The 57,671-nt window shown below is 73.4% G+C and carries 4 protein-coding genes and 1 pseudogene (2 of these 5 cut by a window edge); all 5 read left to right on the forward strand.

Features of this window, described 5'->3' with window-relative positions; translation table 11 throughout:
- A protein-coding gene (locus tag SZN_RS02245) for a type I polyketide synthase (RefSeq protein ID WP_425274400.1) crosses the window boundary here: on the forward strand, nt 1-8,078 show its 3' portion. Its footprint begins 6,160 nt before the window's first position; the window shows 8,078 of its 14,238 coding nt (coding positions 6,161-14,238); its start codon lies beyond the left edge, outside the window; it ends in the stop codon at nt 8,076-8,078.
- Nucleotides 8,079-8,155: 77 nt separating this feature from the next.
- The gene (locus tag SZN_RS02250) at nt 8,156-32,914 is read left to right on the forward strand and encodes a type I polyketide synthase (protein ID WP_043727600.1); all 24,759 of its coding nucleotides are present in this window, start codon (nt 8,156-8,158) and stop codon (nt 32,912-32,914) included.
- A 45-nt stretch (nt 32,915-32,959) separates the two neighbouring features.
- On the forward strand, nt 32,960-42,574 hold the full coding sequence (locus SZN_RS02255) for a type I polyketide synthase (protein ID WP_043727603.1): 9,615 nt from the start codon (nt 32,960-32,962) through the stop codon (nt 42,572-42,574).
- Between the two features lie 57 nt (nt 42,575-42,631).
- Complete coding sequence (locus tag SZN_RS02260) at nt 42,632-52,966, forward strand: type I polyketide synthase (RefSeq protein ID WP_007491082.1); 10,335 nt, start codon at nt 42,632-42,634, stop codon at nt 52,964-52,966.
- Between the two features lie 60 nt (nt 52,967-53,026).
- Nucleotides 53,027-57,671: pseudogene (locus tag SZN_RS02265) on the forward strand (type I polyketide synthase) (its annotated part continues 773 nt past the right edge of the window); the annotation flags it as partial.

A 57,671-nucleotide genomic window follows, 5' to 3' on the forward strand; every position in this document is an offset into this window, starting at 1 on the left:
CGGAGCGCACCGAACTGGGCGCGCTGGACGTGGGTTACTCGCTGGCGGCGACACGTTCGGCCCTCGAACACCGTGCGGTGGTCACGGGCACGGATCGCGCCGGACTGCTGCGGAGGCTCGACGCTGTCGCTGCCGGTGAGACCGCCCCCGGAGTGGTGCGGTCCGCCGCGCGTCCGTCGGGTTCGACCGCGTTCCTGTTCTCGGGTCAGGGTGCGCAGCGCCTGGGTATGGGGCGGGAGTTGTACGACGCCTTCCCGGTGTTCGCCCAGGCGCTGGACGGGGTGTGCGCGCATCTGGACGTGTTGCTGGACCGTCCGCTGAAGGACGTGATGTTCGCGGCGGAGGGCAGTGCGGACGCGGACCTGCTGGACCGGACGGCGTTCACGCAACCGGCGTTGTTCGCGGTCGAGGTGGCGTTGTTCCGGTTGCTGGAGCACTGGGGTGTCACCCCGGACGTGGTGATCGGCCACTCGATCGGTGAGATCGCGGCGGCGCATGTGGCGGGGGTGTTCTCGCTGGAGGACGCGTGCACGCTGGTTGCGGCGCGTGGCCGGCTGATGCAGGCGCTGCCCGGGGGCGGCGCGATGGTGGCGGTGCAGGCGTCGGAGGAGGAGGTCGCCGGTTCGCTGGCCGGTCGTGAGGCCGAGGTGGGTGTCGCCGCGGTCAACGGCCCGGCCTCTGTGGTCGTCTCGGGCGACGAGGCGGCCGTGCTGGAGATCGCCGCCCAGTGGGAGCGGGAGGGGCGTAAGACGCGTCGTCTGCGGGTCAGTCACGCGTTCCACTCGCCGCGTATGGACGCGATGCTGGACGATTTCCGCGCGGTGGTCGAGGGGTTGTCGTTCGCTCCGCCCTCGGTTGCGCTGGTGTCGAATGTGACGGGCGGGGCTGCGGGCGCGGGCGAGGTGTGTGTGCCGGAGTACTGGGTGCGGCATGTGCGCGAGGCGGTGCGTTTCGCGGACGGGGTGCGGGCGCTCGGGGCTCAGGGGGTGACCGCCTTCGTGGAGGTGGGTCCTGACGGGGTGCTCTCGGCGATGGCGCGGGAGTGTCTGACGGGGGAGGAGGCATCGGCCTCGGTCGTCGTGCCGGTGCTGCGCAAGGACCGTCCCGAGACGGGGGCGTTGACGACGGCTCTGGCCGAACTCCACGTCCACGGCGTCACCGTCGACTGGGAACAGCTCTTCGCCGGACGCGGCGCGCGGAAGGTCGAACTGCCCACCTACGCCTTCCAGCGGCAGCGCTACTGGCTGGAGGACAGCGGAGGTGCGTCGGGAGACTCCGCCGCCGACAGCGTGGACGCCCGGTTCTGGGAAGCCGTCGAGCGCGAGGACCTGGAGGCCCTGGCCGAGGCGCTGGACGTCGACGGGGACGGCTCGCTGAGCGAACTGCTGCCCGCGCTGTCGTCGTACCGGCGTCAGCAGCGTGACCGGGCCACCGTCGAAGGATGGCGGTACCGCGTCTCCTGGAAGCCGGTCCCGGACATGACCGGCGGGGCCCCCTCGGGGACCTGGCTTCTGGTGGTGCCGGCCGGACTGGCGGACAGCGACGTCACCACGTCGATCGGTCAGGGAATCGGGAAGCACGGCGCCCGGGTCGTGCTGGTGGCGGTCGCGGCCGACACCGACCCCGACGGGCTGACCCGGGCCCTGCTCGGCGCACTCGACGGCGAGACCGGGATCAGCGTGCTGTCGCTGCTCGCCCTCGACGAGGAGCCCCTCGTCGAGGAGCCGCAGGTCGCGGCCGGACTCGCGCTGACCCTGCGGTTGGTGCAGGCCCTGGCGGGGCTGGACATCGACGTTCGGCTGTGGTGCGCCTCGCGGGGCGCGGTCTCGGTGGGACGTTCGGACCGGCTCACCAGCCCGGTGCAGGCGCAGGTGTGGGGCCTCGGCCGGGTCGCGGCCCTGGAGCACCCCCGGATCTGGGGTGGCCTGGTCGATCTGCCCGAGGTCCTCGACGGGCGCGCCGTGGGGCGGCTGGCCGGTGTGCTGTCCGCCGAGGGCGCCGAGGACCAGGCCGCGGTGCGGGGTTCCGGTGTGTTCGTCCGGCGGTTGGCGCGGGTCGCGTCGTCGGGCGGCGGAGCCTGGCGGCCGGCCGGCTCGGTTCTGGTGACCGGTGGCACGGGCGCGTTGGGCGCGCATGTGGCCCGTTGGGCGGTGCGCGAGGGCGCGCGACACGTCGTCCTCACGAGCCGCCGCGGCCTGGCGGCCGACGGTGCGCCCCAGCTGAAGGCGGAACTAGAGGCCATGGGTGCGCTGGTCTCGGTGGCCGCTTGCGATGTGGCCGACCGCGACGCGCTCACCGAGGTGCTGGCGGGAATCCCCGAGGAGTTCCCCCTGCGCGGGGTCGTGCATGCGGCCGGTGTGCTGGACGACGGTGTGCTGGACGGTCTGTCCGTCGACCGGGTCGCCGGGGTACTCGGCGCGAAGGCGTCGGGCGCCAGGCAGCTGCACGAACTGACGGCACATCTGGACCTCGACGCGTTCGTGCTGTTCTCGTCGTTCGCCGGTGTGGTGGGCGGCGCCGGACAGGGCGCCTACGCGGCGGCGAACGCCTACCTGGACGCGCTCGCGGTGCTGCGCCGCGGCGCCGGTCTCGCCGGTACGGCGGTCGCCTGGGGCCCCTGGGCCGAGGCCGGGATGGCCGCCGAAAGCCGCGCCGGGGAACGGGTGCGCGGCGGCGTGGTCGCCGCGATGGACCCGGCGCCGGCCGTGGCGGCGCTCGGTTGGGCCGCCGGCCATGACGAGGCTTCGCTCGTCGTCGCCGACGTCGACTGGAAGCGCCTGGCCTCGGCACATGCCACCTCCGGCGGCGGCGCTCTCCTCAGCGACATCCCCGAGGCGCACCAGCACCTGACCGCGGACGACGCCGGTACCGAGGCGGAAGCCGCCACCTTCGCCCAGAAGCTCGCCGGGCTGTCGGCGGCCGAGCGCAACCAAGCAGTCCTGGAACTGGTACAGGGCCACGCCGCCGCCGTGCTCGGCCACGCTTCGGCCCGGTCGATCGAGCCCGGCCGGGCCTTCCGCGACCTCGGGTTCGACTCCCTCACCGCGGTCGAGCTGCGCAACCGGCTGGACCTCGCGACCGGACTGCGCCTGCCGGCCACACTGGTCTTCGACTATCCGAGCGCCGCCGAACTGGCCGACCACCTCGACGCCGAGGCGTTCGGCTCCGCCCAGCCGGCCCTGTCCGCCCCCGAACCGAGGACCGCCCCCGTGGACGGCGACCCGATCGCGATCGTCGCGATGAGCTGCCACTTCCCCGGGGATGTGCACACACCGGAAGACCTGTGGAAGCTGGTCGCCCAGGGCGGCGACGCCATCGCCGAGTTCCCCGGCGACCGCGGCTGGGACCTCGACGGTCTGTACGATCCCGACCCCGGGCGGCTCGGCACGTCCTACGCACGCGAGGGCGGCTTCCTCTACGGCGCCCCGGAATTCGACGCGAAGTTCTTCGGGATCTCACCGCGTGAGGCGCTCGCCATGGACCCGCAGCAGCGGCTGCTGCTGGAGACCTCGTGGGAGGCGTTCGAACGCGCCGGTATCGCCCCCGAGTCGCTGCGGGGCACCCGGGCGGGCGTGTTCGTCGGCACGAACGGCCAGGACTACGCCGGACTGTGGCTGGACGCGCAGGGCGACCTGGAAGGCCACCTGGGCACGGGGAGCGCGGCCAGCGTGGTGTCGGGGCGCATCTCCTACACCTTCGGTCTGGAGGGTCCCGCGGTGACGGTGGACACCGCGTGCTCGTCGTCGCTGGTGGCGCTGCACATGGCCATGCAGGCGCTGCGGCAGGGCGAGTGCGACCTGGCGCTGGCCGGCGGTGTGTCGGTGATGTCGACGCCCGGCGCGTTCGTGGAGTTCAGCCGTCAGCGCGGACTGGCCCCCGACGGCCGGTGCAAGCCCTTCGCGGACGCGGCGGACGGCACCGGCTGGTCCGAGGGCGCCGGCATGCTCCTCGTGGAACGCCTGTCGGACGCGCGCAGGAACGGCCATCCGGTGCTGGCCGTCGTGCGCGGCTCGGCGATCAACCAGGACGGCGCGTCCAACGGCCTGACCGCCCCCAACGGCCCGTCGCAGCAGCGGGTGATCCGGCAGGCGCTGGCGAGTGCCGGGCTGTCGGCGGCCGAGGTGGACGTCGTGGAGGCGCACGGTACGGGTACGACGCTGGGTGACCCGATCGAGGCGCAGGCCCTGCTGGCCACCTACGGCCAGGGGCGGCCGGAGGGGCAGCCGCTGTGGCTGGGTGCCGTCAAGTCGAACATCGGCCATACCCAGGCCGCCGCCGGTGTCGCCGGTGTCATCAAGATGGTCATGGCGATGCGCGAGGGCGTGTTGCCGAAGATCCTTCACCTGGACGAGCCGTCGCGGCAGGTGGACTGGTCGGCGGGTGACGTGCGTCCGCTGACCGAGGCCACCGCGTGGCCGGAGACGGGGCGGCCGCGCCGGGCGGGTGTCTCCTCGTTCGGGCTGAGCGGCACCAACGCCCACACCATCATCGAGCAGGCCCCCGACCTGGAAGAGGCCGTGACCGCGGAGCCGGCCCTGCCCGAGACGCCGGTGACGGCGGCCGTGGTGCCGTGGCTGGTGTCCGGCAAGAGCCGGGAGGCGCTGCGGGCGCAGGCCGAGCGGCTCGCCGCGCATGTGGCCGCCAGAGCCGACCTCGGCGCGCTGGACGTGGGCTACTCGCTGGCGACCCGCTCCGTGTTCGAACACCGGGCCGTGCTGGTCGGCGAGGACCGGGAGACCCTCCTGCGGGGTCTCGACGCCGTGGCCGGGCACGGGATCGCTTCCGGCGTCGTCCAGGGGCAGGCCGTACCGGGTGGCAGGACGGCGTTCCTGTTCTCGGGTCAGGGCGCGCAGCGTCCGGGCATGGGGCGGGAGTTGTACGACGCCTACCCGGTGTTCGCCCAGGCGCTCGACGGGGTGTGCGCGCATCTGGACCTGCTGCTCGACCGCCCGCTGCGCGAGGTGATGTTCGCGGCGGAGGGCAGTGCGGACGCCGAGCTGCTGGACCGGACGGCGTTCACCCAGCCCGCGCTGTTCGCGGTCGAGGTGGCGCTGTTCCGGCTGCTGGAGCACTTCGGTGTCACCCCGGACGTGGTGATCGGCCACTCCGTCGGTGAGATCGCGGCAGCGCACGTGGCGGGGGTGTTCTCGCTGGAGGACGCGTGCACGCTGATCGCCGCCCGCGGCCGGCTGATGCAGGCGCTGCCCGAGGGCGGCGCGATGGTCGCCGTACAGGCGTCCGAGGAGGAGGTCGCCGCCTCACTCGCCGGCCGTGAGCACGAGGTGAACATCGCCGCCGTCAACGGGCCGTCGGCGGTGGTGATCGCGGGCCACGCGGCCGCGGTCCAGGAGGTGGCGGACACATGGAAGGCGAGCGGGACGAAGACTAGGTGTTTGCGGGTCTCACATGCGTTTCACTCTTTCCTCATGGACAGTGTGTTGGACGCGTTCGGCCACGTGGTCCGTGAGGTCTCTTTCGAACCGCCGGCCATGGCGCTGGTGTCCAATGTCACCGGTGCGCTGGTGTCGGAGGATGAGACGAGTTCTCCGGATTACTGGGTTCGGCATGTGCGTGAGGCGGTGCGGTTCGCGGATGGGATACGTTCGCTCAAGGCGTTGGGCGTGACCAGGTTCCTGGAAGTGGGTCCCGACGGTGTGCTCACCGCGATGGCTCAGGACTGCCTCGCGGAAAGCGCCGAAGACACCTCAGCGGCAATGCTGGTTCCCGTGCTGCGCAAGGAACGCCCCGAAGCAGGGGCGTTGATGACGGCCCTGGCCGAATTGCACGCGCACGGTGCCGCGGTGAACTGGGAATCGGTATTCGCCGGGCGGGGCGCCGGCAAGGCGGAGCTTCCGACATACGCGTTTCAGCGCGAGCGGTTCTGGCCGGAGGCGTCCGCGGCCGGAGGTGTCCGCGATGCGGGTTCGGCCGCCGCGGACTCGGTGGACGCGCGGTTCTGGGAAGCGGTCGAGCGCGAGGACCTCGAAGCGCTCGCCGAGACACTCGACGTCGACGGCGACACGCCGCTGAGTGCGGTCCTGCCCGCGCTGTCCGCCTATCACCGGAGCAACCGCGAGCAGTCCACGATCGACGGTTGGCGCTATCGGGTGGTGTGGAAGCCGGCTGCGGAGGCGGCCGGTGGATCGCTGTCGGGGACGTGGCTGGTGGTGGTTCCGGCGTCCCGTGCCGAGGACACGCTGGTGGCGGAGGTCTCCTCCGGGCTCGGCCGGCACGGCGCGGATGTGATGTCGCTGGTGGTGGACGAGCGGCACCTCGACGCCGGGGCGCTGGGCGAGCGGCTGCGTGAGGTGGTCGCCGACGCGCCCGCCCTGGGCGGAGTGCTGTCCCTGCTCGCCCTGGACGAGGAGCCCTGCCCGGAGTTCCCCGCGCTGTCCGGCGGCTTCGCTTCCACGCTGACGCTGGCGCAGGCGTGGGTGGAAGCGGGTGCCGCCGCCCCCCTCTGGTGCGCCTCGCGGGGCGCCGTGTCGGTGGGGCGTTCGGATCGGCTCACCGGTGTGCTGCAGTCGCAGGTGTGGGGCCTGGGCCGGGTCGTGGCGCTGGAGCACTCGGCGGTGTGGGGCGGTCTGGTGGATCTGCCCGAGGTGCTGGACGAGCGTGCGGTGGGCCGGCTGGTCGGTGTGCTGGCCGCCGGGGGCGATGAGGACCAGGCCGCCGTACGAGGCTCGGGCGTGTTCGTTCGGCGCCTGGTGCGGGCTGAAGCCGGGGTCGGTGAGGGGGCGGACCGGCCGTGGCGAGCCGGCGGTTCGGTGCTGGTGACCGGTGGTACCGGGGCACTGGGTGCTCGGATCGCGCGGTGGGCGGTGGCCCGGGGAGCCGAGCACGTGGTGCTGACGAGCCGTCGCGGCATCAAGGCTCCGGGAGCGCCCGAACTGCGCGGGGAACTCGAAGCCCTGGGTGCCCGGGTGACCGTCGCGGCCTGCGACGTGGCCGACCGGGCGCAACTGGCCGCGGTACTGGACGCCGTCCCGGACGAACTCCCGCTGACGGCCGTCTTCCACGCGGCGGGTGTGGAGCAGGCCGCCGAGTTGGCGACGATGAGCCTGGCGGATGCCGCCGGCGTGGTGTCGGGGAAGGTGGCGGGTGCCGTCCATCTGGATGCGTTGCTGGGTGATCGTGAGCTGGACGCGTTCGTGGTCTTCTCGTCGATCGCGGGTGTGTGGGGCAGTGGTGGCCAGGCCGCGTACGGTGCGGCGAACGCGTATCTGGATGCGCTGGTGCAGGAGCGTCGGGCGCGGGGTCTTGCCGGTACGGCGGTGGCCTGGGGTCCTTGGGCCGGGGGTGGTATGGCGGCCGGTGGCGGGGGCGGTGAGCTGGCGCGTCGGGGGCTGGTCTCGATGGCGCCGGGTCTGGCGGTCGCCGCGTTGCAGGGGGCGGTCGCGGGTGACGACGGTGTGGTGGCGGTCGCCGATGTGGACTGGGGGCGGTTCGCTCCCGCGTTCACGATCGGGCGGCCCAGCCCGCTCATCGGCGACCTGCCCGAGGTCATCTCGGCCCTTGAACAGGACCGCGCCGCCGAGGAGAGTCACGCGGAGAGCGGATCACGGCTGAGGGAACGGCTCCTCGCGCTGGCGCCGGGTGAGCGGCAGCGCGCCGTGCTCGACCTGGTACGCGGTCACGCGGCCGCGGTTCTCGGATTCTCAGGTACGGAGGGCGTGGAATCCGACCGCGCCTTCAAGGAATTGGGATTCGACTCGCTCACGGCGGTAGAATTCCGCAACCGGTTGAACGCGGACACGGGTCTGCGACTGCCCACGACACTGGTCTTCGACTATCCCAACGCAAGGGCGCTCGCGGAACACGTACGCGTGGGCGTCCTCCCCGACGAGGGGACTTCCGCCACTCCGCTGCTCGCGGATCTGGAAAAACTCGAGGCATCACTCTCCACGGCTGAGCCGGACAATGCCGAGCGAACGGCCATCGCATCCCGACTCCAGATGCTCCTCGCCAAACTGAACGGCGGCGAGGACGGATCGACGGACGCCGAGAGCATTACGCAGCGGCTTGACGACGCGTCGGACGACGACCTCTTCGATTTCATCGAAAACGAGCTCAGCTAAATGTGATCGCCGAGGTGCAGGTCTCTGGCCTCCTTCCATTCCTCAGTCTTCTTTGACTCGTAACAGGCAAGGTTTTCATGGTGAACGAAGATAGGCTTCGGGACTACCTCAAGCGGGTAACAGCAGATCTGCACCAAGCACGCCAACGCCTGCGCGAGCTGGAGGCAGGAGAGCAGGAACCCATCGCGATCGTGGCGATGAGCTGCCGCTTCCCGGGCGGTGTGGGAAGCCCGGAGGACTTGTGGCGGCTCGTCGCCGGCGGGGGTGACGCCATCTCCGAATTCCCGTCCGACCGCGGCTGGGACGTGGAGGGGATGTACGACCCGGACCCCGAGCGCTCGGGCACGTTCTACGCCCGTGAGGGCGGCTTCCTGCACGAGGCGGGCGAGTTCGACGCGGACTTCTTCGGGATCTCGCCGCGCGAGGCCCTTGCCATGGATCCGCAGCAGCGGCTGCTGCTGGAGACCTCGTGGGAGGTCTTCGAGCGGGCGGGCATCGCTCCGGGGTCGGTGAAGGGCCGTCGCGGCGGCGTGTTCGTGGGCGCGGCCACCTCGGGCTACGGGGCGGATGTCGATGGCTTTCCGCAGGAGATCGAAGGCCATCTGCTGACCGGCACGGCGACCTCGGTCGTATCGGGCCGCATCTCGTACACCCTGGGCCTGGAGGGCCCCGCGGTGACGGTCGACACGGCCTGTTCGTCGTCGCTGGTGGCGCTGCACCTCGCGGTCCAGGCGCTGCGCCAGGGCGAGTGCGATCTGGCGCTGGCCGGCGGCGCGACGGTGATGTCGACGCCGGGCGCCTTCGTGGAGTTCAGCCGCCAGCGCGGTCTGGCGCCCGACGGCCGCTGCAAGCCGTACGCGGACGCGGCCGACGGCACGGGCTGGTCCGAGGGCGTGGGCATGCTGCTCGTGGAGCGGCTGTCGGACGCGCGCAGGAACGGCCACCCCGTGCTGGCGGTCGTACGGGGTTCGGCGGTCAACCAGGACGGTGCGTCCAACGGCCTGACCGCCCCGAACGGCCCCTCGCAGCAGCGGGTCATCCGCGACGCGCTGACGAGCGCCCGACTGGCCCCGTCCGAGGTGGACGTGGTGGAAGGACACGGGACCGGCACGTCCCTGGGCGACCCGATCGAGGCGCAGGCCCTGCTGGCCACGTACGGCCAGGAGCGGCCGGAGGGCCGCCCGTTGTGGCTGGGCGCGCTGAAGTCGAACATCGGTCACACGCAGGCCGCCGCCGGTGTCGCCGGGATCATCAAGATGGTCATGGCGATGCGGCACGGTGTGCTGCCGCAGACGCTGCACGTCGACGAGCCGTCGCGGGAGGTGGACTGGTCGGCGGGTGAGGTGCGGCTGCTGACCGAGGCCACCGCCTGGCCGGAGACCGGTCAGCCGCGCCGGGCCGGCGTCTCCGCCTTCGGCGTGAGCGGCACCAACGCGCACACCATCATCGAGCAGGCCCCGCCGGTCGAGGACGAGACCGGGGAGAGCCCGGCGTCCGACGGTGACGCCGGCGTGGCCACCTGGCTCCTGTCGGGTCGTGGCGCGGACGCGCTGCGGGCGCAGGCCGCGCGGCTGAGGGCGTTCCTGCTGGAGCGGGCCGAGCCGACCCCGCTGGACATCGGCCACTCGCTGGTGGCGACGCGGTCCGTGTTCGAGCACCGTGCCGTGGTGTCCGGTGCGGACCGTGCGGAACTCCTCGCCGGACTTGAGGCCGTCGCCGCGGGCGAGGCCGCCCCCCACGTGCTCCAGGGCGTGGCCGGGTCGGCGGTCAAGACGGCGTTCCTCTTCTCCGGCCAGGGTGCGCAGCGCCTGGGCATGGGGCGGGAGCTGTACGACGCCTTCCCGGTGTTCGCCCAGGCGCTGGACGAGGTGTGCGCGCACCTGGACGTGGTGCTGGACCGTCCGCTGCGTGAGGTGCTGTTCGCGGCGGAGGGCAGTGCGGAATCCGAGCTGCTGGACCGGACGGCGTTCACCCAGCCCGCCCTGTTCGCGGTCGAGGTGGCGCTGTTCCGCCTGCTGGAGCACTTCGGCGTCACCCCGGACGTGCTGATCGGCCACTCGATCGGTGAGATCACCGCCGCCCACGTCGCCGGGGTGTTCTCGCTGGAGGACGCGTGCACCCTGGTGGCCGCGCGCGGCCGGCTGATGCAGGCGCTGCCCGAGGGCGGCGCGATGGTCGCCGTCCAGGCGTCGGAGGAGGAGGTCGCGGCATCGCTCGCCGGCCGCGAGGCCGAGGTGAGCGTCGCCGCCGTCAACGGCCCGGCGGCCGTGGTCGTCGCGGGCGACGAGGCCGCCGTCCTGGAGATCGCCGGACAGTGGGAGCGAGAGGGCCGCAAGACGCGTCGCCTGCGGGTCAGCCACGCCTTCCACTCACCCCGCATGGACGCCATGCTGGACGACTTCCGCCGTGTCGTGCGGGGGCTGTCCTTCCAGACCCCCACCCTGGGGCTGGTCTCCAACGTCACCGGTGAGCCGGCCGGGGCCGACGAGGTGTGCTCGCCGGAGTACTGGGTGCGGCATGTGCGCGAGGCCGTGCGCTTCGCCGACGGTGTCCGCTCCCTCGCGGCGCAGGGCGTCACCGCGTACATCGAGGTGGGCCCCGACGGTGTGCTCTCCGCGATGGCGCGGGACTGCCTCGCCGCACAGGCGGCCCCGGCCCCGGCCGTGGTGCCGGTCCTGCGCAAGGGACGCCCCGACGCGCAGGCGCTCACGGCCGCGCTGGCCGAGGCCCACGTCCACGGTGTGACGGTGGACTGGGAGCAGGTCTTCGCCGGACGGGGCGCCCGCACCGTCGAGCTGCCGACGTACCCCTTCCAGCGCCGGCTCTACTGGCTGGAGGGCACGAACGGTGCGCCGACCCGTTCCGCCGCGGACAGTGTGGACGCCCGGTTCTGGGACGCGGTGGAGCGCGAGGACCTGGAGGCGCTGGCGAAGGCGCTGGACGTCGACGGCGGCGGCTCGCTCGGCGAGCTGCTGCCCGCGCTGTCCTCGTACCGGCGTCAGCAGCGTGACCGGGCCGCGGTCGGCGGCTGGCGGTACCGGATCTCCTGGAAGCCGGTCTCGGAGACCCCCGCGGCCACGCTGTCGGGGACCTGGCTCGTGGTCGTCCCCGCCTCCGGGGTCGACGACGTGTTCGCGGAGTCGGCGTCCGCCGCGCTCCGGCGGCACGGTGCCGATGCCGTTCGCCTGGTGGCGGACGAGGCCGACCTCGCCCCCGGTGCGCTGGCGGCACGGCTGCGCGAGATCGCCGCCGATCCGTCCGGGATCGGCGGCGTGCTGTCCCTGGTGGGCCTGGACGAGCGGCCCTGCACCGAGCACCCGGCGGTCTCCCGCGGCCTCGCGCTGACGCTGACGCTGGTGCGCGCCCTGGCCGAGACGGACCTCCGGGCCCGGCTGTGGTGCGTCACCCGGGGGGCGGTGTCGGTGGGCCGCTCCGACCGGCTCACCAGCGCCGTGCAGGCGGAGATCTGGGGCCTCGGCCGGGTCGCCGCGCTGGAGCACCCGCGCCTCTGGGGTGGCCTCGTCGACCTGCCCGAGACCCTGGACGAGCGCGCCGCCGCGCGACTGGTCCGGGCGCTGTCCGCCGGGGACGGCGAGGACCAGGTGGCGGTGCGCGGATCCGGAGCGTACGTCCGGCGCCTCGCCCGCCTCACGGTGGGCGACGAGTCGGCCGAGCGTACGTGGCGGCCCCGGGGCTCGGTGCTGATCACCGGCGGCACCGGTGCCCTGGGCGCGCACGTGGCGCGCTGGGTCGTGCGCGAGGGCGCCGAACACGTGGTGCTGACAAGCCGCCGGGGCCCGCTCGCCGAGGGCACTTCCGAACTCACGGCGGAACTTGAGGAACTCGGCGCCGAGGTGACCGTGGCGGCCTGCGACGCCGCCGACCGCGACGCCCTCGCCGCGGTGCTGGCCGCCGTCCCCGAGCGGTATCCGCTCAGCGCCGTCGTGCACGCGGCGGGCATCGTGGACGACGGTGTGCTGGACGGCCTGACCGTCGACCAGCTCGCCGGGACCCTGGCCGCGAAGGCCGAGGGCGCGCGCCATCTGCACGAGCTGACCGCGGAGTTGCCGCTCGACGCGTTCGTACTGTTCTCCTCGTTCGCCGGCGTCGTGGGCGGCGCGGGCCAGGCCGCCTACGCGGCGGCCAACACCTACCTGGACGCGCTGGCGCAGCAGCGCCGCGCCCAGGGCCTGGCCGCCACCGCGGTCGCCTGGGGCCCGTGGGCCGGGAGCGGCATGGCCGCGAGCGGCCGCGCCGGGGAGCGGACGCGCGGCGGGCCACTGCCCCCCATGGCCCCCTCGCTGGCCGTGGACGCGCTGCGCTGGGCCGTGGGCCACGACGAGGCCGCCGTGATCGTGGCCGACGTCGACTGGACCGGCATGGCCCCGACGCTGAGCGCGGGCCCCGGCGCCCTCGTCAGCGACATCCCCGAGGCGCGCGCGCTCCTGACCGCCGCGGCCGGGACCACCGGCCGGGCGACACCGGGCCACGACCTGCGGGACCAGCTGGCCGGACGGTCGGACGAGGAGCAGCGCCTCCTCCTGCTCGACCTCGTCCGCACCCACGCGGCCTCGGCGCTCGGCCACTTCTCGGCGGAGTCCGTCGAGCCGGGCCGCGCCTTCCGGGACCTCGGATTCGACTCCCTCACCGCCATCGAGCTGCGCAACCGGCTCGACCTGGCCACCGGTCTGCGCCTGCCCGCGACCCTCATCTTCGACCACCCGACCGCCGATGCCCTGGCGGGCCGTCTGTGGCGGGAACTGGGCGGGGCCACCCCCGAAGCGGCCACCTCGGCGGCGGCGCACCCGGCGCGGCCGGAGGACGACGACCCCATCGCGATCGTGGCGATGAGCTGCCGCTTCCCCGGTCGCGTCGAGACCCCGCAGGACCTGTGGCGACTGCTGGCCGAGGGCGGCGACGCCGTCGCCGGGTTCCCCGCCGACCGCGGCTGGGACGTCGAGGGCATGTACCACCCGGACCCCGAGCACCCGGGCACCTGCTACGCCCGCGAGGGCGGTTTCCTCTACGGGGCGCCCCAGTTCGACCCCGCGTTCTTCGGGATCTCGCCGCGCGAGGCGGTGGCCATGGACCCGCAGCAGCGGCTGCTGCTGGAGACGTCGTGGGAGGCGTTCGAGTACGCGGGCGTCAGACCGGCCGCACTGCGCGGCACCCGGACCGGCGTGTTCGTGGGCACCAACGGCCAGGACTACTCCATGGTCACGCTCGACGCCCCGGAGGACTTCGGCGGCCATGTGGGCACGGGCAGCGCGGCCAGTGTGGTGTCCGGCCGCATCTCGTACACGTTCGGCCTTGAAGGGCCGGCCATGACGGTGGACACGGCGTGTTCGTCGTCGCTGGTCGCGCTGCACCTCGCGGTGCAGGCGCTGCGCCAGGGCGAGTGCGATCTGGCGCTGGCCGGCGGTGTGTCGGTGATGTCGACGCCGGGTGCCTTCGTGGAGTTCAGCCGTCAGCGCGGTCTGGCGCCCGACGGCCGCTGCAAGCCCTTCGCGGAGGGCGCGGACGGCACCGGCTGGTCCGAGGGCGTGGGCATGCTGCTCGTGGAGCGGCTGTCGGACGCGCGCAGGAACGGCCACCCCGTGCTGGCGGTCGTCCGCGGCTCCGCCGTCAACCAGGACGGTGCCTCCAACGGCCTGACGGCGCCCAACGGCCCGTCCCAGCAGCGGGTGATCCGGCAGGCGCTGGCCAGCGCCGGGCTGTCGGCCGCCGAGGTGGACGCGGTCGAGGCACACGGCACCGGTACCACCCTGGGCGACCCGATCGAGGCGCAGGCGCTGCTCGCCACCTACGGCCAGGACCGGCCGGAGGGCCGTCCGCTGTGGCTGGGTGCCATCAAGTCCAACATCGGTCACACGCAGGCCGCTGCGGGCGTCGCCGGTGTCATCAAGATGGTGATGGCGATGCGCGCGGGCGTACTGCCGCAGACGCTGCACGTCGACGAGCCGTCGCGGCAGGTGGACTGGTCGGCGGGTGAGGTGCGGCTGCTGACCGAGTCCACCGCCTGGCCGGAGACCGGTCAGCCGCGCCGGGCCGGTGTCTCCTCGTTCGGACTCAGCGGCACCAACGTGCACACCATCATCGAGCAGGCCCCCGACCTCGAAGAGACCGTGGCCCCGGAGCCGGCCCTGCCCGAGACGCCGGTGTCGGCGGCCGTGGTGCCGTGGCTGGTGTCCGGCAAGACCCGGGAGGCGCTGCGGGCGCAGGCCGAGCGGCTGTACGGGCAGGTGGCGGAGCGGGAAGACGTCGGCGTGCTGGATGTCGGACACACGCTGGCGGCCAGGACGGTGTTCGAGCACCGGGCCGTGCTGGTGGGCGAGGACCGGGAGACCCTGCTGCGCGGTCTGCGGGCCGTCGCGGAGGGCGGAATCGCCTCGGGGGTCGTCCAGGGACAGGCCGCCACGGCCGGAAGGACCGCGTTCCTGTTCACCGGTCAGGGCGCGCAGCGCCTGGGCATGGGGCGGGAGTTGTACGACGCCTTCCCGGTGTTCGCCCAGGCGCTGGACGGGGTGTGCGCGCACCTGGACGTGCTGCTCGACCGTCCGCTGCGCGAGGTGATGTTCGCGGCGGAGGGCAGTGCGGACGCCGAGCTGCTGGACCGGACGGCGTTCACGCAACCCGCCCTGTTCGCGGTCGAGGTGGCGCTGTTCCGCCTCCTGGAGCACTGGGGTGTCACCCCGGACGTGCTGATCGGCCACTCGATCGGTGAGATCGCCGCCGCGCATGTGGCGGGGGTGTTCTCGCTGGAGGACGCGTGCACGCTGGTCGCGGCCCGCGGCCGGCTGATGCAGGCGCTGCCCGGGGGCGGCGCGATGGTCGCCGTCCAGGCGTCCGAGGAGGAGATCTCCGGATCGCTCGCCGGCCGCGAGGCCGAGGTGAGCGTCGCCGCGGTCAACGGCCCGGCCTCCGTGGTTGTCGCGGGCGACGAGCCTGCCGTCCTGGAGATCGCCGCCCAGTGGGCGGAGCGGGGCCGCAAGACCCGCCGCCTGCGCGTCAGTCACGCCTTCCACTCCCCGCACATGGACGCGATGCTGGACGACTTCCGCGCCGTCGCCTCCGGCCTCTCCTACCAGCCGCCCTCCATCGCCCTGGTCTCCTGTGCGACGGGCGAGGCGGCGGACGCGGACGAGGTGTGCGCGCCCGAGTACTGGGTGCGGCACGTGCGCCAGACCGTGCGCTTCGCGGACGGTATGCGGGCACTCACCGCCCGGGGCGTCACCAGGTTCCTGGAGGTCGGCCCCGACGGTGTGCTCTCCGCGATGGCGCGGGACTGCCTGACGGAGGACCGGGCCGCGGCCCCGGCCGTGGTGCCGGCGCTGCGCAAGGACCGCCCCGAGGCCCAGGCGCTGACGACGGCGCTGGCCCAACTCCACGTCCACGGGGCCCCGGTGGAGTGGGAGTCCCTCTTCGCCGGGCGCGGCGCGCGGATGGTGGAGCTGCCGGCGTACGCCTTCCAGCGTGAGCGGTACTGGCCCGAGGTGTCCCTCTCCCCGAGCGGCTGGGCCACGCCGGGCGCCGCGGACTCGGTGGACGCGCGGTTCTGGGAAGCGGTCGAGCGCGAGGACCTCGAAGCGCTCGCCGAGACGCTCGACGTCGACGGCGAGACGCCGCTGAGCGCGGTGCTGCCCGCGCTGTCCACGTACCACCGCACCACACGCGACCGGTCCACGGTCGACAACTGGCGCTACCGCGTGGCGTGGAAGCCGGTCGCGGACGTGACCGGTGGCCCGCTGTCGGGCACGTGGCTGGTGGTGGTTCCGGCCGCCCGTGCCGAGGACGCGCAGGTGGTGGAGATCGTCTCCGGGCTCGGTCGGCACGGCGCGGACGCGGTGTCGCTGGTGGCGGGCGAACGGGACCTCGACGCCGGGGCGCTGGGGGAGCGGCTGCGCGGTGCGATCGCCGACGCGCCCGCCCTGGGCGGAGTGCTGTCCCTGCTCGCCCTGGACGAGGAACCCTGCCCGGAACACCCCGCGCTGCCAGGCGGCTTCGCCCTGACACTGACGCTCGTGCGGGCCATGGCGGACGCGGGCATCGAGACCTCGCTGTGGTGCGGTACGCGCGGTGCCGTGTCGGTGGGCCGCTCCGAAAGGCTCGACCACCCCACGCAGGCGATGGTGTGGGCGCTGGGCCGGGTGGCCGCGCTGGAGCTGCCGCAGCTGTGGGGCGGTCTGGTCGACCTGCCCGAGGTGCTGGACGAGCGCGCGCTCGCCCGGCTGGCCGGTGTGCTGGCCACCGGGACCGGCGAAGACCAGGTGGCGGTGCGCGGTTCCGGGGTGTTCGCACGCCGCCTGACCCGTTCGGCCGCGCCGACGGCAGGCGGAACGACCTGGCGGGCGCGCGGCACGGTGCTGGTGACCGGCGGCACGGGTGCGCTCGGCGGTCAGGTGGCCCGCCTGCTGGCCCGCAACGGCGCCGAACACCTGGTGCTGACGAGCCGTCGCGGCATCAAGGCTCCGGGAGCGCCCGAACTGCGCGGGGAACTCGAAGCCCTGGGTGCCCGGGTGACCGTCGCGGCCTGCGACGTGGCCGACCGGGCGCAACTGGCCGCGGTGCTGGACGCCGTCCCGGACGAGCATCCGCTGACGGCGGTGGTCCACGCGGCGGGCGCCAACGGAGCCGGGCCGCTGGCCGAAACCGGCCTGGCGGATGCCGCCGGCGTGGTGTCGGGGAAGGTGGCGGGTGCCGTCCATCTGGATGCGTTGCTGGGTGATCGTGAGCTGGACGCGTTCGTGGTCTTCTCGTCGATCGCGGGTGTGTGGGGCAGTGGTGGCCAGGCCGCGTACGGTGCGGCGAACGCGTATCTGGATGCGCTGGTGGAGGAGCGTCGGGCGCGGGGTCTTGCCGGTACGGCGGTGGCCTGGGGTCCTTGGGCCGGGGGTGGTATGGCGGCCGGTGGCGGGGGCGGTGAGCTGGCGCGTCGGGGGCTGGTCTCGATGGCGCCGGGTCTGGCGGTCGCCGCGTTGCAGGGGGCGGTCGCGGGTGACGACGGTGTGGTGGCGGTCGCCGATGTGGACTGGGGGCGGTTCGCTCCCGCGTTCACGATCGGGCGGCCCAGCCCGCTCATCGGCGACCTGCCCGAGGTCCAGCGGGCGCTGGCCGGCGCCGCACACACCGAAGGCGCCGGCGCCGGCTCCGCACTGCGGGAGCGGTTGGCGGGGCTGACCGAGGCCGAGACCGACCGGGCCCTGCTCGATCTGGTGCGCGCCCACGCCGCGGCCGTTCTCGGCTTCGCGGGTGCGGAGGCCGTCGAGCCCGCGCGCGCCTTCAAGGAGCTGGGCTTCGACTCGCTGACCGCGGTGGAGTTCCGCAACCGCCTGAACGGCGAGACCGGGCTGGCGCTTTCGGCGACGCTGGTCTTCGACTACCCGAGCGCCACGGTGCTGGCGGACCACCTGCGTGCCGAGGTGCTGGGCACGCGGGGAGCGGTGGCCGCGCCCTCGGCGGTGGCGGCTCCGGTCGACGACGACCCGGTCGCGATCGTCGGGATGAGCTGCCGCTTCCCCGGCGGTGTGCGCAGCCCGGAGGAGCTGTGGAACCTCGTCGCGGCCGGTACGGACGCCGTCGTGGACTTCCCCTCCGACCGCGGATGGGACGTCGACGGGATGTACGACCCCGACCCGGACCGCTCCGGCACGTTCTACGCCCGTGAGGGCGGGTTCCTCGACGGGGCGAGCGAGTTCGACGCGGCGTTCTTCGGGATCTCGCCGCGTGAGGCGCTCGCCATGGACCCGCAGCAGCGGCTCCTGCTGGAAACCTCGTGGGAGGCGTTCGAACGGGCCGGTATCGACCCGGCGTCCGTGCGCGGCAACCAGATCGGCGTCTACGTCGGCGCCGCGACCTCCGGCTACGGAGCCGGGCTGCACGAGATCCCCGAGGGCCTGGAAGGGCAGCTGCTGACCGGCAGCGCCACCTCCGTGGCGTCGGGCCGCATCTCCTACACGCTGGGCCTTGAGGGGCCCGCCATGACGGTGGACACCGCGTGCTCGTCGTCGCTGGTCGCCCTGCACCAGGCCGCGCAGGCGCTGCGCCAGGGCGAGTGCTCCATGGCGCTCGCCGGCGGCGTCACCGTGATGACCAGCCCGGCCGCCTTCGTGGAGTTCAGCCGTCAGCGCGGGCTCGCCCCCGACGGCCGCTGCAAGCCGTTCGCCGACGCGGCGGACGGCACCGGCTGGTCCGAGGGCGTGGGCATGCTGCTCGTGGAGCGGCTGTCCGACGCGCGGCGCAACGGCCACCAGGTGCTGGCCATCGTGCGGGGCTCCGCCGTGAACCAGGACGGCGCGTCCAACGGTCTGACGGCGCCCAACGGCCCCTCGCAGCAGCGGGTGATCCGCCAGGCCCTCGCCAACGCCAGGCTGTCGCCCGCCGACGTCCAGGTGATCGAGGCACACGGCACCGGAACGACGCTGGGTGACCCGATCGAGGCGCAGGCGCTGCTGGCCACCTACGGTCAGGAGCGCCCGGAGAACCTGCCGCTGTGGCTCGGATCGATCAAGTCGAACATCGGTCACACGCAGGCCGCCGCCGGTGTCGCCGGCGTCATCAAGATGGTGATGGCGATGCGGCACGGCGTCCTGCCGCAGACGCTGCATGTGGACGAGCCGTCGCGGGAGGTGGACTGGTCGGCGGGTGAGGTGCGGCTGCTGACCGAGGCCACCGCGTGGCCCGAGACCGGTCAGCCGCGCCGGGCCGGTGTCTCCGCCTTCGGCGTGAGCGGCACCAACGCGCACACCATCATCGAGCAGGCCCCAGTCCCGGTCGAGGCGCAGTCCGCTCCGGCGGCTCCCGCCGACGATCAGGGCACGGCCCCCTGGGTGCTCTCCGCCCGGAGCCCGCAAGCCCTCCGCGACCAGGCCGAGCGGCTGCGCGCCCACCTGCTGGAAGGGGCCGGGCCCGGCGTTCTGGACATCGCCGAATCGCTGGTCGCGACGCGATCGGTGTTCGAGCACCGCGCGGTCCTGCTGGGCACCGAACGCGAGACGCTGCTGCGCGGCCTGGAGACCGTCGCCGCGGGCCACGACGCCCCCGGCATCGTCCAGGGGCAGGCGGCCGCGAGCGGGAAGACCGCGTTCCTGTTCACCGGCCAGGGTGCGCAGCGTCCGGGCATGGGGCGGGAGTTGTACGAGGCGTTCCCGGTGTTCGCCCAGGCGCTGGACGGGGTGTGCGCGCATCTGGATGTGCTGCTGGACCGTCCGCTGAAGGACGTGATGTTCGTGGCGGAGGGCAGTGCGGACGCCGAGCTGCTGGACCGGACGGCGTTCACGCAACCGGCGCTGTTCGCGGTCGAGGTGGCGTTGTTCCGGCTGCTGGAGCACTGGGGTGTCACCCCGGACGTGCTGATCGGCCATTCGGTGGGTGAGATCACCGCCGCGCACGTCGCCGGGGTGTTCTCGCTGGAGGACGCGTGCACGCTGGTTGCGGCGCGTGGCCGGCTGATGCAGGCGCTGCCCGGGGGCGGCGCGATGGTGGCGGTGCAGGCGTCCGAGGAGGAGATCTCCGGATCGCTCGCCGGCCGTGAGGCCGAGGTGAGCGTCGCCGCCGTCAACGGCCCGACCGCCGTGGTCATCGCCGGCGACGAGGCGGCCGTGCTGGAGATCGCCGGGCAGTGGGCGGAGCGGGGCCGCAAGACCCGCCGCCTGCGCGTCAGCCACGCCTTCCACTCCCCGCACATGGACGCCATGCTCGACGACTTCCGCGCCGTCGCGAGGACGCTCACCTACCACGGCCCGTCCATCGCGTTCCTCTCGAATCTCACGGGTGAGCAGGCGGGTGCCGAAGAGGTGTGCTCGCCGGAGTACTGGGTGCGGCACGTACGGGAGACCGTCCGCTTCCTCAACGGGGTGCGGACCCTCGAAGCGCAGGGCGTCACCGCGTACATCGAGGTCGGCCCCGACGGCGTACTGTCCGCCATGGCCCGGGACTGCCTGACCGAACCGGCCGACGACCTCGCGGCCGACGATGCACCGGCCCCTCTGCTGGTTCCGGTGCTGCGCAAGGACCGCCCCGAGACCCAGGCACTCGTCGCGGCCCTCGCCGAGACGTACGTCCACGGCGAAACCGTCGACTGGCGGGCGTTCCTCGCCGGACGCGGCGCCCGCCGCGTGGACCTTCCGACGTACGCGTTCCAGCACCAGCGCTACTGGCTGGAGCCCGGTGTCGCGGCGGGAGACGCCGCCGCGTTCGGCCTCGACCCGGCCGACCACCCGCTGCTGGGCGGAACCGTCCCCCTCGCGGGCGCCGACGGACTCGTGTTCACCGGAACGCTCTCGCTGCACACCCAGCCCTGGCTGGCCGACCACGTCCTGCGCGGCGAGGCGGTCCTGGCCACCACGGCCCTCGTCGAACTGGCCGTTCGCGCCGGCGACGAGGTCGGCCTCGGCCACGTGGAAGAACTCGTCGTCCAGGCCCCGCTGGTCCTCCCCCGGGGAAGCGGCGTCCAGATCCAGCTCGCCCTCGGTGAGGAGGACGAGTCCGGCACCCGTTCGCTGGAGGTGTACTCACGAGCCGCCGAGCCGGCGGGCACGGACGAGTGGATCTGCCACGCCAGCGGTGTGCTCGCCCCGGAGCCGGACGACGTCGCGACCGCGGAAGGAGCGATGCGCTTCGCCTCCGCCGCATGGCCCCCGCCCGGCGCCGAGCGCGTCGACGTGGACGGCCTGTACGAGCTGCTCGCCGACGACGGCCTCGTCTACGGACCCTCGTTCCGTTGCCTCCGAGCCGTCTGGCAGCGCGACGACGAGGTGTTCGCCGAGGTCGGCCCGGCCGAGGAGTCCGTCGCGGACGCCGAGCGGTTCGGGCTGCACCCCGCACTTCTGGACGCGGCGCTCCAGCCGCTCGGCCTCGGTGTGCTGGACGGCGTGGGGCGCGGCCGGATGCTGTTCAGCCTGGCCGGGGTGTCGCTGTACGCCTCCGGTGCCTCCGCGTTGCGTGTCCGGCTCGCCCGTACGGGGACGGACACCCTGTCCCTGGCCGTGGTCGACGGAGCCGGGGAAGCCGTGCTCTCCGCAGCCAAACTGACGTTGCGGCAGGTCGTCACGGAGCGGCCGGAGATCCCGGCCCCGGAGACGGCAGAGGCCGACGCTTCGGCCGGAGCGGCCACCGACACCCCCGTCGAGGAGGCATCTGCCAAGCCCGCCCGCCGCCGCAGGACCACACGACGCAGCGCCGGGCGGGGCGCCGGATCGGACTCCGGACCGCTCGCCGCGCTGCGGGAGCGGCTGACCGGGCTCTCCCAGCCGGAACAGGATCGGCTCCTGCTCGATGTGCTCCGCACCCATGTCGCGGCGGTGCTCGGACACGCCTCCGCCGACGCGGTCCAGGGCTCGCAGGCGTTCAAGGACCTCGGTTTCAGCTCGCTGACCGCCGTGGAGTTCCGCAACCGGGTGAGCAAGGCCACGGGCCTGCGCCTGCCGGCGACGGCGGTGTTCGACTACCCGACCCCCGCCGAACTGGCGAAGTTCGCCCGCGCCGAGGTGCTCGGCGCGCGGACCGGAGCCGTGCAGCCGGTGCCGGTCGCGGTGGCGGGCGACGACGAGCCGATCGTGATCGTGGGCATGAGCTGCCGCTACCCCGGAGGGGTGGCCACCCCCGAGGACCTGTGGGACCTCGTGGCCCAGGGCCGGGACGGCATCTCGCCCTTCCCGACGGACCGTGGCTGGGATGTGGAGAACCTCTACGACCCGGACCCCGACGAGCCCGGCAAGTGCTACACGCAGGAGGGCGGCTTCCTGCACAGCGCCAGCCTGTTCGACCCCGCGTTCTTCGGGATCTCGCCGCGTGAGGCGATATCCATGGACCCGCAGCACCGCCTGCTGCTGGAAACCTCGTGGGAGGCGCTGGAGCGGGCCGGTATCGACCCGGTCTCCGCGAAGGGCAGCCGGACCGGCGTCTTCGCCGGTGTGACCTACCAGGACTACGGCGGTGTCCTCGTCGGCTCTCAGGAGAGCGTCGAGGGTCTCGTCGGCACCGGTGTCTCGCCGAGTGTGCTCTCGGGCCGTATCTCCTACACGCTGGGCCTCGAAGGGCCCGCCATGACGGTGGACACCGCGTGCTCGTCGTCGCTGGTCGCCCTGCACCTCGCGTGGCAGGCACTGCGCCAGGGCGAGTGCTCGCTGGCCCTGGCCGGTGGTGTGACGGTGATGTCCACCCCGATGTCGATGATCGAGTTCAGCCGCCAGCGCGCGCTCGCCTCCGACGGCCGCAGCAAGCCGTTCTCGGCCGCCGCGGACGGCGCGAGCTGGGCCGAGGGCGTCGGCATGCTCGTCCTTGAGCGGCTGTCGGACGCGCGCCGCAACGGCCACCCCGTCCTGGCCGTGGTGCGCGGCAGCGCGGTGAACCAGGACGGTGCGTCGAACGGTCTGACGGCGCCCAACGGCCCCTCGCAGCAGCGGGTCATCCGGCAGGCGCTGGCGAACGCCCGCCTGTCGGCCGCCGAGGTCGACGCGGTGGAGGCGCACGGTACGGGCACCACGCTGGGTGACCCGATCGAGGCGCAGGCGCTGCTGGCCACCTACGGCCAGGAGCGCCCCGAGGGCCGGCCGCTGTGGCTGGGCGCCATCAAGTCGAACATCGGTCATTCGCAGGCGGCGGCGGGTGTGGGTGGCGTCATCAAGATGGTGATGGCGATGCGGCACGGTGTGCTGCCGAAGACCCTGCACCTCGACGAGCCCTCGCCGCACGTCGACTGGACGGCGGGCGACGTCGAACTGCTGGCCGAGGCCAGGCCGTGGCCGGAGACCGGGCATCCGCGGCGCGCGGGTGTGTCGGCGTTCGGCATGAGCGGCACCAACGTGCACACCATCCTGGAGCAGGCTCCCGAGGCCGAGACGGCCGAGGCCGCCGAGTCCGAGGCGGCCGACGGCCCGGTGGCGTGGATCGTGTCGGGCAAGAGCAACGACGCGGTGCCGGACCAGGCCCGCAGGCTGCGGGAGTTCGTGGCCGCACACCCGGAGTTGCGTGCCGCGGATGTGGCGCTCTCCCTGGCGACGACCAGGTCCGCGTTCCAGTACCGGGCCGCGGTGACCGGGACCGGCCGGGAGGAACTCCTGGAGCGTCTGGAGGCGCTGTCCGAGGGCGCCAAGGCACCGGGTGCGGTCCGGGCGAGCGCCGTCGAAGCACCGGGCCGTTCGGTGTTCGTGTTCCCCGGTCAGGGGGCGCAGTGGCTCGGTATGGGTGTGGGGCTGCTGGAGTCTTCGCCGGTGTTCGCGGAGTCGGTGGGTGAGTGTGAGTCGGCTCTGTCGGTGTATGTGGACTGGTCGTTGACGGATGTGCTGCGGGGTGTGGAGGGTGCTCCGGGTTTTGACCGGGTGGATGTGGTGCAGCCGGTGCTGTTCGCGGTGATGGTGTCGCTGGCGCGGTTGTGGCGTTCGGTGGGTGTCGAGCCGGATGCGGTGATGGGCCACAGCCAGGGTGAGATCGCGGCGGCGTGTGTGGCGGGTGCGCTGTCGCTGGAGGACGCGGCGAGGGTGGTGGCCTTGCGGTCGCAGGCGATCGCGGCCGGTTTGGCGGGTCGTGGCGGCATGGTGTCGGTGGGCCTGCCGGTGGATGCGGCCAGGGAGCGTATCGCCGCGTGGGGCGGGGCGATCTCCGTGGCGGCGGTGAATGGTCCGGGTTCGGTTGTGGTGTCGGGTGATGCGGGTGCGCTGGATGAGCTGGTGGTGCTGCTGGAGGGTGAGGGGGTGCGGGTTCGCCGGGTTCCGGTGGACTATGCCTCGCATTCGGCGCATGTGGAGGAGATCCGCGGCGAGTTGCTGAAGGTGCTGGCGGGCATCGCGCCGCGCCCGTCGCAGGTGCCGTTCTATTCGACCGTGTCGGGTGAGCTGGTGGACACGGCGGGTCTGGACGCCGAGTACTGGTACACGAATCTGCGGCAGACGGTCGAGCTGGAGGCGACGACCCGTGCCCTGCTCGGCAGTGGTCATGGCGTGTTCGTCGAGGTGAGTCCGCATCCGGTGCTCACGCTTCCGGTGCAGCAGACCGTGGAGGCCGCCGACGCGCAGGCGGTGGTCGTGGGCACGCTGCGGCGGGACGAGGGCGGACCCGAGCGGTTCATGACGTCGATCGCCGAGCTTCATGTCCATGGGGCCGACGTCGACTGGCGGAAGGTGTTCGCCGGACACGGCGCCCGCCGGACCGACCTGCCGACCTACGCCTTCCAGCGGCAGCGGTACTGGCCGCAGCCGGCCGAGGACGGCGGGCTCGGCAACGGCCCCGTCTCCGAGGCCGACGCGGCGGACGCCCGGTTCTGGGAAGCCGTCGAGCGCGAGGACCTCGAAGGACTGGCACGTACCCTGGAACTCGACGGCCAGGCGCCGCTGAGCGCGGTGCTGCCCGCCCTGTCGTCGTACCGGCGAGGCAGGCGTGACCGTTCGACGGTCGACAACTGGCGCTACCGGATCAACTGGAAGCCCCTCATCGACCCGTCGCCGTCCGGCTCCGAGCAGGAGCAGGGCGCCCCGATCACCGGTACGTGGGTGGTCGTCGTCCCGCCGGTCGACAGCGCCCGTGACCTGGCGGAGCGCATCGCGCGGGACGTGGAGCGCCATGGTGCCCGCATGGTGCGGGTGGACCTGGACGCGACGGAGCCGGAGCGGTCGTCACTGGCGGAGCTCCTGCGGGCCGCGGCCCCCGGCACACCCACCACGGACGGCTCCCAGCAGGACGGAACGCCCGCGATCGACGGAGTGCTCTCCCTGCTCGCGCTGGACGAGGAGGCGCTGGCCGGGCACCCGAACCTTCCGCGCGGCTTCGCCGCGACCGTGGCCCTGGTCCAGGCGCTGAGCGACATCGACATCGATGTGCCGCTGTGGCTCGCCACCACCGGAGCCGTGTCCGTGGGCCGCTCCGACCGGGTCGGCAGCGCCGAGCAGTCCCTGGTGTGGGGTCTGGGCCGGGTGGTCGGCCTGGAGTACGCACAGCGCTGGGGCGGTCTGGTCGACCTGCCCGAGTCGCCGGACGCGATCGACGAGCGAGTGCTCAACCGCCTGGTCGGCCTGATCGGGCGCTCCGGTGACGAGGACCAGGTCGCGGTGCGCGCCTCCGGGGTCTTCGCCCGACGGCTCGTCCGGGCGCCCTTGGGCGATGCCCGGCCGGCCCGCGTCTGGGAGCCTCGCGGCACCGTCCTGATCACCGGTGGAACCGGCGCGCTCGGCGGCCGCCTCGCCCGCTGGCTCGCCCGAGGCGGTGCCGAGCACCTGGTGCTGACCAGCCGCCGCGGCCCGGACGCGCCCGGCGCGGCCGAGTTGAGGGACGAGCTGACGGACCTGGGCGCGCGGGTCACCGTCGCCGCCTGTGACGCCGCCGACCGGGACGCACTGCGGGAGCTGCTCGACGGACTGCCCGCGGAGTACCCGCTGACCGCGGTGGTGCACGCGGCCGGTGTGCTGGACGACGGCCTCATCGACACCCTCACCGTCCCCCGGACGCACGGGGTCTTCCGGCCCAAGGTGGACGCCGTGGTGAACCTCCACGAGCTGACCCGGGACCTGGACCTGTCCGCGTTCATCCTCTTCTCCTCCTACGCCGGAACCGTCGGCGGTGCCGGTCAGGGCAGCTACGCCGCCGCGAACGCCTTCCTCGACGCCCTGGCGCAGCAGCGCCGCGCCCAGGGGCTGGCCGCGACCTCGGTGGCCTGGGGCGCCTGGGGCGGCGGGGGTCTGGTGGACGACACCACCGCGGCCCAGCTCAAGCGGCGCGGTATGCCGCCGCTGGTGCCCGAACTCGCCGTGGACGCCCTCCAGCAGGCGCTCGACCACGACGAGGTGGACATCACCGTCGCCGATGTGGACTGGGAGCGCTACGCCCCCGGCTTCGCCGCGGCCCGGCCGCGTCCGCTGCTGAACGAACTGCCGGAGGTGCGGCAGGCCCTGTCGGCGGCGGAGGCCGAGCTGGGCGCGGCGCTCACCGGGCTGGCCCGGCGCCTCGAAGGGCTGTCGGCCGTCGAACGCGAGGCGGAGGTGCTGGACGTCGTCAGGTCCCACGCCGCCGAGGTGATCGGATACCCGAGCGCCGACGCGGTGGAGCCCGACCGGGCCTTCAGGGACATCGGGTTCGACTCGCTGACCGCCGTGGAACTGCGCAACGGCCTCAGCGCGGCCGCCGGGGTGAACCTGCCGGTCACCATGGCCTTCGACTACCCGACGCCCACCGTGCTCGCGCGGTTCATCCTCGGCGAGGTGCTGGGCACCGCGCCCGCGCCGGCCGATGACCTGCCGGTGGTGACGGGCACGGCGGTGGACGACGACCCGATCGCGATCGTGTCGATGAGCTGCCGCTTCCCCGGCGGGGTGCGCACTCCGGAGGACCTGTGGCGGCTGGTCTCCGAGGGCAGCGACGTGATCAGCGCCTACCCGACCAACCGTGGCTGGGACCTGGGCGACCTCTACAACCCGGACCCGGAGAACACGGGCACCAGCTACGCGAGCGGCGGCGGCTTCGTCTACGACGCCGACGAGTTCGACCCGGCGTTCTTCGGGATCGCCCCGCGTGAGGCGCTGACCATCGACCCGCAGCAGCGGCTGCTGCTGGAGACCTCCTGGGAGGCGATCGAGCGGGCGGGCATCGACCCCGCGTCGCTCAAGGGGAGCCGGACGGGCGTCTTCGCGGGAAGCAACGGCCAGGACTACATCGGCCTGCTGCTGACCGCCCCCGGCGGACCCGACGGCTACCTCGGCACCGGCAACGCGGGCAGCGTCGTCTCGGGCCGTGTCTCCTACACCTTCGGCCTCGAAGGACCGGCCGTCACGGTGGACACGGCGTGCTCCTCGTCGCTGGTGGCGCTCCACATGGCCGTGCAGTCGCTGCGCCAGGGCGAATGCTCCCTTGCGCTGGCCGGCGGTGTCACGATCATGTCGACCCCGGGCTCGTTCGTGGACTTCAGCCGCCAGAAGGGGCTGTCGTCCGACGGACGGTGCAAGGCGTTCGCGGCCTCGGCCGACGGCACGGGCTGGGGCGAGGGCGTCGGTGTGCTGCTGCTCGAGCGGCTGTCGGACGCGCGCCGCAACGGCCACCCGGTGATGGCGATCGTGCGGGGGTCCGCCGTCAACCAGGACGGTGCCTCCAACGGTCTGACGGCGCCCAACGGGCCGTCGCAGCAGCGGGTGATCCGCCAGGCCCTGGCCAGCGCCGACCTCGCCGCCCACCAGGTGCAGGCGGTCGAGGCGCACGGCACCGGCACCAGGCTCGGTGACCCGATCGAGGCGCAGGCACTGCTGGCCACCTACGGCCAGGGCCGCCCCGAGGGCCGGCCGCTGTGGCTGGGCTCCGTCAAGTCCAACATCGGGCACACGCAGGCGGCCGCCGGCGTGGCAGGTGTCATCAAGATGGTGATGGCCATGCGGGAGGGCGTGCTGCCGCGGACGCTGCACGTGGACGAGCCCACCCCGCACGTGGACTGGACGGCGGGAGAGGTCCGGCTGCTCACCGCGCCGACCGCGTGGCCGGAGGGCGACGAGCCGCGCCGGGCCGGCATCTCCTCGTTCGGCATCAGCGGCACCAACGCCCACACCATCATCGAGCAGGCCCCGGAGCCGGAGGCGGTGGAGCGGGTCCGTACGGACGACCCGACCGGATCGCGAACGCTTCCCTGGACGGTCACAGCCAAGGGCGCCGAGGCGCTGCGCGCCCAGGCCAGGAGCCTGCACGCCCACGTGTCGGCCCACCCCGAGCTCGACCTGAACGACGTGGGCCACTCGCTGGCGGCCACCCGGTCGGTCTTCGACCACCGCGCCGTGCTCCTGGGCGCTGACCGGGACAGGCTGCTGAACGCTCTGGACGCCATCGCCTCCGGTACCGCGGCCCCTGGAGTCATCCGGGGATCCGTGGGCACGGCCGGCAAGTCGGCGTTCCTGTTCTCGGGTCAGGGCGCGCAGCGTCCGGGAATGGGCCGGGAGTTGTACGACGCCTACCCGGTGTTCGCCCAGGCGCTCGACGAGGTGTGCGCGCATCTGGACGTCCTGCTCGACCGCCCGCTGCGCGAGGTGATGTTCGCGGCGGAGGGCAGCGCGGACGCCGAGCTGCTCGACCGGACGGCGTTCACGCAACCCGCGCTGTTCGCCGTCGAGGTGGCGCTGTTCCGGCTGCTGGAGCACTTCGGCGTCACCCCGGACGTACTCATCGGTCACTCGGTGGGAGAGGTGGCCGCGGCCCATGTGGCCGGGGTGCTCTCGCTGGAGGACGCGTGCACGCTGATCGAGGCGCGCGGCCGGCTGATGCAGGCGCTGCCCGAGGGCGGCGCGATGGTCGCCGTCCAGGCGTCCGAGGAGGAGATCGCGCCGTCGCTGGCCGGCCGTGAGGCCGAGGTGAGCGTCGCCGCCGTCAACGGCCCGGCCTCCGTGGTCATCGCCGGCGACGAGGCCGCCGTGCTGGAGATCGCCGGGGACTGGGCCGAGCAGGGCCGCAAGACGCGCCGCCTGCGGGTCAGCCACGCCTTCCACTCGCCCCGCATGGACGCCATGCTGGACGACTTCCGCGACGTCGTCTCCCGCCTGTCCTTCGAGGCACCGTCGATCTCGCTGGTCTCCAACCTCACGGGAGCGTCGGCGGGCGCGGACGAGGTGTGCTCGCCCGAGTACTGGGTGCGGCACGTGCGGGAGGCCGTGCGCTTCGCCGACGGGGTACGGGCCCTGGAGAAGCTCGGGGTGACCTCGTTCCTGGAGGTGGGCCCCGACGGTGTGCTCACCGCGATGGCGCAGGACTGCGTGACGGCCGACAACGCCGGAGCCGCTCTCACCCTCGTTCCCGCGCTGCGCAAGAACCGTCCCGAGGTCCCGTCGCTGACCACGGCCCTGGCCGAACTCCACGTCCACGGCACCACGGTGAACTGGTCGACGGCGTTCGCCGGGCTGGACGTCCGGCGGGTGGAGCTGCCCACCTACGCCTTCCAGCGGCAGCGCTACTGGCCGAAGGCCGGCGGCCCCATGACCGGGGACGTCTCCTCCGTCGGGCTCAGCTCCCCCGACCACCCCCTGCTGGGTGCCGGAGTCGAACTCGCGGGCCGGGACGGATTCCTGTTCACCAGCAGGCTGTCGGTGCAGAGCCAGCCGTGGCTGGCCGACCACGCGATCGCGGGCGCGGCCCTGTTCCCCGGGACCGGCTTCCTCGAACTCGCCATCCGCGCCGCCGACCAGGTCGGCTGCGGGCGGGTCGAGGAGGTCACCCTGGCCACCCCGATGGTCCTGCCCGAGAACGAAGCGGTCCAGGTGCAGCTCTGGGTGGGTGACGCGGACGACACGGGCCACCGCTCGCTCAGCCTGTACTCCCGCCCCGCCGACGCGCCCTCGGACCAGTCGTGGACGCAGCACGCGGCCGGCGCGCTGGCCCCGACCGGCCCCGAGCCGTCGTTCGACCTGGCCGCATGGCCCCCGGCGGACGCGGAAGCCCTGGACATCAGCGACTTCTACGAGCGCTTCGCCGCCTCCGGGTTCGCCTACGGCCCGGTGTTCCAGGGCCTGAGTGCCGCCTGGCGCTCCGGCGACGACGTCTACGTCGAGGTCGGGCTCGCAGCGGAGCACGCGTCGGACGCGGCCGACTTCGGCCTCCACCCGGCGCTGCTGGACGCCGCCGTGCAAGCGGTGACCTTCGTCGCCCTGGAGGACGTCGGCCTCTCCCGGCTCCCGTTCTCCTGGAGCGGGGTGTCGCTCCACGCCGGCGGCGCGTCCACGCTGCGGGTGCGGCTCACCCGGCTGGGACCGGATTCCATCTCCCTCGCGGTGGCCGACGGAACCGGCCGCCCGGTGGCCTCGGTCGAATCCCTCGTGCTGCGCCCGGTGTCGGTGGACCACATCGACACGGCCAGGACATCGGCGTTCCGCGACTCGCTGTTCACGCTGGACTGGACCCCCGTACCGGCCGTCGACCCGGCAGGGGCGGCGACGGCGCGGTGGGCCGTGGTGGGCACCGACCACTACGGACTCGCCGCCGGCGCGATCGCCGGAGCCGAGGTGAGCGCCTACGCCGATCTCGACGCGCTGGGCGCCGCGATCGACGCTGGCGCCGCCGCCCCGGAGGCGGTGCTGGTCTCCTACGCACCGGGCCTCGACGACGAGGCGGCCCGGAGCAAGCCCAAGAACAAGGCGAAGGGCAAGGGCAGAGCCAGGGGCAGGAGCAAGGCCAAGCCGGTCCCGGAGCCCGCGGACGCCGTCCACGCGGTGACGCACCACACGCTCGGCCTGATCCAGGGCTGGCTCGGCGACCGCCGGTTCGACTCCTCCCGCCTGGTCTTCGTGACCTCGGGCGCCATGGCGCCCGAGGACCGCGAGGAGAGCCCGGACCTGATCCACGCACCCCTGTGGGGCATGGTCCGGTCCGCGCAGTCGGAGAACCCGAACTGCTTCGTCCTGGTGGACCTGGACCCGCGGGAGCCCGCCGAGGCGTCCAAGGCGGCACTGCCCGCGCTCCTCGCCGGCGACGAGCCGCAGGCCGTGGTCCGCGAGGGCACGGTGCTCGGCCAGCGCATGGCCCGGGTCTCCTCGGGCACCGCACTGCTGCCGCCCGCCGGAACACGGGAATGGCGCCTGGACATGCACGCCAAGGGAACCCTGGAGAACCTGGCGCTGCTGCCCTGCCCCGACGTCACCGAAGCGCTCGGCGAGAACGAGATCAGGGTCGAGATGCGCGCGGCGGGGATGAACTTCCGCGATGTGCTCAACGCCCTGGGGATGTACCCCGGTGAGGCCGGGCCGCTCGGTGGCGAGGGCGCCGGCACCGTGACCGAGGTCGGCCCCGGAGTGACGGACCTGACCCCCGGCGACCGGGTGATGGGCATCTTCGGCGGGTCGTTCGGCCCGGTCGCCATCACCGACCGGCGCGTCGTCGCCCGGGTGCCGCAGGGCTGGACGTTCGAGCAGGCGGCGTCGACTCCCATCGTGTTCCTGACGGCCTACTACGCCATGGTGGACCTGGGTGGTCTCCAGGCCGGCCAGTCGGTGCTGGTGCACTCGGCGGCCGGTGGTGTGGGCATGGCCACGCTGCAACTGGCACGGCATCTCGGGGCCGAGGTGTTCGGCACCGCGAGTGAGGGCAAGTGGGACACCCTGCGGTCGCTGGGCCTGGACGACGAGCACATCGCGTCGTCGCGGACGCTGGACTTCGAGAAGAGCTTCCTCGACGTGACCGGTGGACGCGGTATGGACGTGGTGCTCGACTCGCTGGCGCGGGAGTTCGTGGACGCGGGCCTGCGCCTGCTGCCGCGCGGCGGCCGGTTCCTGGAGATGGGCAAGACCGACATCAGGGCGGCGGAGGAGGTGGCCGCCGCATACGGCGGCGTCTCCTACCAGGCGTTCGATCTCATCGAAGCCGGACCCGACCGCATCCAGGAGATGTGGGGCGAGCTGATCACCCTGTTCGAGGACGGGGTGCTGCGGCCGCTGCCGGTACGCACCTGGGACGTCCGCAGGGCACCCGAGGCATTCCGCTTCATCAGCCAGGCCCGCCACACCGGCAAGGTGGCGCTGACCATCCCGAGGACGCTCGACGGCCCGGGAACGGTGCTGGTCACGGGTGGTACGGGTGGTCTGGGGGCGCTGCTGGCCAGGCATCTGGTGGTGGAGCACGGTGTCGGGCGTCTGGTGCTGACGAGTCGTCGTGGTGTCGAGGCGCCGGGTGCGGCGGAGTTGGTGGCGGAGCTGGCCGGGCTGGGTGCCGAGGTGCGGGCCGTGGCGTGTGACGTGGCCGACCGGGCGTCGGTGGAGGGGCTGCTGGCGGGGATCGGTTCGGAGCATCCGCTGTCGGCGGTGGTGCATGCGGCGGGTGTGCTGGACGACGGTGTGGTGGAGTCGCTGACGCCGGAGCGGGTGGACAGGGTGCTGCGTCCGAAGGTGGACGCGGCACTGCACCTCCACGAGCTGACCCGCGACCTCGACCTCGCCGCCTTCATCCTGTACTCCTCCGTCTCCGGCACCTTCGGCGGCTCGGGCCAGGCCAACTACGCGGCGGGCAACGCCTTCATGGACGCCCTGGCCCAGCACCGCAGGGCCGCCGGCCTCCCCGCGACCTCACTCGTCTGGGGGCCGTGGACGCAGGACGGCGGCATGACCACCGACCTGGCCGACGCCGACGTCAACCGGATGACCAGGACCGGCATGGTCGCCCTCACCCCCGAGGCCGGGCTCGCGCTGTTCGACGCGACCCGGGATCTCGACGGTGCCGTCCTGGTGCCCATGACGATGGACATGGCATCCGTGGGCGAGCACGTACCCGCGCTGCTCCGCGGGCTCGTGCGGGCACCCGCCCGACGGACCGCCGACTCGGGCGCCGCGAGCACCACGGCCGACCCGGCCACCGAACTCAAGCAACACCTGGCCGGGAAGTCCGCGACGGAACGCGAGCGCACCCTGGTGGACCTGGTGTGCGATCAGGTGGCCGTCGTCCTCGGCTACGCGTCGGGGCAGGCGATCGATCCGGGACACGCGTTCAAGGACCTGGGCTTCGACTCCCTGTCGGCCGTCGAACTGCGCAACCGGCTCAACGCGATCACCGGAACGCGGCTGCCCGCGACCCTGGTGTTCGACTACCCGTCCCCGGTGGCGCTCGGACGATTCCTGAGCGAAGAGGTCACCCCCGCGGACGCGCCCACGGCCGAGCCCGTCTTCGGAGAACTCGACCGGCTGGAATCCGCCCTCTCGGCGCTCGGATCCGACAGCGAGACGCACTCCCGGGTCATGGAGCGGCTCCAGGGCCTGGTGGCGAAGTGGTCCGCCGGCGGCACCGGGCCGGTGTCCGGCACCGCGGCGGCGCTGGACGACCACACGGATGACGACGACGAGATCGAAGCGGCCACCGCCGACGAGATCTTCAAACTCATCGACGACGAATTCGGAATGTCCTGACGTGGTGAGCCGGAACTCACAGAGTGTTTCAAGGAGCTGGGGATAGTGGCTGAAGACGAAAAACTCCTTGACTACCTCAAGAAGGTGACTGCTGACCTGCGTCAGGCTCGTCGGCGACTTCGACAGGTGGAGGAGAGAGACCGGGAGCCCATCGCCATCGTGGCGATGAGCTGCCGGTACCCGGGGGGTGTACGCACTCCGGAGGAGCTGTGGCGGCTCGTCGCCGACGGCGGCGACGCCGTCGGCGAGTTCCCGCCCGACCGGGGCTGGGACGTGGACGGCTTCTTCGACCCGGACTCGGACCGGTCCGGCACCTTCTCGGTCCGCGAGGGCGGATTCCTGGACGCGCCCGGCGACTTCGACCCGGGCTTCTTCTCCATGAGCCCGCGGGAGGCGCTCGCCACCGACCCCCAGCAGCGGCTGCTGCTGGAGACCGCCTGGGAGGCGTTCGAGCGCGCCGGAATCGATCCGGCGTCGGTGCGCGGCAGCCAGGCCGGTGTGTTCGTCGGCGCCTCGCCCTCCGGCTACGGCGCCGGGGTGAGCGAGATGCCCGAAGGCGTGGAGGGGCTGCTGCTCGCGGGCAACGCCACCTCCGTGGTCTCCGGGCGGGTGGCCTACACCCTGGGCCTGGAAGGTCCCGCCGTGACGGTGGACACCGCGTGCTCGTCGTCGCTGGTGGCCCTGCACCTGGCCTGCCAGTCGCTCCGCCAGGAGGAGTGCTCGCTGGCCCTCGCGGGCGGTGTCGCCGTCATGTTCACCCCCAGCATGTTCGTGGAGTTCAGCCGCCAGGGCGGGCTCGCCCCCGACGGACGCTGCAAGGCGTTCGGCGCGGGCGCCGACGGCACCGGCTGGGCGGAGGGCGTGGGCCTGCTCCTCCTGGAGCGGCTGTCGGACGCCCGGCGCAACGGCCACGAGGTGCTGGCCCTCGTCCGGGGCTCGGCCATCAACCAGGACGGCGCGTCCAACGGCCTGACCGCGCCCAACGGACCGTCGCAGCGCCGGGTGATCCGCCAGGCGCTCAAGAACGCCGGCTTGACCCCCGCCGACGTGGACGCGGTGGAGGCGCACGGCACGGGTACGGAGCTGGGCGACCCGATCGAGGCGCAGGCCCTGCTGGCCACCTACGGCAAGGAGCGGCCGCAGGACAAGCCGCTGTGGCTGGGCTCGCTGAAGTCCAACATCGGCCACTCCCAGGCCGCCGCCGGTGTCGGCGGGGTCATCAAGATGGTGATGGCCATGCGGAACGGCGTGCTGCCGAAGACCCTTCACGCGGATGAGCCGTCGTCCCAGGTGGACTGGTCGGAGGGCGACATCCGGCTGCTCAACGAGCCGACCCCCTGGCCGGAGACCGAGCAGCCCCGCCGGGCCGGTGTGTCCTCGTTCGGCATCAGCGGCACGAACGCGCACGCGGTCTTGGAGCAGGCTCCCGCTGTCGAGGTGGTCGGGGAGGCCGCTGCTGAGGTGGTGGGTGGTCCGGTGGCGTGGGTGGTGTCGGGTCGTAGTGCGGCTGGTTTGCGGGCGCAGGCGGGCCGGTTGCGGGAGTTCGTGGTGGGGCGGCCGGAGCTGGGTGTTGCCGATGTGGCGTTTTCGCTGGCGGCGTCGAGGTCGGTGTTCGAGCACCGTGGGGTGGTGACGGGGGCCGGTCGTGAGGAGTTGGTGGAGCGGCTGGGTGTGCTGGCCGGGGGTGAGGTGGCGTCGGGTGTGACCTGTGGTGCGGCGGATGTGCGGGGCCGTTCGGTGTTCGTGTTCCCCGGTCAGGGGGCGCAGTGGCTCGGTATGGGTGTGGGGTTGCTGGAGTCTTCGCCGGTGTTCGCGGAGTCGGTGGGTGAGTGTGAGTCGGCTCTGTCGGTGTATGTGGACTGGTCGTTGACGGATGTGCTGCGGGGTGTGGAGGGTGCTCCGGGTTTTGACCGGGTGGATGTGGTGCAGCCGGTGCTGTTCGCGGTGATGGTGTCGCTGGCGCGGTTGTGGCGTTCGGTGGGTGTGGAGCCGGATGCGGTGATGGGTCACAGTCAGGGGGAGATCGCGGCGGCGTGTGTGGCGGGTGCGCTGTCGCTGGAGGACGCGGCGAGGGTGGTGGCCTTGCGGTCGCAGGCGATCGCGGCGGGCCTTGCGGGCCGTGGCGGCATGGTGTCGGTGGGCCTGCCGGTCGATGCGGTCAGGGAGCGCATAGCGGCCTGGGACGGCGCGATTTCGGTCGCGGCGGTGAATGGTCCGGGTTCGGTTGTGGTGTCGGGTGATGCGGGTGCGCTGGATGAGCTGGTGGTGCTGCTGGAGGGTAAGGGGGTGCGGGTTCGCCGGGTTCCGGTGGACTATGCCTCGCATTCGGCGCATGTGGAGGAGATCCGCGGCGAGTTGCTGAAGGTGCTGGCGGACATCGCGCCGCGCCCGTCGCAGGTGCCGTTCTACTCCACCGTGACCGGTGAGCTGGTGGACACGGCGGGTCTGGACGCCGAGTACTGGTACACGAATCTGCGGCAGACCGTCGAGTTGGAGGCGACGACCCGTGCCCTGCTCGGCAGTGGTCATGGCGTGTTCGTCGAGGTGAGTCCGCATCCGGTGCTCACGCTTCCGGTGCAGCAGACGGTGGAGGCCGCCGACGCGCAGGCGGTGGTCGTGGGCACGCTGCGGCGCGACGAGGGCGGTCTGGAGCGGTTCCTCACCTCCGCCGCCGAGGTGTTCGCGCGTGGCACCAAGGTCGATTGGCTCACCGTGCTGGAGGCCCGTGGCGGCCGCCGCGTCGAGCTGCCGACCTACGCCTTCCAGCGCGAGCGTTACTGGCTCGACGGGTTCGGCCTGCCACCCGCCGGCGGCGCGGCCGATGGCACCGACTCCGTCGACACGCGGTTCTGGGACACGGTGGAACGCCAGGACCTGGAGTCGCTGGCGGGTGCGCTGGCGGTCGACAGTGAGGCGCCGCTGAGCGCGGTGCTGCCCGCCCTGTCCGCGTACCACCGCAACAACCGCGACCGGTCCACGATCGACGGCTGGCGCTACCGGGTGACCTGGAAGCCGCTCTCCGACGTCCCCGACGGCTCGCTGTCGGGAACGTGGCTGGTGGTGGTTCCCGCGTCCCGTGCCGGGGACGAGCTGGTGGCGGAGGTCGCCTCCGGGCTGGAGCGGCACGGCGCGGGTGTGGTCCAGGTCGCGGCGGACGAGCGGCACCTCGACGCGGACGTGCTGGCCGAGCGGTTGCGCGAGGCGGCCGCGGAGACGCCCGAGCTGGGCGGTGTGCTCTCCCTGCTCGCCCTGGACGAGGAGCCCTGCCCGGGGTACCCGGCGCTGACGGGTGGCTACGCGCTGACCCTGGCGCTGGTACGGGCCATGGTCCGGGCCGAGATCCCGGCCCGGCTGTGGTGCGGTACGCGGGGCGCGGTGTCCGTGGGGCGCTCGGACCGGCTCACCAGCCCGACACAGGCGATGGTCTGGGCGCTGGGCCGGGTCGCCGGGCTGGAACTGCCCCCGCTGTGGGGCGGTCTGGTCGATCTGCCCGGGTCGCTGGACGAGCGCGCCGCGGAGCGGCTGGCCGGTGTGCTCTCCGTCGAGGGCGGCGAGGACCAGCTCGCGGTGCGCGGTTCCGGCGTCTTCGTACGCCGACTTGCGCGGTCCGCCCCGGCCGGCGGTGAGGAGGCGGCATGGCGGGCGCGTGGCACGGTCCTGGTGACCGGTGGCACGGGTGGGCTCGGCGGCCAGGTGGCCCGCTGGCTGGCCCGTACTGGGGCCGAGCACCTGGTGCTGACCAGCCGCCGCGGTCCGCAGGCTGAGGGCGCGGCGGAGTTGAAGGCGGAGTTGGAGGGGATGGGTGCCGAGGTGACGGTCGCCGCGTGTGACGCGGCGGACCGTGACGCGCTCGCCGCCGTCCTGGCGGCCGTGCCGGAGCACCAGCCGCTGACCGGGGTGGTGCACGCGGCGGGAGTCACGACCGCGGCCTCCCTGCTGGAGACGGAGCTCGCGGACGCGGCCCGAGTGGTGTCGGGCAAGGTGGCGGGCGCCGTCAACCTGGACGAGCTGCTCGGCGACCGTGAGCTCGACGCGTTCGTCGTCTTCTCGTCCATCTCGGGTGTGTGGGGTGGTGGCAGCCAGGGCGTCTACGGCTCCGGAAACGCTTTCCTGGACGCGCTCGTGGAGCAGCGCCGGGCGCGGGGTCTCGCCGGCACCGCCGTCTCCTGGGGCCCCTGGGCCGAGGGCGGCATGGCCACTCGGGACGACGCGGGGGAGCAGCTGGCGCGGCGTGGACTGCCCGCGATGGCACCCCAGTTGGCGATCGCCGCTCTGGAGCGCGCGGTGGCCGGTGACGACGGTGTGGTGACGGTCGTCGACGTGGACTGGGAGCGGTTCGCGCCCTCGTTCACCGCCGTCCGCCCCAGCCCGTTGCTGAGCGATCTGGACGAGGTCCGGGCGCTGGAGACCAAGGGCGACGGTGGCGAGAGCGCCGACGCCGCCGGGGCGCGACTGCGCGAGCGGCTCAAGCCGCTGACCGAGGGTGAACGGGACCGGGCGCTGCTCGATCTGGTGCGCAAGCACGCCGCCGCCGTGCTCGGCTACGCCTCCGCGGAGACGGTCGAGCCGCACCGGGCCTTCCGCGATCTGGGCTTCGACTCGCTGACCGCGGTCGACCTGCGCAACCGGCTTGCCGCGGAGACCGGTCTCGGCCTGCCCGCCACGCTGGTCTTCGACTACCCCAGCGCCACCACGCTCGCGGCGCATCTGCGCGGCGAGGTGCTGGGCGCCTCGTCCCCGGCGCTCGCCACCGGGTCCGGGGCGGTCGCCGGGGTCGGCGCGGACGGCGAACCCATCGCGATCGTCTCCATGAGCTGCCGCTTCCCCGGTGGGGTGCGCAGCCCGGAGGACCTGTGGCAGCTGGTCGAGAGCGGCGGTGACGCCATCTCGTCGTTCCCCTCCGACCGCGGCTGGGACCTGTCGGGCATGTACGACCCGGACCCCGACCGGCCGGGCACGTTCTACGCCCGTGAAGGCGGATTCCTCTACGACGCGGGTGAGTTCGACCCCGGCTTCTTCGGGATCTCGCCCCGTGAGGCCCTGGCCACCGACCCCCAGCAGCGGCTGCTGCTGGAGACGTCGTGGGAGGCGTTCGAGCGGGCGGGCATCGACCCCGCGTCGGTGCGGGGCAGCCAGGTCGGGGTGTTCGTCGGCTTCTCGGGATCCGGATACGGCACCAACCTGGAGACGGTGCCCGAGGACATCGAGGGCTATCTGCTGACCGGCAACGCGGGCAGCGTCGTCTCCGGCCGTCTCGCCTACACCTACGGCCTGGAGGGTCCCGCCGTCACGGTGGACACGGCCTGCTCGTCGTCGCTGGTGGCCCTGCACCTGGCCTGCCAGTCGCTGCGTCAGGGCGAGTGCACCATGGCGCTGGTGGGCGGCGTGGCGGTGATGGCCACTCCGATGGCGTTCGTGGAGTTCAGCCGGCAGGGCGGGCTGGCGCCGGACGGCCGCTGCAAGCCGTTCTCGGCCGCGGCGGACGGTACGGGCTGGAGCGAGGGCGCCGATGTGCTGCTGGTGGAGCGGCTGTCGGACGCGCGGCGCAACGGCCACCAGGTGCTGGGCATCGTGCGGGGGTCCGCCGTGAACCAGGACGGCGCGTCGAACGGTCTGACGGCGCCCAACGGCCCCTCGCAGCAGCGGGTGATCCGGCAGGCGCTGGCGAACGCCCGCCTGTCGGCCGCCGAGGTGGACGCGGTGGAGGCCCACGGCACCGGCACCTCGCTCGGCGACCCGATCGAGGCGCAGGCGCTGCTGGCCACCTACGGCAAGGAGAGGGACGGCCGCCCGCTGCTGCTGGGCGCGCTGAAGTCGAACATCGGACACACCCAGGCCGCGTCCGGACTCGCCGGCGTCATCAAGATGGTCATGGCGATGCGGCACGGCGTCCTGCCGCAGACGCTGCACGTGGACGAGCCGTCGCCGCAGGTGGACTGGTCGGCGGGTGAGGTGCGGCTGCTGACCGAGACCACGGCGTGGCCGGAGACCGGTCAGCCGCGCCGGGCCGGTGTCTCCGCCTTCGGCGTCAGCGGGACCAACGCGCACGCCATCATCGAGCAGGCCCCGTCGGACGCGCAGGACGAGCGACCTGCCGGGGTGGCGGAGCCCGACGAGCGTGGCGCTGCTCCGTGGATGCTCTCCGCCCGGAGCGCGGACGGGCTGCGCGCCCAGGCACGGCGGCTGCGGGCCCATCTGACGGCACGGCCGGAGCTGGGCCTGAAGGACGTCGGCTACTCCCTGGGGGCCGGCCGGTCGGTGTTCGAGCACCGTGCCGTGCTGACGGGCGCGGACCGTGCCGAGTTGCTGCACGGGCTGGCGGCCGTCGCCAACGGTGAGGAGGCCCCCGGGGTCGTGCGCTCGGTCGCCACTCCGGCGGGGATCACCGCGTTCCTGTTCTCGGGTCAGGGTGCGCAGCGCCTGGGTATGGGGCGGGAGTTGTACGACACCTTCCCGGTGTTCGCCGACGCGTGGGACGAGGTGTGCGCGCATCTGGACGTGTTGCTGGACCGTCCGCTGAAGGACGTGGTGTTCGCGGCGGAGGGCAGTGCGGACGCGGAGCTGCTGGACCGGACGGCGTTCACGCAACCGGCGTTGTTCGCGGTCGAGGTGGCGTTGTTCCGGTTGCTGGAGCACTGGGGTGTCACCCCGGACGTGCTGATCGGCCACTCGATCGGTGAGATCGCGGCGGCGCATGTGGCGGGGGTGTTCTCGCTGGAGGACGCGTGCACGCTGGTTGCGGCGCGTGGCCAGCTGATGCAGGCGCTGCCCGGGGGCGGCGCGATGGTGGCGGTGCAGGCGTCGGAGGAGGAGGTCGCCGGTTCGCTGGCCGGTCGTGAGGCCGAGGTGGGTGTCGCCGCGGTCAACGGCCCGGCCTCTGTGGTCGTCTCGGGCGACGAGGCGGCCGTGCTGGAGATCGCCGCCCAGTGGGAGCGGGAGGGGCGTAAGACGCGTCGCCTGCGCGTCAGCCACGCCTTCCACTCCCCGCGTATGGACGCGATGCTGGACGATTTCCGCGCGGTGGTCGAGGGGTTGTCGTTCGCTCCGCCCTCGGTTGCGCTGGTGTCGAATGTGACGGGCGGGGCTGCGGGCGCGGGCGAGGTGTGTGTGCCGGAGTACTGGGTGCGGCATGTGCGCGAGGCGGTGCGTTTCGCGGACGGGGTGCGGGCGCTCGGGGCTCAGGGGGTGACCGCCTTCGTGGAGGTGGGTCCTGACGGGGTGCTCTCGGCGATGGCGCGGGAGTGTCTGACGGGGGAGGAGGCATCGGCCTCGGTCGTCGTGCCGGTGCTGCGCAAGGACCGTCCCGAGACGGGGGCGTTGACGACGGCTCTGGCCGAACTCCACGTCCACGGCGTCACCGTCGACTGGGAGGCCCTGTTCGCGGGCCAGGACGTCCGCCGGGTCGAACTGCCGACGTACGCGTTCCAGCGGCAGCGCTACTGGCTGGACGCCCCCGAGAGCGACGGCTCCGCCACTCCCGCCGCCGCGGACTTGGTCGACGCCGGCTTCTGGGACGCGGTGGAGCGCGAGGACCTGGACGCGCTGACCACCGCGCTGCAGGTGGACGGGAACGCCTCGCTGACCGAACTGCTGCCCGCGCTGTCGTCCTACCGCAAGGGCCACCGCGAGCGGTCCACGGTGGACGGCTGGCGCTACCAGATCTCCTGGACCGCGGTGTCCGAGGTCTCGGAGCGGGCGCCGACCGGGACCTGGATGGTCATGGTTCCGCGGTCGCACGCCGACGACCAGCTGGTCACCTCCGCGGCGGCCATGCTGGAGCGGCAGGGCGCGGAGGTGACGCGGATCGTCCTCGACGGCGCGGCGGACATCGACCGTGCGGCGGTCGCCGAGCGGCTGCGCACGGTGGTCGGGGACACGCCCGACGCCCCCGTCGGCGGTGTGCTCTCCCTGCTGGCCCTGGACGAGGAGCCCTGCGCCGGGCACACGGTGGTGCCGCGCGGGCTCGCGCTGAACCTCGTCGTGCTGCAGGCACTCGCGGACGCCGGTGTCGAGGCCCCGCTGTGGGTGGCGACCCGAGGTGCCGTGTCGGTGACCGGGTCCGGCACCCTGCGCAGCGCCGCCCAGGCGCAGACGTGGGGCCTCGGCCGGGTCGCCGGCCTGGAACACCCCCGGCTCTGGGGCGGTCTGGTCGACCTCCCGGACACCCTCGACGAACGGACCGCGAACCGGCTGTCCGGTGTGCTGGGGGGCGGCGCCGGCGAGTTCGAGGACCAGGTGGCGGTGCGCACGTCGGGCGTGTTCACCCGGCGCCTGGTGCGGGCCGCCGCGCCGCAGACCGAGGTCCGGCCGTGGACCGCGCGGGGCTCGGTGCTGGTCACCGGCGGTACCGGGGGAGTGGGCGGCCAGGTTGCCCGCTGGCTGGCCCGTGCCGGCGCCGAGCACCTGGTGCTGACCAGCCGCCGCGGCCTGGCGGCCGACGGGGCCGCGGAACTGCGCGACGAACTCACCGCGCTGGGCGCGGAGGTGACCGTCGCGGCGTGTGACACCGCCGACCGGGAAGCCCTGGCCGCCGTACTGGCCGCCGTCCCGGAGCGGTATCCGCTGAGCGCCGTCGTGCACGCGGCGGGCGTCCTGGACGACGGCGTCCTGGACGCGATGTCGGTGGAGAGGATCGCCGGCGTGCTGCGTCCCAAGGTGGACGGGGCCCGCAACCTGCACGAGCTGACCGAGGGCCTCGACCTCTCCGCGTTCGTGCTGTTCTCCTCGCTCGCCGGAACCATCGGCGGCGCCGGACAGGGCAGTTACGCGGCGGCCAACGCCTACCTCGACGCCCTGGCGCAGCAACGCCGGGCCCGGGGACTGGTGGCCACCTCGGTGGCCTGGGGCCCGTGGGCCGAGGGCGGCATGGCGGTCGACGGGGCGCTGGAGGACCGGCTGCGGCGCGGCGGCATGGCCGCGATGACCCCGGAGCTGGCGGTCAAGGCCCTCCAGCAGGCCCTCGACCTCCAGGAGACACACCTGGCCGTCGCCGACCTCGACTGGGAGCGATTCGTACCCGCCTACACCGCCGTACGGGCCAGCCGCCTGCTGGACGAGGTCCCCGAGGCGCGGCGGATCCTGGACACCGCGCTCGGCGGCGGCACCGCCAAGCAGTTCGAGAACGATGGCTCGGAGCTGCGCGAGCGGCTCGCCGCGATGCCCGAGGCGGAGCAGGAACGCGCGCTGCTCGACCTGGTCACCGCGCAGGTGGCGATGGTGCTGGGCTTCGCGTCGGTGGAGTCGGTCGAGTCCCGGCGGGCCTTCCGCGAACTCGGCTTCGACTCGCTGACCGCCGTCGAACTGCGCAACCGGCTGGACGCGGCGACGGGCCTGCGCCTGCCCGCGACGATCGTCTTCGACCACCCGACGCCGGTGGCGCTCGCCCGCCGACTGCGTACCGACGTCGTACAGGACGGGGTCGCGGCGGCCGCACCGATCCTCAGCGAGCTGGACCGGATCGAAGCGGCGATGGCCGCGATCTCCGCCGACGACGTGGACCGGCCGAGGATCACCACGCGCCTGCAGACGCTCCTTCTGAAGTGGGGAGAGGCGGAACAGGAATCGCCCACCTCGGGCAAGAAGGCGGTTTCGGACAAGATCCAGTCGGCGACGTCGGACGAGATCTTCGACTTCATCGACAAGGAGCTCGGGATCTCCTGAGCCGGCGCGGTCGGATCCAGAGGTCCGTTCCTTACTACTTCCATGGGTGACATGACAATGAACGAAGAGAAGCTTCTCGACTATCTGAAGCGGGTGACCGCGGATCTCCAGCAGACTCGCCAGCGCCTGCTCGAGGCCGAGTCGGCCGACCGGGAACCGATCGCGATCGTCGCCATGAGCTGCCGGTTCCCCGGAGGGGTGAACTCTCCCGAAGACCTGTGGCGCCTGGTGGCGAACGGCACCGACGCGATCTCGGAATTCCCCATGGACCGAGGCTGGGACATCGACGCCCTCTACGACGAGGACCCGGACCGTCCCGGCACCAGTTACACGACCGAGGGCGGCTTCCTGGAGCACGCCGACCAGTTCGATCCGGCGTTCTTCGGGATCTCGCCGCGCGAGGCGCTGTCGATGGACCCCCAGCAGCGGCTGCTGCTGGAGACCTCGTGGGAGGCGGTCGAGCGGGCGGGCATCGACCCGGCGTCCCTGCGCGGCAGCAGGACCGGCGTGTTCGTCGGAACCAACGGCCAGGACTACTCCATGCTCATGCTCGGCGCGGCCGAGACCCTGGAGGACGTCGAGGGCCACTCGGGCACCGGCAACGCGGCGAGCATCGTCTCCGGCCGGATCTCCTACACCATGGGCCTTGAGGGCCCCGCGCTCTCCGTCGACACGGCGTGCTCGTCGTCCCTCGTGGCCCTGCACCTCGCCGTTCAGGCGCTGCGTCAGCGCGAGTGCACGCTCGCGCTGGCCGGCGGGGTCACGGTGATGTCCACCCCGTCGGCGTTCGTCCAGTTCAGCAGGCAGCGCGGCTTGGCGGCGGACGGCCGCTGCAAGCCCTTCGGCGCCGCCGCCGACGGCACGGGCTGGGGCGAGGGCGTCGGCATGCTGCTCCTGGAGCGGCTGTCCGACGCCCAGCGCAAGGGCCACAAGGTGCTGGCCGTCGTCCGGGGTTCGGCGATCAACCAGGACGGCGCGTCCAACGGTCTGACGGCGCCCAACGGCATCTCGCAGCAGCGGGTCATCCGGCAGGCGCTCACCAGCGCCCGGCTGTCGGCCGCCGAGGTGGACGCGGTGGAGGCGCACGGCACGGGCACCACGCTGGGTGACCCGATCGAGGCGCAGGCGCTGATGGCCACCTACGGGCAGGACCGGCCCGCGGACCGGCCGCTGTGGCTGGGCGGCATCAAGTCGAACATCGGGCACACCCAGGCGGCCGCCGGTGTGGCAGGGGTCATCAAGATGGTGATGGCCATGCGGGAGGGCGTCCTGCCGAAGACCCTCCACGCGGACGAGCCCTCGCCGCACATCGACTGGACCGGCGGCGCCGTCTCCCTGCTGGACCGGTCGACCCCGTGGCCGGACCGGGAGCACCCGCGCCGCGCCGCCGTGTCCTCGTTCGGCATGAGCGGCACCAACGTGCACACCATCCTGGAGCAGGCTCCCGAGGCCGAGACGGCCGAGGCCGCCGAGTCCGAGGCGGCCGACGGCCCGGTGGCGTGGATCGTGTCGGGCCGCGGCGCCGAGGGACTGCGGGCGCAGGCCGGGCGGCTGCGTGAGTTCCTCACGGAGCGCCCGGAGTCGAGCGCGGCGGACGTGGCTCTCTCGCTGGCCGCGACCAGGTCCGCCTTCGAGCACCGCGCCGTGGTGACCGGGACCGGCCGTGACGAACTCCTCCAGCGGCTGGAGGCGGTCGCCGAGGACACCTCCACGGCGACCGGAGCGGTCCGGGGGAGGACCGGCGACGCCGGCCGTTCGGTGTTCGTGTTCCCGGGTCAGGGGGCGCAGTGGCTCGGTATGGGTGTGGGGTTGCTGGAGTCTTCGCCGGTGTTCGCGGAGTCGGTGGGTGAGTGTGAGTCGGCTCTGTCGGTGTATGTGGACTGGTCGTTGACGGATGTGCTGCGGGGTGTGGAGGGTGCTCCGGGGTTTGACCGGGTGGATGTGGTGCAGCCGGTGCTGTTCGCGGTGATGGTGTCGCTGGCGCGGTTGTGGCGTTCGGTGGGTGTGGAGCCGGATGCGGTGATGGGTCACAGTCAGGGGGAGATCGCGGCGGCGTGTGTGGCGGGTGCGCTGTCGCTGGAGGACGCGGCGAGGGTGGTGGCCTTGCGGTCGCAGGCGATCGCGGCGGGCCTTGCGGGCCGTGGCGGCATGGTGTCGGTGGGCCTGCCGGTGGATGCGGCCAGGGAGCGTATTGCCGCGTGGGGCGGGGCGATCTCGGTGGCGGCGGTGAATGGTCCGGGTTCGGTTGTGGTGTCGGGTGATGCGGGTGCGCTGGATGAGCTGGTGGTGCTGCTGGAGGGTGAGGGGGTGCGGGTTCGCCGGGTTCCGGTGGACTATGCCTCGCATTCGGTGCATGTGGAGGAGATCCGCGGCGAGTTGCTGAAGGTCCTGGCGGGCATCGCGCCGCGCCCGTCGCAGGTGCCGTTCTACTCCACCGTGACCGGTGAGCTGGTGGACACGGCGGGTCTGGACGCCGAGTACTGGTACACGAATCTGCGGCAGACGGTCGAGCTGGAGGCCACGACCCGTGCCCTGCTCGGCAGTGGTCATTCCACCTTCGTCGAGGTGAGTCCGCATCCGGTGCTCACGCTTCCGGTGCAGCAGACCGTGGAGGCCGCCGACGCGCAGGCGGTGGTCGTGGGCACGCTGCGGCGCGACGAGGGCGGTCTGGAGCGGTTCCTCACCTCCGCCGCCGAGGTGTTCGTGCGTGGTGTCACGGTGGACTGGACCGCCCTGTTCGAGGGCCGTGGTGCCCGCCGGGTGGAGCTGCCGACCTACGCCTTCCGCCGTCAGCGGTACTGGCCGGATGTGTCGGCCGAAATGTTCACCAATGCCGACGGTTCGGCCGCCGACGCGGTGGACGCGCGGTTCTGGGAGGCCGTCGAGCGCGAGGACCTGGAGGCGCTGGTCCGCACGCTGGAGGTGGACGACGAGGAGCAGCAGTCGTCGCTGATGGCGTTGCTTCCCGCACTGTCGTCCTGGCGGCGTCGGCGGCATGAGCAGAACACGGTGGACAGTTGGCGTTACCAGGTGGTCTGGAAGCCCCTGGCGTCCGCCACCGAGGCGGCCCTCTCGGGCACCTGGCTCGTCGTCATCCCCGCGTCGCACGCCGATGACGCCCTCGTGTCCGCCACGGTGAACGGGCTGGGCACGAGCGGCGCCGATGTCGTCCGGGTCGTGCTCGACGGATCGGGCAACGACCGCTGGGCGGTGGCGGAGCGACTGCGCGGGGCGCTCGATGAGGCCGGGATCGAGCCCTCGGGCGTGGCGGGCGTGTTCTCGCTGCTGGGGCTTGACGAGTCGGCGCACACGACGTTCGAGGTGGTGCCCGCCGGACTGGCGGCCCTGGTGGGCCTGGTCCAGGGGCTGGGTGACGCGGGTGTGATGGCTCCGCTGTGGTGCGGGACCCGGGGCGCGGTGTCGGTGGGCCGTTCCGACCGGCTGGTGAGCCCGGTGCAGGCGATGGTGTGGGGCCTGGGCCGCATCGTCGGCGCGGAGTACCCCCAGCGCTGGGGCGGGGCGGTCGATCTGCCCGAGACCCTGGACCGCCGCGCGGTGACCCGTCTGGCCGGAGTGCTGGCCGGCGCGGAAGGCGAGGACCAGGTCGCGGTGCGCGGGTCCGGTGTGTTCGCCAAGCGCATGGTGCGGGCCTCGGCGGCCGAGGACGCCGAGGGCAGGGGGTCCTGGCAGAGCCGGGGCTCGGTGCTGGTGACCGGTGGTACGGGCGCGCTGGGTGGCCATGCGGCCCGCTGGCTGGCGCGTACGGGTGCCGAGCATCTGGTGCTGACCAGCCGCAGCGGTATGGAGGCCGAGGGCGCCGCCGAGTTGAAGGCGGAACTGGAAGGACTCGGCGCCCGGGTGACGGTGGCGGCGTGCGACGCGGCCGACCGCGAGGCGCTGGCCGCGGTGCTGGACGCGATCCCGGGGGAGTTCCCGCTGACCGCCGTGGTGCACACGGCCGGCGTGCTGGACGACGGTGTGGTGGACGCCCTCACGGTCCGTCGGGCGGCCGGGGTACTGCGTCCGAAGGTGGACGCGACGCGCAATCTGCACGAGCTGACCGCCGGGACGGACCTCTCGGCGTTCGTCCTGTTCTCCTCCGGGGCGGGCACGTTGGGCGGTCCGGGTCAGGGCAGCTACGCGGCGGGCAACGCCTACCTCGACGCGCTGGCGTTGCAGCGGCGGGCGGACGGCCTTCCGGCCACGTCCATCGCCTGGGGCGCCTGGGCCGGAGGCGGCCTCGGCTCCGGCGAGGTCGGCGAGCGGATGGACCGTTCCGGCATGGTCGGCATGGTGCCCGAACTGGCGATATCCGCCATGCAGCAGGCCCTTGAACTGGACGAGGCGTTCGCGGTCATCGCCGAGATCGACTGGGACCGCTTCCGGCCGGAGTTCGCGGGTTCACGTCCCAGCGCGCTGTTCCGTGAACTGCCCGAGCTGAACCGCCCCGCCGCCGGCGGGACGGACACCGGCGACGGCGACGACGCCATCTCCGCGCTGCGCCGGGAAATGGCGGAGCTGCCCGCCGCCGAGCGGCCCAAGCTCCTCCTGGAGCTGGTGCGCAGCCAGGCCGCCGACGTCCTCGGCTACGCCGGCGCGGACGAGGTGGAGCCCGAACGCGCCTTCCGCGACCTCGGCTTCGACTCGCTCACCGCCGTCGAACTGCGCAACCGCCTCGGCGTGGTCACCGGCCTCCGACTGCCGGTCACCTGCGTCTTCGACTATCCGACCGCCACGGTTCTGGCCCGGTACCTGCACACCGGGATGTCCGGCGAGCAGCCGGTCACCGCTGCCGCACCCCAGCGCCCGGAGGCGCTCGACAAGCCCCCGGCCACCGACGAGCCCCTCGCCATCATCGGCATGAGCTGCCGGTTCCCCGCAGGAGTACGAAGCCCCGAGGAACTGTGGGACCTGCTGATGGCCGAGGGGGACGTCATCTCCGCGTTCCCCGAGGACCGTGGCTGGGACATCGACGGTCTCTACGACCCGGACCCCGAGAAGTCCGGTACCAGCTACGTCCGGGCCGGCGGCTTCCTCGACGAGGTGGGCCACTTCGACCCGTCGTTCTTCGGGATCTCGCCGCGTGAGGCGATGGCGATCGACCCGCAGCAGAGGCTGCTGCTGGAGACGTCCTGGGAGGCGTTCGAGCGCGCCGGCATCGACCCCGCGGCGCTGCGCGGAAGCCGGACCGGAGTCTTCGTCGGCTCCAATTACCACGACTACGGTTCGCGCATCCTGAGCGACGCCGAAGCCGAAGGGGTGCAGGGATACCTCGGACTCGGCAGCGCCCCCAGCGTCTCCTCCGGCCGCATCTCCTACACCTTCGGCTTCGAGGGGCCGGCCGTCACGGTCGACACCGCGTGTTCCTCGTCGCTGGTCGCCCTGCACCTGGCCTGCCAGTCGCTGCGCCAGGGCGAGTCCTCCGTGGCGCTGGCCGGCGGCGTGACGATCATGGCCACGCCGGGCACGTTCGTCGAGTTCAGCGCCCAGCGCGTGCTGTCGTTCGACGGCCGGTGCAAGGCGTTCTCCGCGGCGGCGGACGGCACCGGCTGGTCCGAGGGCGTGGGCATGCTGCTCGTGGAGCGGCTGTCGGACGCGCAGCGCAACGGCCACGAGGTGCTGGCCGTCATCCGCGGTTCGGCCATCAACCAGGACGGCGCGTCCAACGGTCTGACGGCGCCCAACGGCCCGTCGCAGCAGCGGCTGATCGAGCAGACGCTGGCCGGCGCCCGCCTGTCGGCCGCCGAAGTGGACGTGGTCGAGGCCCATGGCACCGGCACCCCCCTCGGCGACCCGATCGAGGCGCAGGCGCTGCTCGCCACCTACGGGCAGGGCCGCCCCGAGGGCCAGCCGCTGCTGCTGGGCGCCGTCAAGTCCAACATCGGGCACACGCAGGCCGCGGCCGGTGTCGCAGGGGTCATCAAGATGGTGATGGCCATGCGCGAAGGCGTCCTTCCCAAGACGCTGCACGTGGACGAGGCGTCGCCGCACGTGGACTGGTCGGCGGGCGACGTCGAGCTGCTGACCGAGGCGGTGCCCTGGCCGGAGCGGAACCGTCCGCGCAGGGCCGCGGTGTCCGCCTTCGGCGTGAGCGGCACCAACGCGCACACGATCATCGAGCAGGCGCCGCTCGTCGACGAGCCCGAGGCGCCGCGGGCCGAAGCGGCTCCGGACGCCACCGCGGCCCCGGTGCCGTGGATCCTCTCCGGCCGGACCGACGCCGCCCTGCGGGGACAGGCCGAGCGGCTGCGGGTCCAACTGGCCACGGCCACCGAAGAGTCCATGTCCGCGGTGGACGTCGGCTATTCCCTGGCGACGACCCGGTCCCTCTTCGACCACCGGGCCGCACTCGTCGGCGAGGACCGCGCGGACATGCTGCGTGGCCTCGACGCCCTCGCGCGGGGCGGGACCGCGCCCGGTGTCGTCCGCGGCGTGGCGGCGCCGGCCGGTAAGACGGCGTTCCTGTTCTCCGGCCAGGGTGCGCAGCGCCTGGGCATGGGGCGGGAGTTGTACGACACCTTCCCGGTGTTCGCCGACGCGTGGGACGAGGTGTGCGCCCGCCTGGACGTGCTGCTGGACCGCCCGCTGAAGGACGTGGTGTTCGCGGCGGAGGGCAGTGCGGACGCGGACCTGCTGGACCGGACGGCGTTCACCCAGCCCGCGCTGTTCGCGGTCGAGGTGGCGTTGTTCCGGCTGCTGGAGCACTGGGGTGTCACCCCGGACGTGCTGATCGGTCATTCGGTGGGCGAGATCACCGCCGCGCATGTGGCGGGGGTGTTCTCGCTGGAGGACGCGTGCACGCTGGTCGCGGCCCGCGGCCGGCTGATGCAGGCGCTGCCCGGGGGCGGCGCGATGGTCGCCGTCCAGGCGTCCGAGGAGGAGGTCGCCGCCTCACTCGCCGGTCGTGAGGCCGAGGTGAGCGTCGCCGCGGTCAACGGTCCGGCGGCCGTCGTCATCGCGGGCGACGAGGCCGCCGTGCTGGAGATCGCCGGACAGTGGGCCGGGCAGGGCCGCAAGACCCGCCGGCTGCGCGTCAGCCACGCCTTCCACTCGCCCCACATGGACGCCATGCTCGGCGACTTCCGCAAGGTCGTCGAGGAGCTGTCCTTCGCCTCGCCGAGGACCCCCCTCATCTCCAATGTGACCGGTCAGCCGGCCACGGCCGACGACGTGTGCTCCGTGGAGTACTGGGTCCGCCACGTGCGGGAGGCGGTGCGGTTCGCGGACGGCGTACGGGCGCTCGAAGCGCAGGGCGTATCCCGGTTCGTCGAGGTCGGCCCCGACGGCGTGCTCACCGCGATGACGCGCGAGTGCCTGACGGCGGCGGAGACGTCGGCCCCCGTCGTGGTGCCGGTGCTGCGCAAGGACCGGCCCGAGACGCGGGCGCTGACCACGGCGCTCGCCGAACTCCACGTGAACGGCGTCGCCGTGGACTGGGAGCGGCTCTTCGCCGGACGTGACGCCCGCAAGGTCGGGCTGCCCACCTACGCCTTCCAGAGGGAACGCTACTGGCTGGAGGCCCTCACATCGTTCGCCAGCGATGTCACCGCCGTGGGGCTCACCCCGCCCACGCATCCGCTGCTGGGCGCCGCCGTCGAACTGCCCGACGCGGACGGCTTCCTCTTCACCGGCCGCCTGTCGCCGCAGACGCACCCGTGGCTGGTCGACCACACGGTCCAGGACACGATCCTGCTGCCCGGCACCGCCTTCCTCGAACTGGCCCTGCACGTCGCCGACCAGACGGGCTGCGACCGGGTCGAGGAGCTGACCCTCACGGCGCCGCTCGCGCTGCCCGAACGGGGCGCGGTCCACCTCCAGCTCGCGGTGGGCGGGCCCGACGAGAACGGCGCGCGCTCGCTGAACGTGTACTCCCGGCCGGAAGACCCCGGCATGGCGCAGCCGTGGACCCAGCACGCCTCCGGCCTGCTCTCCCGGAGCGGCGCGCCCGACGGGACCGGGCAGGCCGACCTCGCCGTATGGCCCCCGGCGGGCGCGGAGCGGATCGACACCGAGGACGTCTACGACCGGATGGCCGCCGGCGGCTTCGCCTACGGCCCGGTCTTCCAGGGGCTGCGGTCGGTGTGGATCCGCGGTGACGAGGTCTTCGCCGAGGTGCGGCTGCCCGAGGAGAACGCCTCGGACGCCGGGCGGTTCGGACTGCACCCGGCCCTTCTGGACGCGGCGGTCCAGGCCGTCATGTTCGTACCCCAGGAAGAGGCGGGCCTCGCCAGGCTCCCGTTCTCCTGGACCGGAGTGTCGCTGCGGGCCACGGGCGCCTCGGAACTGCGGGTGCGTCTCAGCCCGCTCGGGCCCGACTCGATCGACCTCGCGGTGGCCGACACCGGCGGCCGCACCGTGGCCACCGCCGACTCCCTGGTGCTGCGGCTGGTCGCGGAGGGCCAGATCCAGCCGGCCGGCTCCCCTGCGGCCGGGCACGACTCGCTCTTCCGGCTGGACTGGGCCCCCGTCCCCGTCGGCGCGCCGGTCCCCGCCTCCGAGGGCACCTGGGCCGTGCTGGGCACCGACGACCTGGGGGTGCGCTCCGGACTGGAGGGCGCGGGTGCCGACGTGGCGGCGTACCCCGATCTGGCCGCGATGCGCGCGGCGATCGACTCCGGGGCCACGGCGCCCGACGTCGTCATGGTGGCGGGCGCCGCGGAGGCGGTCGGCATCGACGGGGGCGCGGACCTGGCGGGACGGGTGCGTGACGCCGCCTACCGCGCGCTGGAACTGGTGCGGGCGTGGGTCACCGACGACCGGTTCGGCGACTCCCACCTGGTGTTCGTGACCCGCGGCGCGATGGGCGCCGGGTCCTCCGACGAGGTGCGCACCCCGGCCGAGGCCGCCGTGTGGGGCCTGCTGCGCTCCGCGCAGACCGAGCACCCCGGGAAGTTCCTCCTGGTGGACCTGGACCCGGAGGAGCACGGCGAGGTGTCCTCGGCGCTGCGGGCGGCGCTGACCGCCGAGGAGCCGCAGGTGGCCGTGCGCGACGGACGGGTGCTCGCGGCGCGTCTCGCCCGGGTGGCCCCGGCCGGGGACCGGGCCGAGCCGCGCACCACGCCGTTCGACGGCCCGGGAACGGTGCTGGTCACGGGTGGTACGGGTGGTCTGGGGGCGCTGCTGGCCAGGCATCTGGTGGTGGAGCACGGTGTCGGGCGTCTGGTGCTGACGAGTCGTCGTGGTGTCGAGGCGCCGGGTGCGGCGGAGTTGGTGGCGGAGCTGGCCGGGCTGGGTGCCGAGGTGCGGGCCGTGGCGTGTGACGTGGCCGACCGGGCGTCGGTGGAGGGGCTGCTGGCGGGGATCGGTTCGGAGCATCCGCTGTCGGCGGTGGTGCATGCGGCGGGTGTGCTGGACGACGGTGTGGTGGAGTCGCTGACGCCGGAGCGGGTGGACAGGGTGCTGCGTCCGAAGGTGGACGCGGCACTGCACCTCCACGAGCTGACCCGCGACCTCGACCTCGCCGCCTTCGTGGTGTTCTCCTCGGCCTCCTCCAACTTCGGCGGCGGCGGCCAGGCCAACTACGCGGCGGCCAACGCCTTCCTGGACGCCCTGGCGCACCAGCGGCGCGCGCTCGGCCTCCCCGCGGTCTCCCTGGCCTGGGGCATGTGGGAGCAGCGCAGCGAGATGACCGGGGACCTCGGCGAGGCGGACCTCCAGCGCATCGCCCGCGCCGGGCTGAACGCGCTCGGCTCCGACGAGGGCCTCGCGCTGTTCGACGACGCGCTCGCCACCGACGAGGCCGTCCTCGTGCCGACCCGTGTGGACCTCGCCGCCCTGCGCGTCCAGGCCCGCACCGGCGACGTGCCCGCTCTGCTGCGCGGCCTGGTGCGCGTCCCCCGGCGCCGGGTCGCGGCGGAGACCGCGCACGCCGGCACCGGGTCGCTGCGGGACCGCCTGGCCGTTCTCTCCGCGGCCGACCGGTACCGGGCGCTGCTGGACCTGGTGCGAGTGCAGGTGGCGACGGTCCTCGGCCACGGCTCGCCGGAGGCCGTGGAGCCCGACATGGCCTTCAAGGACATGGGCTTCGACTCCCTGACCACGGTGGAGCTGCGCAACCGGCTCAACGCGGAGACCGGGCTCCGGCTGTCGGCCGTGCTGGTCTTCGACCACCCGACCCCCACGGCGCTGGTGGACCACCTGGGCGCGGAACTCCTGCCGGACGGCGGCGCGGGCGAGCCCGTGGTCTTCGCCGAACTCGCCAGGCTGGAGCCCCTGCTCTCCCGCGCGATGGACGACGACGAGACACGCGCCAAGGTCGCCGAACGCCTGCGGGAGCTCCTGGAGAAGCTGGGCGAGCCCGCCGACGCCACCGCCGAGGTGGCCGAACGCGTCGAATCCTCCTCCAACGACGAGCTGTTCGCCTTCATCGACAACGAACTGGGCCTCTCGTGAACCGTTCCCAAGAGCCCGCCGAACCCGACTGGAAGAGAGTGACGGAGAACGGTGAGTGAGACAAAGCTCCGCGAATACCTGAACAAGGTCACGACCGATCTGCACCGCACCCGTCTGCGCCTGCGGGAAGTGGAGGCGAAGAACCGGGAGCCGATCGCGATCGTCGCGATGAGCTGCCGCTTCCCCGGCGGGGTCCGTTCCCCGGAGGAGCTGTGGCGCATGGTCGCCGACGGCGCCGACGGGCTCTCGCCGTTCCCGAAGGACCGCGGCTGGCACGAGGAGCTGTACGACCCGGACCCCGAGAGCCAGGGCACGAGCTATGTGAACGAGGGCGGGTTCCTGCACGACGCCGCCCTGTTCGACCCCGTGTTCTTCGGTATCTCCCCGCGTGAGGCGCTGGCGATGGACCCCCAGCAGCGGCTGCTGCTGGAGGCGTCCTGGGAGGTCCTGGAGCGGGCCGGAATCGACCCGCTGTCCGTCAAGGGCACCACCGGCGGCGTGTTCATGGGCGCCGCCTACCAGGGCTACGGCTCAGCCGGCCCGGTCGAGGCCGAGGAGGTCGAGGGCCATCTGATGACGGGCCAGACCCCTGCCGTCACCTCCGGCCGGATCTCCTACGTCCTCGGCCTCGAAGGCCCCGCGGTGACGGTGGACACGGCCTGCTCGTCGTCCCTGGTCACCCTGCACCTGGCGGCGCAGGCGCTGCGCCAGGGCGAGTGCGACTTCGCCCTGACCGGCGGCATCACCGTGATGGCCGTCCCCGGAACGTTCACCGAGTTCAGCCGCCAGCGGGGGCTCGCGTCCGACGGCCGCTGCAAGCCCTTCGCCGCGGCCGCGGACGGCACCAACTGGTCCGAGGGGGTCGGTGTGCTGCTCGTGGAGCGGCTGTCCGACGCCCGCCGCCACGGCCACCCGGTGCTGGCGGTGATGCGCGGCTCCGCGGTCAACCAGGACGGCGCCAGCAACGGCCTCACCGCCCCCAACGGCCCGTCCCAGCGCAGGGTCGTCCACCAGGCGCTCGACAACGCCGGACTCACCCCGGACGAGATCGACGTGGTGGAGGCGCACGGCACGGGCACCTCCCTGGGCGACCCGATCGAGGCGCAGGCGCTGATCGCGTCCTACGGCCAGGACCGGCCGGAGGACCGGCCGCTGTGGCTGGGCTCCGTCAAGTCCAACATCGGCCACGCGCAGGCGGCGGCGGGTGTCGCGGGAATCATCAAGATGGTGATGGCGATGCGGCACGGCGTCCTGCCGAAGACGCTGCACGTGGACGAGCCGACCCCGCACGTGGACTGGTCGGCGGGGGCCGTGGAACTGCTGACCGAGGCCCGGCCCTGGCCGGAGACGGGCCGTCCGCGCCGGGCGGGGATCTCGTCCTTCGCGATCAGCGGCACCAACGCGCACACCATCATCGAGCAGGCCCCCGAGGCCGAGGAGCAGGAGCAGGCCGATCCCGGGGCCGAGGCACCCGAGCCGGTCGCCTGCCCGGTCGTGCCGTGGCTGGTCTCCGGCAAGGGCGAGGCCGCGCTGCGCGCCCAGGCCGAGCGGCTGCACGCCCGCCTGACGGAGCACGGCCCGGCCCTGGACGGGGACCCCGCGGTCGCGTCGGCGGCGGACGTCGGCTACTCCCTGGCGGTGTCCCGTTCGGCGTTCGAGCACCGCGCGGCGGTGATCGGCGAGGACCGCGAGAGCCTTCTGCGCGGCCTCCGGGCCCTGGCCCGGGGCGAGATCGCGCCGGGCGTGGTCAGGGGCCAGGCGGCGAAGGGGCGCAGGACCGCGTTCCTGTTCACCGGCCAGGGTGCGCAGCGTCCGGGCATGGGGCGGGAGTTGTACGAGGCGTTCCCGGTGTTCGCCCAGGCGCTGGACGAGGTGTGCGCGCATCTGGATGTGCTGCTGGACCGTCCGCTGAAGGACGTGATGTTCGCGGCGGAGGGCAGTGCGGACGCCGAGCTGCTGGACCGGACGGCGTTCACGCAACCGGCGTTGTTCGCGGTCGAGGTGGCGTTGTTCCGGCTGCTGGAGCACTGGGGTGTCACCCCGGACGTGCTGATCGGCCATTCGGTGGGCGAGATCACCGCCGCCCACGTCGCCGGGGTGTTCTCGCTGGAGGACGCGTGCACGCTGATCGCCGCCCGCGGCCGGCTGATGCAGGCGCTGCCCGGGGGCGGCGCGATGGTGGCGGTGCAGGCGTCCGAGGAGGAGATCGCGCCGTCGCTCGCCGGCCGCGAGGCCGAGGTGAGCGTCGCCGCCGTCAACGGCCCGACCGCCGTGGTCATCGCCGGCGACGAGCCCGCCGTCCTGGAGATCGCCGCGCAGTGGGCGGAGCGGGGCCGCAAGACCCGCCGCCTGCGCGTCAGCCACGCCTTCCACTCCCCGCACATGGACGCCATGCTCGACGACTTCCGCAAGGTCGTCACAGGGCTCTCGTTCGCCGCGCCGGCCATCCCCTTCGTCTCCAACCTCACCGGAGCACCTGCCACCGAGGCCGAGGTCTGCACCGTCGAGTACTGGGTCCGGCATGTGCGCGCGCCCGTGCGCTTCGCGGACGCGGTGCGCGGTGTCGCGGCGCAGGACGTGAACACCTACCTGGAGGTCGGCCCGGACTCCGTGCTGTCGGCCATGGCCCAGGACTGCCTGACCGAGCGGTCCGAGCGTGCCACGGGCGGCCCGGTGACGGTGCCGGTGCTGCGCAAGGACCGCCCCGAGGCCCAGGCGTTGACGACGGCCCTGGCCGAACTCCACGTCCACGGCGCCCCGGTCGACTGGCAGCGGGCCCTCTCCGGGCGCGGCGCCCGGCGGGTGGACCTGCCCACCTACGCCTTCCAGCGCCAGCGCTACTGGCTCGACTCCACGGCGGCCCTCGGCGACGTCGGCTCGGTGGGCCTCGGACCGGTGTGGCACCCCCTGCTGGGCGCCGTGGTCTCGCTGGCGGGCGGCGGCGGAGTGCTGCTGAGCGGGCGGCTGTCGCTGGCCACCCACGCCTGGCTCGCCGACCACGCGGTGCACGGAGTGGCGCTGGTGCCCGGAACGGCCTTCGTGGAGATGGCCGTCCGGGCGGGCGACCAGGTCGGCTGCGGCCGGATCGAGGAACTGGTGCTGGAGGCGCCCCTGGTGGTGCCCGAGCGCGGCGGCGTCCAGATCCAGGTCGAGGTGGGGGAGCCCGACGCCGCCGGCCACCGCGAGGTGAGCGTCTACGCGCGGAACGAGTCGCCCGAGGACCGGGCCGACCTCGGGCAGCCGTGGGTGCGGCACGCCCACGGTCTGCTGACCCCGCCCGGCCCGGCGCCCTCGTTCGACTTCGCCAAGTGGCCGCCGGGCGGCTCCAAGCCGGTCGACGTCTCCGGCGGCTACGAGCACGCGGCCGAGCACGGGCTGCGCTACGGACCCGCGTTCCAGGGGCTGCGACGCGCCTGGCGGCGCGGCGACGCCGTGTTCGCCGACGTGGAGCTGCCCGAGGACCAGCTCGGCACCGCGAAGTACTTCGGTCTGCACCCGGCCCTGTTCGACGCGGCCCTCCACGCGATCGGCGCGGGCGGCGCGGCACGCGTGGGCGAGGACACGCCGAGCGCGGGCACGCTGCTGCCGTTCTCGTGGCGGGGCTTCTCCCTGGACGCCGTCGGCGCGGGCGCACTGCGCGTACGGGTGATACCGGACGGACGGCGGGCGGTGTCGCTGGCGATAGCCGACACCTCGGGCCGACCGGTGGCATCCGTCGACTCCCTCGTCCTGCGGCCCATGCAGGCCGACGCGCTGCGCAACGCGGGCCGCGCGGCAGGTGACGCGCTGTTCCGCATGGAGTGGACGCCGGAAGCGGCCGAGCCGGCCGAGGGCGTGGCCCCGGGCTGGTCGGCGGTGCTGGGCGACGACCGCCTCGGCGTGGGCGCCGCCCTGGAGGGGGCGGGCGGCACCGTCGACGTGTACGCGGACCCGGTGGCGCTCGGCGACGCCGTGGCGGCGGGCACGCTCATGCCCGCCATGGTGGTGCTGCCGGTCGCCTCGGGCGGCCCGGACGTGGTGGACGAGGTGCACACGCGGGTCGCCGAGGTGCTGGAGACCGTCCAGTCCTGGGTGGCGGACGAGCGGTTCGCGGGGACCCGGCTGGTGCTGGTGACGCGGGGCGCCGTGGACACCGGTGACGGGGTGACGGACCTGGCGGGCGCGGCCGTGTGGGGCCTGGTGCGCTCGGCGCAGTCGGAGAACCCGGGCCGGGTGGTGCTGGTCGACACCGACGACGTCGAGCGGTCGGCGGCGCTTCTCGCGGGGGTGGTGGCCTTGGGCGAGGAGCAGGTCGTGGTGCGCTCCGGCGAGGTCCGTGTGCCCCGTCTCGGCCGGTCGCTGCCCTCCGCCGACGCGTCGGAGCCGGAGGTGTTCGGCTCCGGCGCGGTGCTGGTCACCGGCGGCACCGGGGTGCTGGGCGGCCTGGTGGCCCGGCACCTGGTGGCCCGGCACGGTGTCAGGAAGCTGGTGCTCCTCTCCCGGCGCGGCGAGGCGGCGGACGGCGCCGCCGGGACACGGGCCGAGTTGGAGGCCGCTGGTGCCGAGGTGCTGATCGAGGCGTGTGACGCCGCCGACCGTCAGGCGCTCGCCGCGCTGCTGTCGGGACTGCCCGACGGGTTCGGGCCGAGTGCCGTCGTGCACGCGGCCGGGGTGCTCGACGACGGCCTGTTCACCTCGCTGACGCCCGATCGGGTGAGCGCGGTGC

This window comes from Streptomyces zinciresistens K42 (genome assembly GCF_000225525.1).
GTDB lineage: Bacteria > Actinomycetota > Actinomycetes > Streptomycetales > Streptomycetaceae > Streptomyces > Streptomyces zinciresistens.

Excerpts from the sequence above, each read along its gene's own strand:
- SZN_RS02260 (WP_007491082.1), top strand. The coding sequence starts at position 42,632 with ATGAACGAAGAGAAGCTTCTCGACTATCTGAAGCGGGTGACCGCGGAT.
- SZN_RS02250 (WP_043727600.1), top strand. The coding sequence starts at position 8,156 with ATGGTGAACGAAGATAGGCTTCGGGACTACCTCAAGCGGGTAACAGCA.